The sequence below is a fragment of the Pontibacter chitinilyticus genome (assembly GCF_039748935.1).
Classification (GTDB): Bacteria; Bacteroidota; Bacteroidia; order Cytophagales; family Hymenobacteraceae; genus Pontibacter; species Pontibacter chitinilyticus.
In genome coordinates this window covers 1-57671 of the sequence record NZ_JBDIZJ010000017.1, presented here as the reverse complement: position 1 = coordinate 57671, position 57671 = coordinate 1, and the positions used below count along the sequence as shown (strand labels likewise).

The window sequence follows — 57671 nt, the reverse complement described above, 5'->3', positions numbered from 1 at the left end:
GCCAGCTGCCCGTGCACACCGCCGCCGATACGCTGAAGCAGCTGCAGGGCAAGGAGCAGCAGGACAGCAAATTCCCGGCTTTGTAAGACCCAGTATTTAGCTTATCTATTTTGAGCCCCTTGCGCTCTCCGCGGTTATTTTACCGCAAAGGCGCAACGGATTACGCAAGGGGCGCTATACTTCAATTATAAACATACCATGCCCTCCCCTCTTTCTCCACTCCTGCTAATTGCTTAACTTGTAGCACAAACTAATCTACAAAAAGCAAACCCATGCATAAACGTACGTACCTGAGTGTGGTACTGGCCGCCGCGCTGGCCCTCCCTTACAGCGCCGCCCAGGCGCAGGAGAAAAAAGAAACTCCGAAGTGGAAGGTGGAAGACGCCCATGGTCCGCAGAAAGACATCACCATCACCACCGACGAAGGCACCTGGATGAGCGTGGACGTGAGCCCGGATGGCAAGGAGCTCGTCTTCGATCTGCTCGGCGACATCTACCTGATGCCCATCACGGGCGGCAAGGCCAAGCTGCTCACCGGCGGCCGCGCCTACGACGTGCAGCCGCGCTTCAGCCCTGATGGCAAGCTGATCTCCTTCACCTCCGACCGCGCTGGCGGCGACAACATCTGGGTGATGAACCGCGACGGCTCCAATCCACGGCAGGTCACGAATGAGAACTTCCGCTTACTGAACAACGCCGTCTGGACACCCGACGGGCAATACCTGATCGCGCGCAAGCACTTTACCGGCACCCGCTCGCTGGGCGCGGGCGAAATGTGGATGTACCACATCTCCGGCGGCAGCGGCATTCAGCTCACCAAGCGCAAAAACGACCAGCAGGACGCCGGCGAGCCGTTTGTTTCGCCCGACGGCAAGTATGTGTACTTCTCCGAAGACATGAGCGGCGGCGATACCTTTGAGTATAACAAAGACCCTAACGGCCAGATCTATGTCATCCGCCGCGTGGACCGCAACACCGGCAAGATCGAGAATGAAGTGACCGGCACGGGTGGCGCCGTGCGGCCGGTGGTGTCGCACAACGGCCGCTATCTGGCTTTCGTACGCCGCGTGCGCACCAAGTCGGTGCTGTTTCTGCACGACCTGAAAACAGGCGAGGAATGGCCGATCTATGACAAGCTGAACCACGACCAGCAGGAAGCCTGGGCCATTTTCGGTGTATACCCGAACTACTCCTGGACGCCTGACGACAAGAGCATCGTGTTCTGGGCAGGCGGCAAGCTCAACAAAGTGGACGTGGCCACGCAGCAGGCTACCATCATACCGTTTGAGGCCACGGCCACGCACCACATCACGCAGGCGGTGCGCCACGACTTCAGCAAAGAAGGCATCTCTCCGAAAACATTTGCCGCCAAAGCCATTCGCCACGCCGTTACCTCGCCGGATGGCAAGACGCTGGTGTTTAACGCGGCCGGCCATATCTATAAAAAAGAGCTGCCCAACGGCAAACCAGAGCGCATCACCAACAGCCCCGACTTCGAGTTTTACCCGGCTTTCTCGCCCGATGGCAAGCACCTCGTGTACTCCACCTGGGACGATGACAACTATGGCGCCCTGATGAAGCTCGACCTCCGCAAAAAGAACCCGAAGCCGCAGAAACTCACGGCAGAGAAAGGGTTTTACGTGGAACCGGCCTTCTCGCCCAACGGCAAGTACATCACCTACCGCAAAGACCGCGGCAACAACCACATGGGCTATGCCTTTGGCAAAGAGCCCGGCATCTACTACATGCCGGCCACTGGCGGTACAGCAACACTAGTAACCGAGCGCGGCTCCTCTCCGGAATTTAACGCCACCTCCGACCGCATCTTCTTTACCGGCTCCGAAGGCGACAAGCACGCCTTCAAAAGCATCAACCTGCAGGGCAAGGAGGAGATCACGCACTATACTTCTAAGTACACGAACGAGTTCCACCCAAGCCCCGACAACAAGTGGCTGGCCTTTGTGGAGCTGTTTAACGGCTATATCGCGCCGCTCTCCACCAACGGCACCGGCCTGGATTTGAGCGCAGAAACCAAAGCCGTACCGGTGGCCCGCTTTACCCGCGACGCCGGCACCAGCATCAACTGGTCTTCGGACAGCAAAAAGATCCATTGGGTGCTGGGCGATGAGTACTTCACCAACGACCTGAAAGACCGCTTCAAGTTTGTGGAAGGCGCGCCGGAAACATTGCCTGCCATCGATACCACCGGCACAAAGATCGGCCTGGAACTGAAGACGGATGTGCCGGAGGGCAAAGTGGCCTTTATCAACGCCCGCATCATCACCATGAAAGGCGATGAAGTAATCGAGGGCGGCACGATTGTGGTAGACGGCAACCGCATTGTGGCGGTGGGCAAAGGGGTGCAGGTGCCCAAAGACGCCAAAGTGATTGATGCCGCCGGTAAAACCATTATGCCGGGCATCGTGGACGTGCACGCGCACATGGGCACGTTCCGCAACGGCATGAGCCCCAAAAAGCAGTGGGCGTACTTCACCAACCTGGCGTACGGCGTCACCACGACGCATGACCCTTCTTCTACCACTGAAATGGTGTTCAGCCAGTCCGAGGCCGTGAAGTCCGGCGCGATGGTAGGCCCACGCATTTTCTCGACCGGCACCATCCTCTACGGCGCCGACGGCGATTTTAAAGCCGTGATCAACAGCGAAGAAGATGCCCTGTCGCATGAGCGCCGCATACAAGCTGTAGGTGGCTTCTCGGTGAAGAGCTACAACCAGCCCCGCCGCGAGCAGCGCCAGCAGGTGATCGAAGCGGCCCGCGCCCTGGACATGACCGTGGTACCGGAGGGCGGCTCTACCTTCTTCCACAACATGACGATGGTGATGGACGGCCACTCCGGTGTGGAGCACAACATCCCGGTAGCGCCTGTGTACAAGGATGTGATCCAGTTCTGGAGCGCCAGCAACACCGGCTACACCCCTACGCTGATCGTGAACTACGGCGGCAACTCCGGAGAGAATTACTGGTACCAGCACACGAAGGTATGGGAGAAAGAGCGTTTGCTCCGCTTCACGCCACGCTCCGTAATCGACAGCCGCTCGCGCCGCGTGGTGCAGTCGCCGGACGAGGAGTATGAAGGAGGCTACATCGCCACTTCTAAAGCAGCCAAAGCGCTGACGGATGCTGGGGTAAAAGTGAACCTGGGTGCCCACGGGCAGCTGCAGGGCCTCGGCGCCCACTGGGAGCTGTGGATGCTGCAGCAGGGCGGCATGACCAACATGGAAGCCCTCCGTGCGGCGACGCTAAACGGAGCGCAGTACCTGGGCATGGGCAGCGAGATCGGTTCTCTGGAGCAAGGCAAACTGGCCGACCTCATCGTGCTGGACCAGAACCCGTTGGAGGACATCCACAACTCCGAAAGCGTGAAGTATACGATGGTGAACGGCCGCCTCTACGATGCTGACACCATGGCCGAGATCGGCAACTACAACCGCAAGCCTGGCAAGTTTTACTGGGAAAACAGCAAAACCGGCTCCGCCTTCGACTGGCATGAAGAAACCGAAGCCGCCGGTCTGATCTGCGACTAAGTACAACGTATAAATTACATGAAGGCCATCTCTGCTAAGCAAAGGTGGCCTTTCTTTTTTAGCGCCCTTTGCGTCCTTTGCGGTAAATGAAACCGCCAGGGACGCGAAGACTTACGCAAAGTTCACAAAGTACATTTTGCCCGTCAGCATCGGCAGCAGGTAATTATCGCTTTGCTACTCCTGCACCGCTGCCAGCACCCGTTTGAACAACTCGTTTTGGTTACCATCGTGCCAGCGCCATACAATCACCATATCATGTGCAGGGTCTACCCAGATGGTGTTTTGGCCAGCACCGAGCGCCGCATAGCTGATAGCAGGTGCATCGGGCCAGGCCTTGCCTTCGGTGTTCAACCACCACAGGTAACCATAATCCGGGCCAACGGGACCGCGGCTGGTGGTAGCTTCCTGCACCCACGCTTTTGAAACCAGTTGCTTGTCTTTCCAGCGGCCGTTGCGCAGAAACAGGTAGCCGAAGCGGGCTTCGTCGCGGGCGCTGATCCAGAGGCCACCGCCCCAGCGCGTGCCACCACTGACCGAAGCCATCTCTTTGCCGTTTATATTTACTTTAGAGTTGCGATAAGGTACCCAGCGCCAGGTAGCGGAGGCACCAATCGGGTCCATGATTTCCTCCTCCAGCACTTCGGGTAAAGGCTTTTCCCACACCCGCAGCAGCGATAAGGCCAGGCGGTTAATGCGCACATCGTTGTACTCGAAGTAGGTACCCGGCGCCTGCAGCTCCCGTGGCTTGCGCTCGCCTTTTCCAAAAGCCTCGTGCCCGATAAAGTCGCTTTGCTTGCCCCACAGCTCGCCCTCCCACTCTGTTGTCTGCCGTGCGTGTTGCTCCCAGGTAATCGGGCGGTTCTGCGCTGAGTCGTAGCCCCCGTCGTGCACATACTTGGCTACTGGGTCCTTTATACTTTGGATCTTGCCTTTGTCGATCGTTAAACCAAGGATGGTAGAGAGAAAGCTCTTCGCTACACTATAAGTTGGGTCTGCTGCTTTCGTATCGCCCCACTCGGCCACAACGTAGCCATCTTTCAGGATGATGCCATTGGTAAAGGCCCGGTCAGCAGGCAGTGGCCCCAGCGGCGTGCCAAAGATCTCTTCCTGCGTAGAGAAGTCCTTCTTCATTTGCCTTGTTTCCTGCGTTTTGGCCCACTCCACAGCTTCCTGCAATTTTGCCGCATCCATACCGACCTGCTCCGGCTGCTTATGCACCCAATTGTCGCCTTTGCCGGGGTAGTATACTTTGGCTGTGGATTGCTGGTCGGAGGTAGTGGTGGTTGCTGGTTGCTGGTGTTGGCAAGCCAGCAGGCCCAGTGCCAACGCTAGTATAGCAAAGTGTTTTCGTAAGGTCATAAGCTTTGTTTAACTTCTTAAGCTACTAAAAATTCTTTTGCCTTGGCAGCCCACAGGCAACTTCGAGCTGTTAAATTCCGGTAAAAGAGACAATACTAGAAATATCATCATGCTGCAAATAAAAGTATATTCTGATTACGTATGCCCTTACTGCTTTTTAGGCGAAGTAGTGCTGGACCGGGCCCTGGAGGGGATGAAGGAGCAAGTAACAATTGAATGGATGCCCTTTGAGTTGCGCCCATCCCCCACACCTACTCTAAAGCCGGAAGAAGACTACCTGCAAAGCACCTGGCAAAATTCTGTGTACCCGATGGCAAAGCAGCTCGATATTCCCATTGTGCTGCCCGCAGTTTCGCCACAGCCGCACACGCACCTGGCCTTTGCCGGATATCAGTATGCGAAGGAAAAGGGACTCGGAGAAACGTATACGCACCGCATGTTCCGGGCTTTTTTCCAGGAAGAGCAGGACGTCGGTGACCTGGAGGTGCTGGTGAAGCTGGCGAAGGAAGTCGGGCTTGAGGGGGAGGCCTTTAGAGAAGCAGTGGAATCCGACAAGTATAAACAGGTGCACCAGGAGGCATTGAAGCAGGCGTATGAGGCGGTAAATGTAACAGCTGTACCCACCTTCATCATCGGAAACAAAAAAGTGCGCGGCTTATTGCGCGAAGAAGATCTGCGGCAGCTGATCAGGCAGGAACTGGAGCATAGCTAGCGTATGTTAATGCCGATCAACTAGCTACGGTGCTACTTGCAGCTGCACATCTGATGGCGTTGTAGAATTCTGTCCTTCCTTACTTTCTAGTAAACCAGCAGTAACAGCAATCCCGAAAGTACGGTAACTATAGGAGCCAGCAAAGTACCTGAGGTTGTAGCCCAGCGCGTAACCTGCTTTAGAGGCAACACCTTGTCTGCATAGTTTGCTTTGTGAATGCAGCACAAACTATTTCACCAGAAAGCCATCCAGCAGACCGTGCTTCAGCTCCGGCCAGTTAACCAGGAGCAGGGCGATAATTGCGGTCTTCAGTAAAAGGCCGCCAACGCGCAGCAGCTTCACTTTTCTTGATTCCATACCTGTCGCACTTAATTTCTATTTGATCCTCAAACTAACAAAAAGCTGCCCCATAGCATAGCAATTTTACTATGTTATGGGGCAGCCCTGCTTATGTACTTCCTTACCAGCCACCCCTTCTTCTGCCGCCAAACAAGCCACCAAGCAAGCCTCCTAAGCCGCCCGAGCCCATAGAGCTGTAGCCTCTGCGGCCATTCAGGCCACCAAGTATGGAGATAATAGAGCCAAGCCCTCCCCCACCATACATGCCGCCACCCATACCCATACCACCACCTAATAAGCCGCCAAGCAAACCGCCGCCTATGCCGCCCATCATGCCGCCGTTATAACGCCCGCGCCTGCCGCTCAGCATGCTACTGATTACGAGCGGCGCCAGTATGCCCAGCATACCTGTAACCATACCCGGTGAGATACCAGCTTTTTTGAACATGTCGCCAAAGCCGCTTTTGCTCAGAAACGATTGCGATGTCGGGTCTTCACCGTGCTCCCTGGCTTCGCCGGCCTTGTTTACGAACTGGTCCAGTATACTATACTGCTCCTGATCGATGCCCAGGTAATTGGCAATGTCCTCAATCCGCTTTTGCTCTTCCGGCGAGTACTGCCCGTCAGATTTAGCAAAGCTGATGATGTCTGTGACAAAGGAAAAGCGGAGCTGACTGCCTTTGAGCACATCCAGGCACTTCTGCAGATCAATAACAGACGGGTTCTTTGCAATCTGCACGACCTCCTGCTGCACATTCGGCGCGAGTTGTGCCGCTTCGCCCATCAGCTTCAGAAACTGAAGTTCCTCTTCCGAGGCATTGCCGTCTGCCGAGGCCATGGTAGCCAGCGCACCAAAGTAGGCGCCTTTCTCTTCTTTAGAGTAATCTTTGAGTAAAGTGGTATGTTCCTGTTCCATTTGTTTTCATAGGTAAGTGTCAGGTAATAACGCATGGTACCAAGCGCAGGTTTATACTATTGCTTGGCTTTGAATGGCGCTACCCGAAAAGGCAATTTGTTGCAATGCCAGGACAGCTCTACTCTGCATGAAAGGCAAAGTATGCCACCTTGTAGCTAGTGTTCCCCATACTTTGCTGCCGACTATCAGCCGGGAAGTATAGGTTGGCGCATGTAGCCGGTTATTGGCAGAACGCAAAAAGCCCGGGCGAAACGCCCGGGCTTTTCAGCTTTAAACCCTAATTTAATTGTTGTTACTCTTTTAATAATTTGAAGTGAGCTATCTGACCGTCTAATTGGGTGGTGATGAAGTATACTCCTTTTGGTAAACCTGCTCCCAACATCAGTTTCTCCGACGTTACGCCCTTCTCCACATGCACTTTGCGCTGCAGCAACTGTTTGCCCACTGCGTTGTGCACCTGAATCAGCATCTCACCAGTATGCTCGGCAGCAATATCCAAGGTTACCTCTCCGAAGAATGGATTCGGATACACTTTGATATTATCCGCTACCTGATCGAAAGTTACCGCTTTCGGACCGAAATACTCAAAGGTGCCGTCGGTATCCAGCTGTTTCAGTCTGTAGTAACGGGTGCCATGCTTGCCATTTTCCTTGTCTGTGAATTCGTATTCCTGCTTCATGGTAGCATTGCCATTTCTGGTAGGCACAAAGGCGAGCTTACGGAACGTACGGCCATCTTCCGACACCTGCACTTCAAATCCGGCGTTGTTGATTTCCTGCGCTGTTGCCCAGTTCAGCACCACATTGTTGCCTTGCTTGCCTGCCTTCAGGTACATGATCTCTACAGGCAGGATTGAAACCCCAATGTTTGTTAGCCTGAACTGTGTGCAACTGTTACCGTTGTAAATCTCAGCTTTTATCTGAACATTCTGAGCAGGGGCAGTTTCAGTATAGGTGTTGCTTATTCCTGTCTGTACTGGGCTTCCCCACTCACCTTCACTTGTAACAGCAGAAGTTACTCTTCTGTACCACACATATGTAGGATTTAATCCGAGTTCGCCCGGTTTTATAGGAGCTACTTCTTCTGCAGTAACCTGCCACTCCGTATGAGCACTGTTCCAAGCAACTTTCAGCACCGGCTCTTCTCTTACCACTGGTGCCTTAAAGGTCAATGTAGTGGTAGCAGCCTCGCTACTGGTACATGCTCTGTCGTCTGCTACACGCACTTTATATTCACCCGGTACTGTAGTTGTGAAACTGGCTGTTGTTGGTACTGGACCTGTCCAGCCGGATGGCACTGTCCAGGTATAGGTAGTATAAGTACCTGATCCCCCGGCAGGTGTTGCCGTCACCGTTGCTGCTGAACCTGTACAACCTTCCGGACTGCTGGCTGTAACCGTAGGCAGTTGGTTAATCGTTACTGTTGCCGTACCTAACATATCTCTCGGACACTCTGCAGCAGTACCATTCGCGGCTATAGTTGTGGCTTTCACAGTATAAATACCTGCGGCAGTTTGATTAGGGAAGCTAAAGCTGTTTCCTGTTCCATTTTTAGTAGTGACAAGTATATTGTCTCTGTAAAGTTGGTAGTTTACACCATTTTGCGAGCCTGAAAGGCCAATTGATACTCCGGTGTTATCGCTAACACAGTAGCCTCCGCCGCCGTTCATCGCAAATTGCACTGGCAAAGGCGTTACACGCAACTGCGCTGTGCTAGAAGTAACTGTATTGGCACAAGCAGAGGTAGTGCTATTGTTGCTAACAACCACATAATAGCTGTTGTCATCTGCTACTACTACATTGGATATTTGCAGGCTGCCGTTGGCACTGTTAATAGCATACTTACCCGCCTGATTTGTGATCTGAGAGTGCGTACCATTTGGCGTTCCTTTATACCAGGCATATTGCAAGTTGGTACCAGTTGCCTGAACGGTGAACGTAGTGCTTGCCGTGCCTTCGCATACTGTATTAGAACTTAAGTTAGCTGTTATGGCAGCAGGCTGGTCAATCGTGATGCTGGTTCTATCACTCTCACTTGTCACCAAGCATTTAGAATTAAGTTCAGAATAAGTATCATAGTTGGTGTTAAAGTCTACAAAAACACGGTCTCCATTCTGGAATTTACTTTTTGGTTGAGTAGTACTAATTGTAGTACCACCAGAGTAGGTAAGCTGGCCTGTAAGTGCAATATTTTGTCCGTTGCGGCTAATGTACCACACATAAGTTAAATCGGAACTAGCCCATCCTCCAGGCAAATTACCAAGCTGAGCTGTCAGTGTAACACTTCCGGGATCATTGGCAACATAGCACCAGGGAGCAACTGTTGCCATCGTCATTGTATATCCATCCGGCTCGCTAAGGTACATTCTGTTAGCGAGTGTTTTAGTGAGCGGTGTGCAAAACACATTGGGTTTAGATGATACCTGCACTGAATACCAATCAGTTGACGACAAACCAGCCTCATTTACACTAGGCGCATTTTTCTTTAAGCCATTGGTAGGGTTACTGTTGTTTTTCGTCCAAGTGTAATCAAACTGAGTATTGGTGCCTGACTGTATATCAGACTGGTTTGCAATAACACCGCTTCCCATATTAACGATTGGCTGGTAGAACCGCCAAGCGTTGCTTCTTATTATACTTGGGATGCTATTCGGGTCTATACCTGCAGCAGCGAAATAATCAGGGTTTAAAGTTGGAATATCCCCATCACTAATCGGCTGATTACTATCATTAACTGGTTGGCCCAAGCTGTTTGTTTTGTATGGATAGACTACACCTGCTATGTCACGGTAAACATAAGCTGTATAATCTGTGTTCTGGCCTCGGCAGATTGGAAATGGACTAGCCTTCACAACTACAGTGTATTTGGACTCTTTAACGGTAATTGTTTTCTGAATTGAGTTGCTACAAGTGCCATTGGAGTAAGTATAGGTAATGGTGTACGTCCCTGGCCCTGCTGAACAAGGGTTAAAGGTGTTACCACTTAAACCTGTGCCGGTGGAAGAAGTAAACGTACCACCTGAAGGATTACCGACAAGTGCGATATTGTTACCTCCAGTATAAAGTACATCTCCATTATTCAAGCCGGTAAAGCTAACAGTTGGCAGCGGGTTGATAGTCACTGTCTTTGATACTGAGTTCGTACAGCCGCTGCTGTTGGTGTAGGAATAGATGATAGTGTGGTTTCCAGTTGCAAGGGTACCCGGATTAAAAGTAGTGGCCGCAACACCGTCAACCGTGAAACTACCGCCGCTCTGGTTACCCGCCAGCGTGATAACTGGCGCAGATGCACAATAAGCAGAAGCCGATGGTGCAGTAATACTTACAACAGGCAGAGGATTAACCGTCAATACAGTCGTGCTCGTAGCAGCAGGGCTACAGCCCGGGTTGGTATTGCTCGTTGCGGTTAGCCTGATGGTAACTGTACCGGTACCATTTACCGTTACGGTAGGTGTAAGCGTGTTCCCATTGGTTATAGTCGCAGTGGCTCCGTTAGTGCCACTCACGAATGCCCAGGTAGGAGTACCGTTAGTTACAGTGCCACTTAAGGCAAAAGTTGTTTTGTCAACTGCGCCTACGCACTGTGCGGCATAAGTGCCTGCTGTGGCAGTTGGCAGCGGGTTTACCGTAATAGAACTGGTAGCAGACACCGTACAGCCATTGGAGTTATAAGTATAGGTGATGGTATGCGTACCAACGCCTGCTGTAGCCGGGTTAAACTGCCCGTTGTTCACGCCCGTGCCGCTATACGTACCGCCTGCTGGCGAGCCTCCTGTAAGGGCAAATGATGTAGCGTTCACGCAGACATTGCTGAAGGCGGCCAGTGTTGCGGTTGGTTGAGCGGTAACTTTAATAATACTAGTGGCAGTGCTAATACATCCATTCGACTCATATTGGTAGGTAATAGTATGCGTACCTACACCCGCGGTAGCAGGATTAAACACCCCATTTGCTACACCAGTGCCGCTGTACGTACCGCCTGCTGGCGAGCCACCGGAAAGTGTCAACGCCGCAGCGTTCACGCATATATCAGCAAAGCTACCCAATGTAACTGTCGGAACAGCTTTTACTTGTATGGTTTGGGTTGCTGTGTTTGAGCAGGTATTGCCATTAGTGTAGGTATACACAATGGTGTGGTTTCCTACAGTATAGTTAGCAGGATTGAACTGCGTGACAGCAGTTCCATCTACTGTGTAGGTACCATTTGCAGGCGCACCACCGCTAAGTGAGAATGTGTCGCCGTTTTTACAAACCGGTGCAAAGGCTGCTAACGTTACTGTAGGCAATGGGTTTACAGTAACTGTGGTGGCAGCTGACGTTACTGCGCAGTCATTGCTGTTTTTTACCTGCACTGTATAACTTCCGCTTTGGTTCACGTCAATAGACTGCGTAGTTGCGCCAGTGCTCCAGAGCCAGGACGTACCTGTGCTTGCCGTTAACTTTACACTTCCGTTCTCACAGAAGGTAGTAGGCCCATTTGCTGTGATGGTTGCCACTGGCAGTGGCTTTACCGTAAGGGTTACGCTGCTGTTGGCTGGCGAACAGGTAGCCGCCGAGTTAGAGGCGGTCAGTGTTATAGAAGAGGAAATAGAAGTGGCAGAGGACCCAGAAACGCTAACGGTAACAGAAGATGTCGTTACACCCGTTCCAGAATTCACCACATCCTCCCTGTTACTGATTACAAAATTAGAGTTTGCCGATGCCCATGTAGCAGTACCTCCTGAGAAAGTGCCTGTTACTGTGAAAGTTGTTGCACCATTCTCGGCCCGGCACTGCGCCTGGTTACCAGAGGTAATACTGGCCACAGGCTGTGGCAACACAACTACTTGCACGGCTACCGATGTTTTCGTACACTGTTCTGTATTTTCGTCAGCTACCTCTGTGTTGCTTACCAAAACACGGTAATAGCCGGACGTGCTGGCGGTGTAGGATCTGGCTTCGCCATTTGCAGCGACAGGAGTATAATCTATGCCATTATCGCTCACCTCCCACTGATATACATAAGTCTGCCCCACAGGCGGCTTATTAGCATCAAATCTCACGGAGCCGCCTTGGCAGAAAGTGGTAGCGCCTGTCGTGACGATAGTCGCAACTTCCGGTACATCAGCCACCTTCACTGCAATTGTTTCTGAAGTTAGCGTACAGCCTGCATCCGTAGTAATCGTTACAGAATATCTTCCGGTGCCGTTATCTTTATTCACCCGTAACGTAGATTCATTACCGATAGAAGTATCGTTTCCTTCCTTAAACCAGGCATAGCTATATGTTGAATTACTTTTAGCAACCAAATCAACATAGTTGCCGCTGCAGAATTCTGTCGGGCCTGTCGGCGTGATGGTTACATCCGGGAGCGGGTTAACTGTTACAGTCACCTTTTTTTCCTCCGACTGGCAGCCGTTAGAAGTTCCGATCACGGTATAGGTAGTGGTTACCGCAGGCTTAGCAACTACGCTGGCACCCGTTGTGGCACTAAGGCCTGTACTCGGCGACCATATATAGGAATCAGCACCCTGAGCAGTTAATGTAGCACTTTCACCCGGGCATATTCCCAGGTTACTAGTTACTGTTACAGCAGGTAATGGCTTAACCGTAATGGTTTGAGAGGCGGAATTCTCACACTCGTTCGTGGCTTGGTACGTGTAGGTAATGGTATAAGTACCTGCGACGGCAGGGTTAAACTTCCCATTTGTTACTCCTTGACCAGAGTAAGTACCGCCTGCAGGCAAACCGCCCGTTAACGTGAAAGCTTCGGAACCGGCGCAAACATCCGCAAACGGACTTAGAGTTACTGTTGCCAGCGGGTTTACAACAATGGCCTGTGTTGCAAAACTTGAGCAGCCGTTTGCGTCGGTATAAGTATACTTGATATTGTGGGTGCCTACTCCCGCAACGGCAGGATCGAAGGAGCCATTTGTTACACCTTTGCCGCTATATACCCCTGTGCCTGTTGTTGGCACGGTGCCACCTACGCGGCCCCCTGTAAGCGCAAAAGCAGGTGCATTTACACACACTGGTGATTGCACCGTTAAAGTTACATCAGGGAGCGGGTTAACTGTGATGGATTTGGTCTGAGAACTGGAGCAACCATTCTCAAACACAGTATAGGTAATATCATATGTACCAGCACCTGTTTGAGAGGGATTAAAGATGCCGTTGGCAACACCTGTGCCGCTATAAGTGCCTCCAGCAGGTAAGCCCCCACTTAAAGTTACAGAACCATTGTCAACACATACAGAAGCGAAGTTTGCCAGCGTAACTGTTGGCGGATTAGTTACCGTAATGGTTTGCGAGGCAGAACTGCTACACTGATTGTTGTTGGTGTAAGTATAAGTTATAGTGTAGGTACCCGCCCCGCCTGCTGCTACCGGATTAAAAACGCCGTTCCCGTTTACACCAGGTCCGGAATACGTACCGCCTGCAGGTAAACCTCCTGATAAAGTTAAAACCGGCGCATTTACACAGATTGGATTAAAACTGTTCAGCGTCACCGTTGGCAGTGGGTTGATCGTCACTGTCACTGGCTTAATGTCAGAGCAGCCTGCTGCAGTTGTTCCTTTTATATAATAAGTACCGCTCGTTGCTACAGCAGAGGGGTTAGCCAGCGTTTTTGTTGCAGACGCATCGGTAAAATAACTATAGCTCAAGCCACTGGTGCTGCCATTTGTTACTGCCGTTGCTTGTAAATTCACTGTACCAGGTGAGCATACAGCAGCGGGGTTGGTGATAACAACCGACGGTAAAGGGCTAGCCGTAGCTGTTACAGCAGTTCTAGAGGTACTCTCGCAACCTGCAGCATTAACGGTGCTTACATAATAGGTTAAACTTGTTCCAGCAGTAATATTTGGTGTTGTAAATGTTGCAGTTGTTGTACTACTAGGTGTTCCGTTTGTAGCTACTGTATACCATCTATAGCTACCGCCGCTCGGCGCACCAGATGCTAATAAATTTACAGTACCATTTCCACAGCGGCTTACAGCAGGTGCAGTTGGTGCTGAAGGAATTGAATTTACATTGAGAAGTAGTACATTACTGAATGAAGGGTTATTACCACCATTATTAGTAAATCTCACCCTATAATATTTCCCATTATCCGATGCTGTTGGGGTGAAGGTGTAAGATAAATTTGTCTGTCCTGAAATATCATTATACGGCCCACTCTCAGAACTACTAACTTGCCACTGTCTCCTTACATCTTGTGAAGTAACAGAAAGTGTTATTGACTTACCTTCGCAAGCTTCTATTGTTGTACTTGTCTGCGCCGAAGCCATATTAGCCAGCAGCAATAGAAACAGCCACAGTAACCCTACTGTGGCATTAAGGTAAAGTCGGGTTTTAAAAGCGTGTGTAATCAGCTTTGTAAAATTTTTAGACATACAAATTAGGGATAAAGGGTTTGGGGTATTGGAGTTGGGTTCGTACTTATACTTTAGCTACATCAGGTATAATAAAAGCTACTCTGAGCTTCACAAAAGGGTGTAACAGGGTAACAATGCAGCGACCCAGCGCTCGTAAGAGAACTGGAATTACATTGTGAGTTGCCAAAGTTTGCACTTGGCAAAGGTTAATAAAGATTTATTGTAGCTTAACAAGGCTTACACGCAGCTCATCTTGCTTCCAAAGCTGATAGAATTTCAGGAGCTGCTGCTATTAAGTGTAATTATTTCTCGCTATATCTCAATGGTTATATATTTAGTTTAACAATTCATTGGATATGTACAGAAATAAATAAATTTCGTTACAGCCGATGACATATTTTTTACAAAATATTTTAAATAAATTTTTAACAGTAAAAAAAATACTTATAATCGTTATATATTATATCATAAATATTTACGTTTTAACAGTCTTAAGTACCTGATAAACAGCAGGATTAATTTTGCTTAGCGCAATACTAGTAAAGAATTGAAAAGCCTTTTCAGGTCAATCCTATAGGAGTATACTTTTGGAAAATTAAATTCAATTTGATGATTGTTTTGCCTTAAGACAGGGCGCGGCACCTTGGCAGCATAAGGAAGAGGATCTCAACAGGGAGTAGCCAATCGTCGGGAGATAGTAATAGCCAGCAACTGGTGCTAACAGCTAGCCAACGGAAGCCATAAGCTAATTCAAACAACCAAAGTAAGACTACGAACCCAGAAAGGTAGTACAGCCTTTCTCCTGTAAGCTAGTTCAACATAAACAAAGCAGCCCTGCTGCAGCTCTACATGTATTAAGTACTATTTACATAAATCACCTTCTCCCCTTATTTCATACCTGAAACTGCAAAATATCTCCTATAACGCTTTTTTAAACGCTTACTTATAGTATATTTGCTATACTTACAGGTAGTCAACATCTTTGTAAACTTCAAATTTGCAAATACCTATAATGAACATGATTTTAAAAAGACAAGGTAGAGCTAGCAGGCCGGGCAGTAGCAACAGGGCTATTGAGTAAGTATAAAAGCCGGCAGGCCTGAGCACCAGAAACACGTGCGTACTTCTACAAGCAGGAATAAGTACGGCTCCGGAGCTACCAGTCTGCCAGAACTGCAACAAACCTATAGAATAGTGATTCGGCACTACTACTGAACCAGAAGTTGGCAGTTCTGGTGCTGCTTAGGTAGTACCAAGTATAAGAACAGCAACCTGGCAGCTGGCTAGTAGCAAGAGGTGAACAAGCGAGAACAATATGAAAACAATTTTACTGATAGTTTTACTTTATGCAATAACTGTAGTGGTAGTGCTGGCGCAACAGCGGCCGCAATACACGCAGTATGTGCAAAACAACTACATCACCAATCCGGCAGTTGGCGGTATCGAAAGTTATACCGATTTACGGCTGGGGTACAGAATGCAGTGGACAGGACTGGAGGGCGCCCCTACCAGCTTCTATGCTTCTTTGCAGGGCTCTATTGGTTATAACGAGCCCAACTCGTCGAAAGGAGTTAGCGCCCGCGGCGGCTTTTCGAAGCGCAGCACGTACAAGCATGCCATTCCGCACCACGGGGTAGGCATGGTGGCTATGGTAGACAAAGCGGGCCTGCTGCGCACCTCCACCGTTAACCTGAGCTATGCGTACCACCAGCCTCTGAACCGTTACCTGACGCTGGCAAGTGGCATCTCCAGTGGTATTACCCAGTTTACTGTGAACACCCAGCATGCCATCGCTTTCGACCCGAACGACCCGTACTTGTCAGGGGCGGTGCAAAATGCAACCAAGGCAGATCTAGGTATTGGGTTCTGGCTGTATAGTCCGGATTTCTTTCTGGGTGTTTCGGGAGGACAGTTATTGCGCAACAGCAACGACCTGGAACAGGGCGGCACGATCAGTCAGCCGCACATGCGCCAACAGCCACACTTTTACGGCACCGCTGGCTGGCGCCTGCAGCCCAGCCAGGACTTGTCGATCATACCCTCTGTCATGGTTAAAGCGACCGAGTCGGCAGCGCCAGCGATTGATGTTAATCTGCGCATGCTGTATGCCCAGCGCGTATGGGGTGGCGTGTCGTACCGCAAAGGCGACGCGATGGCTCTGATGGCAGGCGTTAACATGAATGCGCTCCTGGATATCAGCTATGCATATGATGTTACCACCTCCAGCTTAAACCAGGTAAGCGCAGGCAGCCATGAAATAGTGTTAGGCCTTAAACTAAACAACAGCCGCAAAGTGATTTGTCCTACCTGGGTCTGGTAAATAAAATAAACTTGATCTATCCCTTACGAAAGCCTGAGCCAGTCTCGGGCTTTTTTTTGCCCTTCAGCAACATATTCTTCCTCGTGCATTATTATACTTTCCCACCCTATTAGCCTCTCCCCTTTTCCAAAATACATTTAATCTGTGCTACGCTAAACAAGTAAGTTTATATTTTAAAACTATTCAGCAACCCTACAACTGTTAAAAAAACTGTGACACCCACCTTTAAATTATCCTTATTTATAGCTTTTAAAATGTGCATTTTATGTATAATTGCTTTATATATGACAAACTCTATCAAAATATGAAACAATTTAATTATACCTTTCACAAGTACTACATGGAACGCAATAAACAAAATACCTTATACAAATAATCCTAATTAATTTTTAAACATTAGTTTGCTACTGGAATTGCACTTACTGCATTATACCAGGATTTAAAAGAAGTATAATATCTTTGTATGAAACAAATTTTACCGTTACTCCTCGCCTTCTTTCTTATCAGCTTTTGTCCGGAGCAGGTACTGGCGCAAGGGTGTCAGGTTCCCTCCGTTTCACTGCCTGGAAGCCAGGTTTACTGTGGGCCTGTAACTATTGCTTTCAACAACACAAGTGCTGCCCACAAGCCCACTTACTCCGGAACCATTGCCACATATAGGTGGACAATTGATGGTGTGGTGAGCGCATCTGTTGATTACCCGAGCTTCAGTTTTCAGGAAGGCCATACTTACCAGGTAAGTATAACTGTAAGCAGCAGTTGCGGGTCGGCCACGGCTACACAGGCCATTACGGTAGATGCCCGCCCGAGCGCGCCGGTTGTTGAAAATGGGGGTATGTGTACCGGTATGCAAGGCACCCTTTGGGTCACAAGTCCTAATCCGGACTATCTCTATAAGTGGTATAATGTACCCTCTGGGGGCACACCGCTGGTCTGGGGCACTACGTACACAACCAGCACACCCGGAAACTATTATATTGAAGCGACTACCCGCTCTGGCTGCACCAGCGCTACCCGTACCATGGCCTCCCTCACCTCCTCTTCGTCTACAGGTAATGGCGGCGGCATTAGTACCAACAGCCAGCAGGTCTGCAGTGGGGAAACTCCGGGCACCATCTCCGGCAATGCTCCGAACTCAAGTTTTATGAGGTATCAGTGGTTCCAAAGCACCACCGGATTCGATAGCGACTTTTTCCCCATTGCCTCTGCCCGGAACAGGGACTATACGCCTTCTCCTTTATCGCAAACTACATGGTTTAAAAGAGTATCCTACAACAACTTCTGCGGGGAAGAATCCAATGTGCTCAAAATAACGGTTATACCGCGCCCTGTGCTCCCCATAGTAGAGGACGTGATCGTTTGCTACGGGACGCAGGCAACTTTCAGAGTCGCCAACGCCGATCAGAGTACGGTTTACAAGTGGTATGCCACTGCCGGCAGTGCCACTGCTATCGGCACCGGACCCTCGTTTACCACACCACAGGCACTTACAGCTACAACCAGCTTTTTTGCAGAAGCCTCCTCTACAGCCAACAGCGCCTGCTCCAGCACCACAGCCCGCGTAGAAGCCAGGGCTACCGTTACCGCTCCTATTACCGGCAATACAGTCAGCTCCGATCAGTCTTTGTGCAGCGGCGGTACTCCTGCCCCGTTAACAGGAACGATACCGCAAGGTGGTGGCGGCACCTATACTTACCAGTGGCAACGCAGCGAGAACGGTTCTGATTATACAGATATCCCAGGCGCTAATGCCCAGGGCTTTGCTCCCGGCACACTCTCCATCACTACCTGGTACCGTCGCAAGGTCAGTTCTACCAGTTCGTGTCCGCAGTCTACCAGTAATGCCGTGCGCATTAGTGTGGCACCGCTGCCCGTTTCTATCAACATTACAGATCCGGTGGCCTGTGCCGGCTCTGGCACGACCATTATCATCTCCAATGCCGACCCGGCGACTTATACTTACCGCTGGTATGACACCGCCTCCGGTGGCAGCATACTTGGCACAGGCAGCACTTTTCCCACCGGAGCGCTTACATCTGATAAAACTTATTATGTGGAGGCAACAACCGCTGCAGGCTGTATTTCTACCCGCCGGCCTGTAACCGTTACGGTAACCACGCCTCCGGCTGCACCTTTGGCCAGCGGAGCAACCGTTTGTTCCGGCAGCAGCGCCACGCTGTCCGTTAATCCTACCAATGCCACTCTTTTTTACAGGTGGTATAACAGCAGTGGCACCTTACTCGCGACCGGCACCAGCTATTCCACAGGGCCATTGGCAGCGGACGCTACTTTTTACGTGGAAGCAGTTACCAACGCCTCGCCAGGCTGTACGAGCCCCAAAACGGCTGTAGTTGTAACAGTGCTACAGCCGATCAATAACAACACCATTACAGGCAATCAGATGCTGTGCCGCGGCGAAATACCTGCTTCAATACAAGGCAGTACACCGGAAGGTGGCGGAGGGGGCTATACATACCAGTGGCAGTACAGCGAGGACGGTACATTGTTCACCAACATCCCGGGAGCCACCAGCCGCAACTACTCGCCGGCAGCGCCAAGCGCCACTACCTGGTTCCGCCGGATGGCGGGCACTACAGCGGGCACCTGCGCTGCAGTAGTTAGCAACCTGGTGACTGTAACGGTAAACCCGCTGCCGGTAGTACCGGCCATACCTGGCAAAACGATCTGTACCGGCTCAGAAGCCACCCTGCAGATTCCTTCGCCAAATGACGACCTTCGCTACAACTGGTATACTGCAGCAACGGGCGGAACAGCTGTTTCCCTGGATGCCAGCAGCCTGACAACAGAAGTACTCACCTCCAGCAAAACCTATTATGTAGAGGCTGTTACCGCTTTTGGCTGTGTGAGCACCCCTCGCCGGCCGGTTACAGTTACAGTGGCTCCCCTTCCTGCGGTGCCTGTTTCGGATAATGTAACGGTTTGCAGCGGCACCAAAGCCACCCTCTCTGTACTGGCTCCGGACCCGAGCCTGGCTTACCAGTGGTATGATGCTGCCCAGGGAGGCAGCCTGCTTGCCTCAGGCAACAGCTTCATGACACCAGACGCGCTCTCGGCCAGCACCACCTATTTCGTGCAGGCTGTAAATGAAGCAGGTTGTGCCAGCGCCACCCGAAAAGCAGTTGCTGTAACGGTAACCGATTTACCAGCTATACCTGAGGTAGCAGGTGCTACGATCTGCGCGGACAATGGAACGACACTGTATATCAGTAATCCGAACGCCGCCTTCACGTACCGCTGGTACCGCGACGGTGCCTTGCTGCAAACCGGCACCTCACTACAAACTGGCAATCTTACCTCCAGCACCATGTATGAAGTAGATGCGGTTACCAGCAACTCATCTGCCTGTGCCAGTCCCGGCCGCCGCGCAGTGACGGTAAACGTTATTCCGCCCATTCTCAATAACAGCATCACCGCCAGCCAGGCCATCTGCAGCGGCAGCACACCAGCACCCCTCACCGGCACCACAGCTACCGGCGGCAGCGGCATACTTGCTTACCAGTGGGAGAAAAGCGATAACGGTACTATTTTTACTGCTATCAGCGGAGCTACGGCGCCAGGCTACAGCCCGGACGTGCTCACAACAACAACCTGGTACAGGAGGCGCGTAAACGGCAACAATACCTGCGCTACAAGTTACAGCAACACAGTACAGGTAATGATAAATGCATTGCCAGCCACTCCGATAGCCGATAATCAAACTATCTGCACCGGGGCAACGGCAACCCTGCAGGTAAGTGCTCCAGCAGCCGGAACTACTTATAAATGGTACACTGCAGCTACGGCAGGCAATATCCTAAGCACCGAACCTACCTTTACGACTGATGCGCTGGATGCCACCACAACGTTTTACGTGGAAGCCACCAACGCCAGCGGCTGTATCAGCCCACGCCGGGCGGTAACGGTAGTGGTACGGGTATTACCGGAAGCGCCCGTGGCAGCGGATAAAACAGTCTGCTACGGACAAAGTGCCATCTTAACGGTTGCCTCGCCTGCTACCGGGCTCACTTATAAGTGGTATGATGCCAATGGGCAGCTGCTTTCCAGCCAGTCGTCGCTGACAGTAGCCAATGCACAAGCCACCACTTTATACTACCTGGAGGCAACGTATACATCCACCCCTACTTGTTCGAGCCCGCGCAGCGCTGTTACTTTGACTGTTACTCCGCTCCCTGGCCTGCCAACAGTAGACGATATAACGCTTTGCGCCGGCACCAGCGGCCTGCTACAGGTACAGAATCCTGATGCCGGCTTCACCTACAAATGGTATACTTCGGCCACAGGCTCAACCGCCACCCGGACAGGCACAAGCTTTCCGACGCCTGTGCTTACATCGGGAAAAACCTACTATGTGGAGGCCGTGACAGCCGGTGGCTGTGCCAGTAGCAGAAAGCCGGTGCAGGTAAATGTTACGCCATTGCCTGAAACACCGCTTGCTGCCAACGCCACCATTTGCGTCGGACAAACCGTAGAACTTGCCGTAACAAATGCCAGTGCTGCGCTTACATATAACTGGTACGCCTCCAGCAGCGCCACTACGCCATTAGCCACCGGCGAAATATTCCCGACCGGGGCATTGCAGGCCACTACCACTTATTACCTGGAAGCAATGACCGGCACAGGCTGCGCCAGCGCTTCACGCCAAGCAGTTAATGTTACGGTTACAGCACTGCCAGCGGAGCCGGTAGCAGAAAACAAAACAACCTGTGCCGGCGGCTTTGCCATTCTCTCTGTGCAGAATCCGGATGCTTCCCTCAAGTATAAATGGTATGATGAAGCAGGTACACAAGTTGGCACCAACATCTTCTACAATACCGGCCCTTTAACTGAAAACACCACCTACTACCTGGAAGCTGTGACGGATAACAGCACCGCCTGTACCAGTGCAACGCGCAAAGCCGTAACGGTAACGGTTACACCTGTTATCACCAACAACACCATCACTGCGAGCCAGACCATTTGCAGTGGCAGTGCGCCTGCTACCCTGCAAGGTTCCGTACCCAGCGGCGGCGGCACAGACTATGTTTACCAATGGGAACAAAGTGTAGATGGCAGCAGCTATACAAGTATAACGGGTGCTACAAACCGCAACTATAATCCGGGTACCCTCACCACTACTACCTGGTTCCGACGAAAAGTAAGCGCCACCGGTCCTTGCGGGCCTAGCTACAGTACAGCCGTTCAGATCACCACAGCGGCCCCGCCGGCTACGCCATTTGCCAGCACCGCGACCATATGTGCGGGTACTACAGCTACACTAGCCATACGCGACATCACTCCCGGTTATACTTACCGCTGGTATGCGGCGGCCACAGGCGGCACCATTCTGGACATAAAAGACACCTTTGAAACGCCTGAGCTCAGCACTACCACCACGTATTATGTGGAAGCCGTGAACAGCACCAACTGCGTGAGTGCCCGCAGAGCCGTTACCGTCTATGTAACGCCTTTGCCAGAGCTGCCTCAGGTACCAGACAAGTTGGTTTGCCAGGGACAGAAAGCCACGTTAACAGTTGCCGCCTCTGCGCAGAACCTGGTGTATACCTGGTATGATAATACCGGAACACAAGTGGGCACCGGCACTTCCTTTACCACACCCGATCCGCTCAGCGCCAGCACTACTTTTTATGTAGAAGCCTCCACCACCACAACTCCGGCCTGTGTGAGCGGCCGCCGGGCTGTAGCTGTAACCGTTACCACCACCCCGGAGATGCCTGTTGCCAACAGTGTAACCATCTGCTCCGGCAGCACGGCGCACCTTGAGGTCAACATCATCGACCCGGCCATCACGTACAAGTGGTACACAACTCCGACTGGTGGCACCGCGATAGAAGAGAGCCCGGCCCTGACCACCAGCGCCCTTACCTCAGGCAGAACCTACTATGTAGAGGCTGTGAATAGGGGCGGCTGCACCAGTGCCCGCACCGCTGTAGTTGTAGAAGTGGTTCCCCTGCCAGCCACACCGGCAGCAGCCAATGTGGCTGTTTGCGCTGGTGCTACTGCCAGCCTTAGCGTCAGCAATGCCGCAGACAACTTAGTGTATAACTGGTATGATGCGGCCGTTGATGGCAACCTGCTGGCTTCCGGCACTACGTATACAACCCCTGCCCTGCAGGCCAGCACCACCTACTACCTGGCGGCAGCTACCCAGAACGGTTGCGCCAGTACTGCCCGTAGCGCGGTCAGAGTTACGGTTACGCCGCTACCTGCGATGCCACAGGCCAATGACGAAACCGTTTGCGGCGGCACCGTTACCTTGTGGGTAGCCAACCCAAGCAGCGGCCTCCTCTACAGGTGGTACGATCAGGCTGGCGCATACCTTGCGACCGGCACCTCTTACACAACGCCTGCCCTGGAAGTAAGTACTGCTTATGCGGTAGAGGCCGTAACGAACACATCCACCTCCTGCGCCAGTGCACAGCGGAAAACGATTTATGTCAATGTTGTAGCGCCGATTACCAACAACAGCATCAGCGATGCGCAAACGATCTGTACCGGCGCTGTTCCTGACCCGTTCACCGGCCTAACGCCGGATGGGGGAAGTGGCACTTATACTTACCAGTGGGAGCGCAGCACGGACGGCATTAACTTCACCAGCATTAGCGGCGCCACCAGCCAGAACTATACGCCGGATGTGGCCCTAACCGCCAATACCTGGTACCGCCGGAAAGTAACGGCCACTGGCAGCCCCTGCGCCACCAGTAACAGCAACAGCATCTTAGTAACTATAACGCTTCCACCTGCTACACCAGCTGTGGCGGGCGCTACCATCTGCGCCGGCACAACTGCCATTCTGCAGGTAAGTAACGCCAGCAGCACGCTAACTTACCGCTGGTTCGCTGCAGCTACCGGAGGGAGTCCGCTCCGTTCAGAACCTACATTTGAAACACCTGAACTCAGCGCCACCACCACGTTTTATGTAGAAGCGATGAACAGCACCGGCTGCATCAGTCCCCGCAGAGCCGTTACCGTAAGCGTACGGCAGCTACCTGCTACGCCGGCTGTTGCAAACAAAGCTATCTGCGCAGGCCAGACCACCACCCTGGCGGTGACAGCACCTGAAACAGGCGTTAACTACAAGTGGTATTCAACAGATGGAACCTTGGTTTACACCGGCGTGTCTTTCCCTACTCCGGTGTTACAGCAGACGATGGTTTATGTTGTGGAAGCATCCTACGTTGCCACGCCGCAGTGTACTGCCGGTGCCCGCACCACGGTAACGGTAGAGGTAGCCCCGCTGCCGCAGTTGCCCATTGCGGCCAACACAGCTACTTGCTCAGGCAGCACGGCCATACTTGCGGTGCAGGTTGTAGACCCGAATCTAACATATAGGTGGTATACAGCACCTGCCGGCGGAACAGCTATCGCGACCAGCAGCACGTACACCACCCCTGTCCTTACCTCCGACAAATCATACTACGTAGAGGCTGTAACGGCAGCAGGCTGTGCCAGTGCCAGAACGGAAGTGGCTGTAGCGGTAACACCGTTGCCAGCAGCTCCGCTGGCTGCTAACGCCGCTATCTGCGCCGGGCAGCCGGCCACTTTGGCTGTAACAAACCCGGATGCGGAACTCTCCTATGCCTGGTATGATGCCGCAGCCGAAGGCTCCCTGTTAGCCACCGGCGACACGTACACAACTCCTACTTTAACAGCCAATGCTACCTATTTTGTGGAGGCCGTAACAGCAACGGGTTGCAGCAGCCCCAGCCGTAGAACTGTAACTATAACTATAACCCCACTCCCTGCCATACCGGAGGCGAACAACGTGACCATCTGTGCCGGCAGCAGCACTACCTTGTGGGTGAGCAACCAGGAGCCGAACGTGGTATACAACTGGTACCTGGGCGGAGCACTGGCAGGTACGGGCGTATCGTTTACAACCGGCAACCTCAACACCAGCACTACCTACAGCCTGGAGGCCGTTACCAATACCAGCACCACCTGCAGCAGTCCTGCCCGCAGCACTGTAGTGGTAACTGTTACGCCTGCTATCTCGAACAACTTTATCAACGCCAACCAGACCATCTGCAGCGGCAGCACTCCGGCAACACTCACCGGGTCACTGCCGAACGGCGGTGGCGGCAACTATAGTTACCAGTGGGAACGCAGCGAAGATGGGGTGAATTTTACAAGTATAGCGGGTGTCACAACCTCAGACTATACACCGAATGCACTTAATATTACCACTTGGTTCCGACGTAAAGTAAGCGCGGTTGGTGCCTGTGCTGCCCAGGTAAGCAACGTGGCGCAGATTACGATCACACCGGTACCGGCTACTCCGGCAGCAGACAATGCCACCGTGTGTGAGGGCTCCACCGCCACCCTGCGTATTCAGGATGTGAACACGACGTATACCTACCGCTGGTATACTACGCCTGTCGGAGGAAGCGCCATGCTGGCTGGTACCTCTTTCACCACAGCTCCGCTGGAAAGCACCACTACCTATTATGTGGAGGCCGTGAATGCCAATGGCTGCATCAGCCCCCGCAGAACAGTTACAGCTACCGTTTTGCCACTACCGGAGGCGCCGCTAACTTCCGACCAGAACATCTGCGCCGGCGAGCAGGCAACATTAGCAGTCAACAACCAGGAAGCCGGCCTAACCTATAGCTGGTACGACGGTAACGGCACACTGCTCGCCACCGGCACAACGTACGTTACCAACCCGATCAGCAGCAACACAATATTTTATGTAGCGGCAACCACGGCTACTACACCTGGCTGTATGAGCAGCCGCACGGCTGTAGTGGTGAACATTGCTACACGACCGGCCGTTCCGGTGGTAGCTAATGCCAGCGTATGTGCCGGCAGCGCTGCTGAACTAACGGTAAGCGGCGTTATTCCTGGCCTGACATACAGGTGGTTTACCGTAGCAACAGGCGGCATGCCAGTGCATACAGGCACTGCTTATACTACCAGCGTTCTCACCTCTGCCAGAACATACTATGTAGAGGCAGCTACCGCCTCGGGTTGCACCAGCACTACACGCCGTTCCGTGACTGTCAGTGTAATTCAGCCACCAGCCGCACCAGTAGCTGCGGATCGCACCATCTGTGCCGGCCAACCGGTAACGCTGGCGGTTGCCAACCCCAACGATGCCCTGCTCTACCGCTGGTATGCCGAAAACGGCGCATCCCTGGCAACAGGAAACACCTATACTACTACGCCGGCGGCCAGCACAACCTTTTTTGTGGAAGCTGTTACCAAAACCTCGCCCGGCTGCGCCAGTCCGCGGGAGACAGTTAATGTGACCGTAACGCCGCTGCCCGCCTCGCCGGCAGTAGCCGATGCCAGCATCTGCGCCGGCTCCACGGCCATTCTCTGGATCACGAATACCCTGCCATCTGTTACTTATAAGTGGTATGATGAAAATGAGGAGCTTAAAGGCACCGGCACCTCGTTCACTACGCCAGTCCTAAATGCCAGCACCACGTATTTTGTGGCTGCCGAAACAGCCGGCGGCTGTGCAAGTGCGAGCCGTAAAACGGTAACCGTAACGGTAACACAGCCCCTCGCCAACAATGTGGTGCGCAACGACCAAACCATCTGCAGTGGCAGCACGCCGGCCGGCCTTACCGGTACACAACCTCTCGGCGGCACAGGCACCACCATATTCCAGTGGGAAAGCAGCGAAGATGGTGTTAGCTTCAGAAGTATAACCGGCGCCACAGCCAGAGACTACAGCCCGGGGCAGCTCACCGCAACCACCTGGTTCCGAAGAAAAGTAACGGCCGGTACGGTCTGTGCGACCAGCACCAGCCCTACCGTTGTGGTAACCGTAGTGCCACTGCCCACCAGGCCTGTTGTGCAGGATCTAACCGTTTGTGCCGGCGGAAATGCCACACTCGCTATCAGTTCGGCGGCACCGGCGCCAAGCGGCGAAATGACCTACCGCTGGTACACCACAGCTACGGGTGGCAGCAGCATTTTTACTGGATCATCACTCCCACTTACAGCAGTACAAGCCACTACTACTTACTTTGTGGAAGCCGTGAATGCCAGTGGCTGCACCAGCGCCCGCAGCGCAGCTACCGTACACGTGTTGTCGCTGCCTGGCGCTCCGGTAGCCGCAGATAAAGCCATCTGTGCCGGAGAGTCTGTTACTTTGTCGGTTACTTCGCCCGATTCAGGGCTGGAGTATAACTGGTATGATGGCAACAATGTATTACAGAAAACAGCCTCTTCGTTCACCACACCGGCACTGGACCGCACTACCAACTACTATGTAGAGGCCAGCACCACTACGCCGGAAAGCTGCAGAAGCACCCGGACTACTGTAACCGTGCGGGTAACACAGCAGCCTACTGCTCCTACAGCAAGTAATGCTACTATTTGCTCCGGGGAGAAAGCGACACTGGCGGTGCGAAACTCCGATGCTTCGCTAAAATATGCCTGGTATACCTTAGCTACCGGCGGCACCGCACTTACAACAGGCACCTCATATACGACTACCAACCTGACCTCGGGCAGAATTTATTATGTGGAGGCGAGCACGGCCACCGGCTGCACCAGCGCCCGCACTGCCGTTACCGTAAACGTAACACCGCTGCCTGCATTGCCGCAGGTAAACAACCAGGTAGTTTGCGCCGGCGAAACAGCCACTCTGGTAGTTCAAAACCCGGATAATACCCTGAGCTACCGTTGGTATGATGCCCCTGTGGGGGATGGCCTGCTGGCTACCGGCAATACCTTCGCTTTACCAAGTATGGCGCAAAGCAGAACCGTTTACGTAGCGGCTGTAACTGGCAGCGGTTGCGTGAGTGCTTCGCGCAGGGCAGTGGTTGTAACAGTAATGCCGCTGCCTTTGGCTCCTGCGGCAGACGATGCCCGCATCTGCTCCGGCGAAAACGTGACGCTATGGGTGAAGAACCCCGCCCCAGGCCTGCAGTATACCTGGTACAGCGATGAGGCGCGGGTAAACCAGGTTGGCTCCGGCATCTCTTATACTTCGGGTACCCTTACAGCAAACAAGAGCTTCTTTATCGAGGCAAAAAATGGTTTTGGCTGCACCAGCACAGCACTGAAGCAGGTAGATGTATCGGTTATAAGCAAACCGGGGGCACCTGTGGTAAATGCTGTAACGGTCTGCGTCGGCAGCAGCGCCACTTTAGCAGTGAGTACGCCGTCGGCAGATGCCGTGTACACCTGGTATGACCAGAACGGTACGCTGCTGCATACCGGCACTACCCTTACCACGGAGCCGCTGCTGGCGAATGCTACTTTCAACGTAACGGCATCTGCCGCCAGCCGCCAGGCCTGCGCCAGCGCTTCTACTACCGTGCAGGTAACGGTGGCACCGGCGATCACAGAAAACGAGATCAGCACGGAGCAGACTATCTGCTACAATAGTGCGCCGGCCAAACTCACGGGCACCTTCCCGGCAGGCGGCGGCAATACCCTGCTGTACCAGTGGGAACGCAGCACAGATGGCATTAACTTCGCACCGATCGCTGGCGGCAACGCGCAGGACTATGCCCCAGGCAGCCTCACCACCACCACCTGGTTCCGCCGCAAAGTGAAAACGGCAGGTCCTTGTCCGGAAAGCATCAGCAACATGGTACAAGTGATTGTGTCGCCACTGCCAAATGTGCCACTGGCGGATAACACGGGTACCTGCGCCGGCAGCAACGCCGTGCTTACGGTAAAGAACGCCCTCTCCGGCATCACCTATAACTGGTATGATGCTGCCAGAGGGGGTACGTTCCTGGGCAGTGGCATTTCGTATACCACCGAAGCCCTCACCCGCAGCACAACCTTTTATGTAGAGGCGAGCAATACCAGCGGCTGCACCAGCACCTCGCGGCGGGCCGTGCTCGTAACGGTCACATCGGCCATCGGTAATAATGTGGTGCAGGAGGTGAAGCCGATCTGCTACGGTGAAATACCCGGCCGCTTCACGGGCACCCAGCCGACGGGCACCAATGGCAGCTATACATACCAGTGGCAGCGCAGTGAGATCGGCGTGAAGTTCCAGGACATTCCGGGAGCCACGGCGCAGCACTATACGCCAACCGAAGCTTATACCAAAACCACCTGGTTCCGCCGGAAAGTAGTAGCGACCGGTCCGTGTCCGGAAAGCTACAGCAACCTGGTAAAACTGGAAGTGGTGCCGCTACCGGCTATACCAACCAGCACTTCTGCAGAAGTATGTCCCGGAAGTGCTGCCACCCTTACAGCCGCCGCCGCTACCGGCGAGGCGCTGGAATGGTACGATGCACCGGAAGGCGGCAACCTGCTGCATGTGGGCACCACCTATACTACGCCAGCGCTTACAACCTCTACCTCCTACTTTGTGCAGGCTGTGAACAGCACACAGTGCACCAGCTCCGGCCGGCGCGAGGTTAAGGCGACGGTTGTGGTGCCGGTGGCAAAGGTAAGCGGCGATGTAGCCATACTTTATGGCAAAGCCGTAAAGCTTACAGCCGAAGGAGGTGTTGCCTACCAGTGGTCGCCGGCCGAAGGATTATCTGATGCCAGCAGCGCCAGCCCGATGGCCAATCCGAAGGAGACCACCACCTACACTGTTACTGTTACCACGGCGGGCGGCTGTGTAGCAACCAACCAGGTAACCGTGACGGTATCGCCGAAGCTGCAACCTGCCAACGTGCTCACGCCGAATGGTGACGGGTTTAATGATGTGTTCCAGATCAAACACATTGAGGCGTACGAGGACTGTTCAGTGCAGATCTTCAGCCGCTGGGGCGAGCTGGTGTTTGAATCGCGCGGCTATACGACGCCGTGGGATGGTACGAAAAAAGGACAGCCGCTGCCAGTAGGTGCCTATTATTACATCATCCACCTCACTCCTAACGAAACACCGATCTCCGGAAGCGTTACGCTGCTGAAATAACTCCCTCGTTGGGGACTTGCTTCTAAAGGGGCGCTGCACAAGCAGCGCCCCTTTTTTATGCTGCTTCACATATTGGCACTACTGCCGTCCTACGTATAACTCTTTGGCAGCGCATAGGGTAAGAACGTATAAACCTTTACCTTTGCAGCCTAATTGCTAAACCAACAAGCGCATGAGTGCCAGAAGTTTTGAATTACTGATCGAATCGGCTTACGCCCCGGAGCAGCCGCAGCTGTTTGAAGGCGGTCTGGCCACCGCGTACCAGCACCTGGAGCGGGCCTTGAAAGCATCCCGGGTGCCGGGTGCCAAATCGGCAGACGAGCTGGGCTATCGTTTTGAAATGGTGCGCCTTGGTGTTGCCCTTGCTTTTGTGCGGGCCTTTACGCGCCTTTCTGATAACGAGAAAAGCGTGGAGGCGCTAGCCGTGCTGCAGGAGGCACTGAAAGCCCGCAACACGAAAGAGATCGACAAGATCATCCAAAAGAAGATCGCCAGTTTCGACCACCTTTACCACGAGATATTCGTGAACGAGCAGCGGGAGCAGTTGCTTGCCCTGTTTGAACAAACGCTGGATGCTGGCACCAAAGAAGAGCTGGATGAACTCATTTTAGAAGGAGTAGAACTGCTGCAGGAGATCGACTGGGAAGCTGCTTCCCAACACGATGATGACGAAGAACTCCCCCCTCTGGACGAGGACTTTTTGAAAAGCCTGTAAAGTTTTCAACCCTTACCTCATAACGCTAAACGCTTCACTTCTCCCTCTCTGCTTAACATGTCTACGAACCCGAAAAAGCTGGCGATAAAGGATTTTGTTTACGAGCTGCCGGAAGCGCGCATTGCCAAATTTCCGCTGCCGGAGCGCGACCAGTCGAAACTGCTATACTACCACCAAGGCCGGATACAGGATCAGACCTTTACCAATCTGCCCGAGCTGCTGCCACCACATACCATGCTGGTATTTAACGATACTAAAGTGGTGCAGGCGCGGCTGCTGATGCAGAAAGAGACAGGAGGCGTCGTGGAGATATTTTGCCTGGAGCCGGTGGCTCCCTACCGCGAAGTACAACTGGCCATGCAGCAAACAGGTAATGCCGTCTGGAAGTGCCTTGTGGGCAATAACAAGCGCTGGAAAAACGGCGCTGTAAAGCTGTTCTTTGCGGGTGGCATGCTGTTGGCCGAGCGCCAGGCACAGCAGGAGGGCCATTTCCTGATCCGCTTTCGCTGGGAACCTGCCGAGCTGCCCTTTGCCGAGGTGCTGGAGCGCTGCGGCCGTCTGCCCCTGCCGCCTTACCTCAACCGCGACCTCACTCCTGACGATCATACCCGCTACCAGACGATTTATGCCGCCCAACAAGGAGCAGTAGCTGCTCCCACGGCTGGGCTGCACTTTACGGAGCGCGTGCTGGGAAAATTGCGCGAGCAAAGTATAACCACTGCTTACCTCACGCTGCACGTGGGCGCCGGCACGTTTAAACCGGTAAAAGCCGAAGTGATGGAGGCGCACGAAATGCATGCCGAGCAGCTTTACATCAGCAAGCTGCTGGTGCAGCGCCTGCTAACGCAACTGGGTCACCCGATCATACCGGTGGGCACGACAAGCATGCGTTCGCTGGAAAGTTTATACTGGCTTGGCACCAAAGTGCTGCAACAACCGGAACTGCCGTTGCAGGAGCTGACCGTAAGCCAGTGGCAGCCTTACGAAAGTATGGCCCCGCCTGCCGCCGCCGATGCCCTGCATGCGCTGCTGCAGTACATGGAGCGACACAGCACAAACTACCTGCACGCCAGCACGCAGATCATTATTGCGCCCGGCTATACCTTCCGCATTTGCAATGGCTTGGTTACTAACTTTCATCAGCCCGAAAGTACACTACTCCTGCTGGTATCGGCGCTGATTGGAGAAGACTGGCGTAAAGTATACCAGCACGCGCTAGCGAACGGCTACCGCTTCCTGAGTTATGGCGACAGCTCGCTGCTGCTGCCCTAAGCGCGCCAAACATTATCTACCACGACCTTGAAGCTATACTTTAACTATCTGACCTGTAATAAAATTAAAATTTAGATATAATTAGATAATTCAATACAAAGTCCATATATTACTATCCTTAAATTTTAAGCAACTTCAACAAACTTAATTTAAAGATTCATGGACTTTACTGATGTAATTAAAGCGTTGGGTGAAAAAGTGTCCCGCCTTAAAGACACTATCCAAACGGAAGAAGCTACAAAGATGGGCTTTGTCATGCCTTTTATTTCGGCGCTCGGCTATGATGTTTTCAACCCACAAGAAGTTTTGCCCGAATACATAGCCGATCTGGGCATAAAGAAAGGTGAAAAAGTAGACTTCTGTATTTTTAAGGAGCAAACCCCAATTATCATCATCGAGTGTAAGCACTGGAAGGAAGACTTAAACGTCCATAACTCGCAACTGCATCGGTATTTCCATGTAACGTCCACCCGCCTAGGCATACTGACCAACGGTATCATCTATAAATTTTATACCGATCTGGTAGAGCCTAACAAAATGGACGATAAGCCATTCTGGGAGTTTAACATTACAGAACTTAGCGAAGCCAACATTTTTGAGCTTAAGAAGTACCATGGTAATTCGTTTGATGTCGATAATATTCTGAGTGCTGCATCTGAATTAAAGTACTCCAGAGAGGTAAAGCGCATCATGTTAGAAGAACTGGCGAATCCAACGGAAGCTTTTGTGAAGCATTTCGGTAAGCAGATCCATACGGGTGTGATGACAGCAAAGGTTTTAGAGCAGTTTACCGGCCTCGTGAAAAAATCTCTGAACCAATTAATCAGTGATCTGATTAGCGAGCGCCTTAAAAATGCCTTGGCAACAGAGGCGGACAGGGGCAAGGGGGGTATACTTGAAAAAGTAGCTGAAGATGTAACTGTAACACCCGCTAAAGAGCCCGACGCCAAGATTGTAACGCATGAAATCGAAAAGGAAGCATTCTTTATCATCCGCTCCATATTAAGAACTAACATTGAGGCCTGCCGCATCTATTACCGTGATACACAATCCTACTTCGGCATTCTCTTGGATGATAACAACAGAAAACCGCTTTGCAGATTATACTTAGAAGGCACTAAAAAGCAAATTGGCCTCTTTGACAGCACTAAAAAGGAAATTAAATATGAATTGCTTTCACTAGATGACATCTATAAACATGCGGCCCAACTGTCAGCTACTCTAAGCTTGTATGAACCTAAGTTGGAGCAAGTAGTATAAAATAAAAAGCCAGCCTTACAGTAAGGCTGGCTTTTATACTTAAGTTAGATGTAAATACCTGTTCGACCGGGCAGCACCTATAATCCGTGCTGCGAGATGAGGTATACCAGTGAAGCGATAGCGGCGGAGCCCATCTGCATTTCGCGGCGGTTTACGTTCTCAAACACGTCTATCGGTGTATGGTGGTAATCGAAGTAGCGCTGCGAATCCGGCAGGTACCCGATCAACGTCACGTTGCCCTGCCCTTCCAGTGGTCCGATATCGGAGCCGCCATGGCCGTGCTCAAAGTCGTTGAGGCCATATGGGGCCAGCAGCGGCTGCCATACGGCCACACTTGCTAACTGCGCATCGCTGCCTTGCACGCCAAAGCCGCGGGGGGTAAAGCCACCGGCATCCGATTCAATCGCAGCCACATGTTTCTCATTCTTTTGCTTGGCTATTTCCGCATACCTGGTGCCGCCACGGAGGCCGTTCTCCTCGTTCATAAACATAACAGCGCGAATGGTGCGCTTTGGTTTAATGCCTAAGTCTTTTATCAGGCGCAGCACTTCCATCGACTGCACGATGCCGGTTCCATCGTCATGAGCGCCTTCTGCCAGGTCCCAGGAGTCAAGGTGGCCACCAACAACGATAATCTCGTCTGGCTTCTCAGAGCCTTTTATTTCCCCGATTACGTTGTAAGATTTCACATCTGGCAGCGTCTCGGAGGTCATGCGCATGTAAAACTTCAGGTTAGGGTCTTTCTGGAGTAGGCTGCTCAGCAGTTCAGCGCCGTTGGTACTAATGGCTGCTGCCGGAATCTTCTCAACACCTTCCTGGTAGTGCGTAGCGCCCGTGTGCGGCACATCCTGCAGTTCATTGGCCATAGAGCGAACAATCACGCCTACCGCACCCAGCTTAGCCGCTGCCACAGGGCCGCCGCCGCGTTGGTCTACCGCACCACTATAGGCTTCCATGGTATGCACCAGTTTGTTATCGAAAGGGCGGTTGAAGAAAACGATCCTGCCTTTTACGTTCTTTTTGCCCAGCTTCTCCAGTTCCTCAAAGTTATGCACCTCCACTACCTCGGCGCTCAGCCCCTGTTTGCCAGTGCCCACCGAACCACCAAGTGCCGTGATCGGCACATCTACTGCGCCTCGTTGTTTTGAATTAAAGATCTGGCCCACCTCTTTGTCGCCACGTACCCAGTGCGGCACCATGACTTCCTGCACATACACGCGGTCCAGGCCCATACTATCCATTACCTGGCGGCTCCACTCCACGGCAGCAGCGGCCTGCGGTGAGCCGGCCAGGCGTCCGCCAATCTTTTTGGTCAGGTAACGGAGATTATTATAGCTATCATAATTGGTCAGGGCATCGTCGTAGATCTTCCGGATGATGACAGAGTCGGCCGGTGGAGCTTGCTGCGCCATAGCTGGCATTGCAACCACCGCTGCCGCTGCCACCAGCAGGTTACGCACTTTAGGGTTCATTCGCATTTGAAAAAGAGTGTTTGGTTTTAAGGTATAGTTTAGCGCCTATAAGTTAGGGATTTTTGCGCAGGATGTACATGTTTAAACCTTGATGAAATGGAATGGCATCTGGAGGGGGGTAATTTAGGTTTGATTTCCTTTAGAGGAAGATAGAGGAAGATAGAGGAAGATAGAGGAAGATGCGGTTGCTGTAGCTATTCTTTCTGTTTGACAGCATCTGCTATTATGAGCAGTTTTATACTTATGGCTATAGTTGTACTTGGTAGCTGCCGTTCTTCCTCAGTTTTATACTTGTCCTGTTTCATGTTTAGCTTTGGTGCGCTCTTGCCCGCGAGGGCTCGTCCTGGGGGTGCAGGGGCCCCCGACAAGGGCATCGCGCGGTGGCGTGAACCTGCGCTTGCGCGCTGCCCTCCGGGCACCGGAACCCGCCAAGGCGCTCAACCCAAGGACAGGAATCTATTCGATAGCTCACGCTTATACTTGTGCTCAAGTATAAACTAGTATACTGGAAAGCATACAGGCGCGATTTTCCAGATTCGTGACTTGAGGCAGAATTGAAGTCTCCAACTTCACTGGCCCGAAGGGACAAAACTGCACCGCGAGCTAAGCTTCTGCTATACTATCTAAACTTCTCCAACAGCCGTAACTACAACGTTTATACTTCTCCAAAGCAGTTACAGGCTCCCCTCCTTAGTTAAGGAGGGGCAGGGGTGGTTGGCCCCGAAACTACCTCCTGCTGCAAAAAATAAAAGGCAGAAAGCTGCTTTGCTCTCTGCCTTTTATACTTAACTATCCATTCTTTTATTTCAGCTGTAGCAACTTTTCAAGGCTTTGTTTGCTCACAGTGAGTAGGCCTACTTCCGGGAGGCGGCTGGTGAGTTCACGCCAGTTGCTGTCTTTCTTGTACACGTCGCGCAGCAGCCTGGTAGCCTCTTCTACCTGCCCGTTGTTAGCCAGTGTAATTGCATGCCAGTACTTCATCTCCAGATTGTTGGGGAACATGGCTTCGGCGGCACCATACTCCTGCATGGCCTGCTGCATCTGCCCCTTCTCCACAGCCAGGTCGCCGTTATTCATGTGCTCGTAAGCGCGATACGTTTTCAGCAGGCGGGACAGTTCGTCGAGCGGGCGCTCGCTGTCATCTACCCGCAAATCGATGAGGCGGTCGTTCCAGGGTTCGGCGGAGGCCTGCCCTTTTACCACCACCAGCGCTGCCGACTGTCTGCCGCGAATGTCGCCACCAGCTTCCTGGCCGGCCTGCAGGGCCAGCAGCACGCGCTCGGCCAGCGGCTGTCCGTCGCTCTTCTCGAAAGCTTTGGCCATGGCGGGCCAAACTTTGTCAGTGAGCATCATATTTGCCTGCACCGAAAAGTTTTTGCCCGTAATGTCGCCGGCATAGCGAATGCAGTTCTTGCCGGTATGCGTGGCCACACGACCCTGAGCATCCAGTATCGCCACCTGCCGTACGTCGCGGCCTTCGTCATCCGCCAGCAGAATGGCCAATGCCTCTTCGGGTGTTTTGCCTGCTTTCAGCAGTGCCAGGCCGCGTGGCCCAAAAGATTTGTTGGTGAACGACTGTGTAGCCACTACGCCCACACCAGCTTCGGCCCAGGGCACAGCGGTACCCACTGAAAACCAATGGCTCTGCACCGCCACAGCCATTTCGCCGGTTTTCGGATCGCGGGCTACAATCGAGAAAGTATGGGCCAGGGGCTCGTCGGCCTTGTACACCTGTGCGCTGGCCGTACCCAGGGTGGCAACTATCAAACTGCTCATGACAAGGAGTATTGTTTTAATCTTTCGCATATAGTTCTTTAAAGAATATAAGCTGTGCTACCGGAGTGAATACGTACCAGGCAGCAGGGCAGCGGCTTGTTTACAGCTTTAAACAAATATAAGTTGTCCGCTTGCAATGGCCAAGTATAGACGTGAACAACCTCCTTTGAAAATTAAAGTATAAGAAAGTGTTTATATAGTGCTTACCTCTACCGGAAGCACCCCTGCAACCGGATTCAACCCTTATCGCATTATCCCAATATGAAAAATACCCCACGTGATAAAAAACTAGGCCGCATGGCCATGCTGATAGATGGCGACAATGCCCAACCAAGTCTAATCGTGAAGCTGCTAGCCGAAGCCGGCAAGTATGGCGCACCTACCATCCGCCGTATTTATGGCGATTGGACGACCCCGCAAATGAACGGCTGGAAAGACTGCCTGAACAACCACGCTATTCAGCCTATCCAGCAGTTCCGCTATACGGTAGGTAAAAATGCAACAGACAGCGCTTTGATCATCGATGCCATGGACCTGCTGCACTCAGAACTGGTGGATGGCTTCTGCATTGTTTCGTCTGACAGCGATTATACCCGTCTGGCTACCCGCATACGGGAAGGAGGCATTTTTGTGATGGGCATTGGCCAGCGCAAAACGCCGAAGCCGTTTGTGAATGCGTGTAACATCTTTATCTATACCGAAAACCTGACGGATGATATTGACGACCATAAGATTGAAGCAACCGAGAAGACCACTGAAAACAGCAGCGGAACGTCACATCGGCCTAACCCGCTGCCACTGCTTAAAGAAGCCTTTACAATGTCGGCTGATGAAGACGGCTGGGCGCACTTGGGCACCATGGGCACCAACCTGCGCCAGCTAGATCCTAGTTTCGATCCGCGCACCTTTGGCTATGGCCAGTTATCGCAGCTCATTAAAGCGCATAAAGACCTATTCACCATTCGGCAGGAAGACGACAAAGGCCCTTCAGCCGTTTATGTGAAGCGCAAGAGCAACCGCCGCAGCAATAGTACCAAAACGAGACAGCCAAAAGCAGCTATAGTGAAGGAAGCACCTAAAGTATAGGTATCTTAAGAAGAATCTGGCACCCTGCCGATGGCCCGTTATCACTTTACGGTGAGCCACCGGCAGAGCCTTTTATACCTGCTCATCAAAGTCAACTTACTGCCGGCACATGTGCTGGCAAGAGCAGGAGCCGGTTACTTGAAAAATTTTGCATCACTTTAACGGCTGCGCACCTACCATGTGGCAATCCGAAACAGCAGCCCAACAGTATATGGCTGAAAGAACCACCTTATGATATCGAAGCTCATCTTTTATACTTTTGTTATCTTCGCTGCTTTTACACTGGCTTGCTGCCAAAAACAAACAGCTGTTATGCCCAATACCTCTGCTCCTGCTCCCACTACTGGCACTGCCAATAAATATACTTATTTAGCTCTTGGCGACTCCTATACCATTGGGGAAAGCGTGCCGGAAGCAGACCAATGGGGCATGCAACTGGCAGCGCTGCTCCGGGAGAAAGGTGTGCCGGTAAGCAACCCTACCACCATTGCCCGTACCGGCTGGACTACTTCGGAACTGGCTGATGCGATTCGTGCTGCCAATCCGGCTGCTACTTATAACTTGGTATCGCTGCTGGTCGGTGTGAACAACCAGTACCGCGGCCAGTCAGTTGAAACGTACCGGACTGAATTTAAAGAGCTGCTGCAAACAGCCACCAGACTCGCAAAAGGCAATCCGGCGCATGTTATGGTGCTGTCCATTCCCGATTGGGGCGTCACTCCGTTTGCCAGCGGCCGCGACCGCCAACAGATTGCGCAGGAAATCGATGCCTTTAATGCTGTAGCTAAAGTAGAAGCCGAACATGCCGGCATTCCTTTCGTGGATATCACTCCGCTTACCCGCACCTTCGGAACCGATGCGACCTACCTGGCCAGCGACGGCCTGCACTACTCCGGTAAAATGCACGGGGAATGGGCGCTTTTGGCCTTGCCGGTGGCCCAGCATATCCTTCCATAGCGTTTCTTTATAAGCTGTACAGTTGATCTTTAAAGTATAAAAGTGACCTGCTATGCGGGCCACATTTTATACTTCGCCGGTTTATTTCGCAACCCCTCTTTTGCTCTGACAGTAAAAACATACGCGTACGATAGGTAAATATGTCGTGTCTGTAACAGGTGTGTTCGCCTGCGTACGTCAAAAACGTACCTAAACATTGCAGATGTGACATATTGACATAAAAGCAAGCCTTATCCCGCCTTGGCACATGGCTTGTTATACTAGAGTCATCAACATAAAATTGAATCAGAAACTATAAATAAAACTATAGAATGGGAAAAATAATAGGTATTGACTTAGGTACTACCAACTCCTGCGTTGCCGTAATGGAAGGCAACGAGCCTGTGGTAATACCAAACAGCGAAGGTCGCCGCACCACGCCCTCGATTGTCGCTTTTTTAGATAACGGCAATGGCGAGCGCAAAGTAGGTGACCCGGCCAAGCGCCAGGCGATCACAAACCCGCAGAACACTATCGCATCGATCAAGCGTTTTATGGGCCACAGCTACAACGAGGTAAACGCAGAAGCGAACCACGTATCGTATAAAGTGGTACAGGGTGGCAATAACACCGTACGTGTAAAGATCGGCGACCGTGAATATACGCCACAGGAGATTTCAGCGATGATCCTTCAGAAAATGAAGGCGACTGCTGAAGATTACCTGGGCACGACTGTTACAGAAGCGGTGATCACGGTGCCCGCATACTTCAACGATGCACAGCGCCAGGCCACCAAAGAAGCCGGCCAGATTGCTGGCTTGGAAGTAAAGCGTATCATTAACGAGCCGACAGCAGCAGCGCTTGCTTACGGTTTGGATAAAAAACATAAAGATCAGAAGATCGCTGTATTCGACTTAGGTGGCGGTACATTCGATATTTCTATCCTGGAACTGGGCGACGGTGTATTTGAGGTACTCTCTACCAACGGTGATACCCACCTGGGTGGTGACGACTTTGACCAGGTGATTATTAACTGGTTGGCCGACGAGTTTAAGAATGACGAAGGTTTAGACCTGCGCAAAGACCCGATGGCCCTGCAGCGCTTAAAAGAAGCCGCTGAGAAAGCCAAGATTGAGCTCTCTTCTTCAAACGAAACAGAGATCAACCTGCCCTATATTATGCCGGTAGATGGCGTGCCGAAACACCTGGTGCGTAAACTGACCCGCGCTAAGTTCGAGCAGCTTTCCGATAGCCTGATCCGCCGCTCAATGGAGCCATGCAAGCAGGCCCTGAAAGATGCAGGCCTTTCTACTTCCGACATCGACGAAGTGATTCTGGTGGGTGGTTCTACCCGTATTCCACGCGTGCAGGAAGAAGTAGAGAAGTTCTTCGGCAAGAAGCCTTCTAAAGGTGTGAACCCGGATGAGGTAGTAGCTATTGGTGCTGCGATACAGGGTGGTGTACTGACTGGTGAAGTAAAAGACGTACTGCTGCTGGACGTAACTCCGCTGTCGCTGGGTATCGAGACCATGGGTGGTGTAATGACCAAACTGATCGAATCCAACACAACGATTCCGACCAAGAAGTCAGAAACTTTCTCTACTGCTTCGGATAACCAGCCATCTGTAGAGATCCACGTGCTGCAGGGCGAGCGCCCGATGGCCCGCGATAACCGTACGATCGGCCGCTTCCACCTGTCTGATATTCCGCCAGCACCACGCGGTGTGCCACAGATCGAGGTAATCTTCGACATCGACGCCAACGGTATCCTGCACGTAACAGCAAAGGATAAAGCGACTGGTAAAGAGCAGAAGATCCGTATTGAAGCTTCTTCCGGCTTAACAGAGCAGGAAATCGAGAAAATGCGCCAGGAAGCTGAAGCCAACGCCGAATCTGATAAGCGCGCGAAGGAAGAGATCGAGAAGCTGAATGCCGCTGATTCCATGATCTTCCAGACTGAAAAGCAGCTGAAAGAGTATGGCGACAAGCTTTCCGGAGGCAACAAGTCGAACATCGAGAATGCATTGGGTGAATTGAAAACTGCCCATGGCGCGAAAGACATCGCTGGTATCGACAGAGCCATCGAAAACCTGAACAACGCGTGGAGTGCCGCCTCTCAGGAGATGTATAACGCCACAGATGGCCAGGGAGCAGCTCCAGGCGCTGACGGCCAGGGATCTAATGGACAAGCCGGTGGACCACAAGGCGCTACTGCCGACGGTGGTGTAACGGATGTAGACTACGAAGAAGTAGACGGCAACAAATAAGTTGCTCTAAGTATACCAAGTATAAAACTCCCCTGCTGCGGTTGCGGCAGGGGAGTTTTGTTTTTAAGCTGCGGCAAACACAGCAAAGTGTTTATTATTCCGGTACACACTGGCAGCCCTGGTGCTTAGAAGTTTCATTTAAACGGATAAGTCAAAGGAAACACGGGTGGTTTTGACTGGCCGCCTTTTATATATAATAATAAATATGTATATAGAGCTGATTATCAAAACAGACGAACTAACCTTACAGTTAAATGAAACAGCTTTATCTTACCTTTATTTTATTGCTTATCTCTTTTACTTGCACCTATGCGCAGCAGGACTTCAGGCCGGGGTATGTGGTGATGAACGGCGACACCATAAACGGCCTGGTTGATTACAGGGGCATGGCGCACAGTGCACAGCGGGCAGATTTCAAACAGAACGAAAACAGTGCCACGCAAACCTTTTCTCCCGCAGCTATACAGGCGTTTGGTTTCAAGCAGGAGCACAAGCTGTATGAATCCGTTCAGCTACCCGCTCTTTCCGGAAGTGCCAAACCCCAGCAGCTGTTCCTGCTGGTGGTAGCCAAAGGCAAAGCAAGCATTTACCTCTACCGTGATTCCTTCCACAAGGACCACTACTATTTAGCAAAAGACAACGGGCCTTTAACTGAACTGCTGATAGACGAGTATAGCCAGCAGGACCCGCAAACCGGCAAGAGCTACAACGTAGAGGACAAAAAGTATAAAACGGAATTGCTGCATGCCTTCAGTGACTGCCCGGGTATTACGCCCAAACAGGTAAACAGTGTCAGCTTATCTGAGCGGTCGCTTGCTAGTGTGGCACAAAAGTACAACGAGTGTTTTGGGGAGGTTATACTTGCACCGCAGGAGCAGAAGGTAACTACCAGGTTTGGGGCCATGCTCTACTATACCAACTCCACCCTGACATTTGTCGGCCAAAATTACCTGGATGGGAGCACTTTTAACGAAAGCTCCGCTTCTAAGCCTGGAGCCGGCATTTCAATGAACGTCACCTCTCCCAACCTAAACGAAAAGCTATCGCTGCAGCTTGACCTGCTGTATGATCCGGAAAAATTCTCTTTGCTCATTACCGGAGATGAAAACCTTAGCCGTAGCTATACTTATCATGTAGACTTTGATCTGGTTTATTTAAAGCTTCCTGCTCAGATCCGGTATACTTACCCGCGCGGAAAACTACGCCCTTTTGTAAATGCCGGCGCTTTGATGGGATATTTAATTCGTGATAAGCAGAAAGCTTTAATCAGAAGCACATCCGGAAGTACTACCTCGACAGAACAGGGCGAAGCCATCAGTAACGACGGGCTCCGGAAGTATACCACCGGCTTAACTGCCGGGGCAGGCTTATCCTACACGCTTTACAACCATCCCCTGTCGTTGGAAGCTCGATATGAAAAAACAGACGGTTTATCTGAGCTAACGTATTTAAAATCGAGAATGAAAACCATTTACTTTCTCTTGAACTATAGCTTTTGATACCACTTAGTACAATGTTCAGGTTCTCCTACAATGCCCGCAAAACAGCTCGCAGCGAGCACTGAAGTTGAAGCACAAGCACAACCCCTATACTATAGCGCTTCCCTAGCCGTTTAAGATAACAGTAGCAGACCATGTTCAGGCGCTTCGTCTCCTAGGAAAAAAACATCATAATTTTCCGTTAAAAACCATAACTTTTTAGTAAAAGATAGGTAAAAGCCTATATACAATTCAGAGCGCCTGTTCATACTTGTGGGCAGGCGGCTACCGGAAATGTACGGAGAACCAGGTGAAACAAAGTTGCTGGTTTTACGTCCTTGTTTAGCTATCAACAAAACGCAGCGAAACTGATCATCTTAAAAGCAGTTTTACTGTACAATCATAGAATCCATCAGACCAAACAACCTGTATAACCAAAGTATGCCAGAAAGCAAAAAAGTGTGGGATTGGGAAATTACAAGTAAAACAAGTTACTGGGGGTGGAGCGCAAAGGAACTATGGTCGTACCGCCACCTGCTAGGCAGCCTTGTGCGCCGCGATTTTTTGCTGAACTACCAGCAGACCGTGCTGGGCCCGGTTTGGATCTTGCTTCAGCCGCTTATGACGCTGGTCACCTACGTGATTGTGTTTGGCCGGCTGGTAGGCGTTTCGACAGGCTCACTGCCGCCGGTGCTGTTTTACTTCTCGGGTATTGTGCTCTGGAACTTCTTCAGCGACAGCTTTAGTGGTACTTCCAACACTTTCCGCGATAATGCACAGGTGTTCAGCAAAGTATACTTTCCGCGGTTAGTTGTGCCCATGGCTGTAACCAGCACACAGTTCTTCCGGTTTTCTATTCAGTTTACCATGTTACTGATTCTGATCGCCTATTACTGCATCTTTCGGGGCCTGGTAGTCCCTTTCTCTATGCGGACGTTGGCTTTCCCTTTTGCAGTAGCCTGCATTGCTGGTACAGGCCTGGGCCTGGGGCTTTTCTTTTCTGTGATCACAGCTAAGTATCGCGACATTGGCGGGTTTGTCAGCCTGGGCATTCGCCTGCTTATGTATATGACGCCGGTTATTTACCCCTTAAAATCGCTGCCAAAAGACTGGAGTTGGCTGGTGCAGCTAAACCCGCTCACCCCTCTTTTCGAATTGTCGCGGTTGGCGCTGCTGGGCGAAGGGACTGTTACAATCTGGCAGTTGTGCTATAGCCTGGCCTTTATGCTGGTAACGCTATCCGGGGCAATGCTCCTCTTTAACAAACAAGGCGACAAACTGATTGACGTAGTGTAGTAGCAATATGGGAGAAGTAGTAATAGAAGTTGAAAACTTATCTAAGATGTACCGCCTTGGTACTATCGGCACCGGCTCTTTGCGCCAGGATATTCAGCGGTGGTGGACCACCTCTGTTTTGAAACGCGAAGATCCCTTTTTTCAGCTACACGGCGCAGAAGCTATTTCTGCTAACAGGGATTACCTCATGGCCCTGCAGGATATCAACTTCGATGTTAAAAATGGCGAAGTATTAGGCATCATTGGCAGTAATGGCTCCGGTAAGTCCACGTTATTAAAGATCATTTCACGGATCGTACGGCCTACAACAGGAGCCGTACGCGGCAAAGGCACTGTCAGCAGTTTGCTGGAAGTGGGCACCGGCTTTCACCAGGAACTGACCGGCCGCGAGAACATCTACATCAGTGGCTATATTCTGGGTATGAGCAAGGCCGAGATCACCAAAAAATTTGATGAGATCGTTGCTTTCTCCGGCGTGGAGGCTTTCATTGATACACCGGTTAAGCGTTACTCTTCGGGCATGTATGTGCGCCTGGCCTTTGCCGTAGCGGCTCACCTGGAGCCTGATATCCTGATAGTAGATGAGGTGCTGGCGGTAGGCGATGCCGACTTTCAGAAGAAATGCTTGGGCAAAATGCGCGAAGCCTCGCATACAGATGGCCGCACCATCCTGTTTGTGAGCCATAGTATGCAGGCTGTAAATAACCTATGCGACAAAGCGCTGTGGTTAAGTCATGGCAAAATGAAGGCCATGGGCGATGTATCTTCTATCGTGAACAAATACATTACCGGTACGCAGCAGTTTAAACTGAAACAGGAATGGGCGACCCCGGAAGAGGCGCCTGGCAACGACCTGGTCCGTTTCAAATCGGTAGAACTGATCCCGCAGCTGCCTTCGCCGGATGCCCCATTGGACATCCGGACGCCGCTGACGGTGAAATTCAAGTTCTGGAATATGACGGATGATATCCTGCTTAGTTCCGGCCTGCATCTGTTCACCTACAGCGACGAATGTATTTTTGACGTGCCCTCCCCTGCCACCCGCTGCGACAAAGGCCTGGTAGAAGGCGAGTGCGTGATTCCGGGCAATTTCCTGAACGACGGCTCCTATTACTTCTCCATTATTATTGTGAAAGACACCTCTGTAGAACTGTTTTACCTTGAAGAGTGCCTCTCCTTTGATATGGAAGACTTCCGCGACAACATACAATGGTACGGTAAGTGGTGGGGAGCCGTGCGCCCTAAGTTCCCCTTCCGGTTAAGGCAAAATGCGCCGGTCCTTCAGCAATAGTTAACAACACCCATGAACAATCATCCGCTGTACCAGATTACCCACCTTCACCTGGACAAGCAACTGGCACAGCCAGCACTTGATTTAAGCCAGCAAGGGCATTACGTGGTGTTCTGGTGGAAAGAAATTGCGCTGGGCCATCTGTTTTTAGACCCAGGCAGCACGCTCACAACTGAACTATACTATACTAAGCTGGTAGAGGCCATCACCCCTGCCATTGAGCACTATACAAAAGGCAACGCCACCGCGACTACTGCCTGGCCACAATGGCTGCAGCAACAAAATGAGCAGGCCTGGAGAGACTGGATGCACCAGGTGTTCCAGAGCTGGCTACCCGACAAGCTACCGGACAGCGTACCGGTATCGGTGATCATTTGCACCCGCAACAGGCCGGTTCAGCTTGAGAGTTGCCTGCACATGCTCACCAATCTCTCCTGTAAGCCGGCAGAAATTATTGTGGTTGATAATTTCTCCACCGGCACTACTACCAAAGATGTAGTGGAAAAATTCAACGGCGTCATTTATGTTCGGGAGTCTCACCTGGGCTTAGATATTGCCCGCAATACTGGCATCATCTATACCAAATCGCCTGTGGTGGCGTATGTGGACGACGATGTAACGGTGCATCCGCAGTGGCTCTATAGGGTATGGGAAACGTTTCAGGACCCTGCCGTAGCGGCCATGACAGGTTTGGTGATTGCTGCTGAACTCGATACCGAAGCGCAGTATATTTTTGAAACACAATGGAGCTTTAACCGCGGCTATGTGGACGTGATATACGACAAAGCCTTTTTTGATGCAACGCTCAGGAAAGGGCCACCCGTATGGAGAATAGGCGCCGGTGCCAACATGGCCTTCCGGCGAGATGTTTTTGAAGAAGTCGGTTTCTTTAATGAACTGCTGGATGTAGGTGCCGCCGGCTGCAACGGAGACTCTGAGATGTGGTATCGTATTCTGGCCAAAGGCCATACCATCAAGTATAACCCTCGGGCCATTGTATACCACGAGCACCGCAGAGAAATGCAGGGGCTTAAGAAACAGATTTTCTATTACATGCGCGGGTTTACGACGGCGGCCCTGATGCAGCAACAGCAGCACCGGCAGGCCGGCTATGCCCGGCACATTTTCCGAAAGTTGCCCAAACATTATGCGCGTATGCTGAAAGCAGGTTTTCCCGGTTATGACTACCGGTATAAAACCTTAAGTGTGGAGATCAAGGGAATTCTGTCAGGGTTGGCCTACTATTTCATCAACAGGAAACATCCTAGCAACGTAAAGCGCTAACCAATGGCTACTGCGCAACAACAGGCAGCGTTGCCACTGGTGTCGGTCATTATTCCGTGCTACAACCATGCGGTATATCTGCCGGAAGCTTTTGCCAGTATCTGGCAGCAGCACTACCCCGCTGTGGAAGTGATCGTAGTGGACGACGGCTCTACCGATAACACCAGGGCGGTAGCTGAAGCGGGTGCCGGTATCCGTTACATCTACCAGGAGAACCAGGGCTTATCTGCGGCACGAAACACGGGTATCCGCCACAGTAAAGGAGAACTGCTGGTGTTTCTGGATGCCGACGACTGGCTTTTACCGGGTGCTCTGCATACCAATGTGCGCTACCTGCAGCAAAACCCACAGTTGGCCTTCGTGTCCGGTGCGCATGACAAAGTGTTTGTAGATGAAGGCGTGGTGAAGGAAGAGATACACGAGGTGCCAGCAAACCACTACCAACAGCTGCTGCAGGGCAACTACATCGGTATGCACGCCACCGTTATGTACCGGCGCTGGGTGTTTGATGAGCTGCAGTACGATGTGTCGCTCCGCTTTTGCGAAGACTATGACCTATACCTGAACGTTGCCCGGAAGTATCCGGTGGCACATCATACGTATAAAATTGCCGCTTACCGGCTACATACAGCCAATATGTCGGCAAACATCCCGCGGATGCTGGAAACAGTGTTGCAGGTGCTCGACAGACAGAAAGACAGGCTACGATCTGCGGCAGAAGAACATGCGTACAAAGCAGGCCATAGGGTATGGAAAACGTACTATAGCAAAGAAATTTACAGGAAGCTGCGCCGCAGGAAAATCCCGGCATCCAGCGAAATCCTGATGACACTCCTTAAAAACAAACCATCCTTATTTTTGAAGTATATGGCAACGCAAGGCTCCTCGAGTATCAAATCCATTGTGAAGAAGAATACCCCGGCTTTTGGCCTGCGGCTCCTGCAGAAAATGGGACTGCACAAGCCCCGCATCCCGGCTGTTGGCCAGGTAGAACTTGGCGATTTTGGCCGTACATCGCCTTTCAGCAAGCAGTTTGGCTACGACCGCGGGGGCCCTGTGGACCGTTATTACATCGAGAACTTCCTGCGGGCAGAAGGCCCAAGTATAAAAGGACGCGCACTGGAGATCGGAGATAATGAGTATACGTTGCTGTTTGGAGGCGAGCGAATCACTCAAAGCGATATCCTGCATGTGGACGACAGCAATCCGAAAGCTACATTTGTAGGCGACATCAGCCATGCGCCGCAACTACCTGACAATACCTTCGATACGATTGTGCTGACGCAGACACTGCACCTGATCTATGATTTCAGAGATGCTTTGGCAACCTGCCACCGCATTCTGAAGCCGGGCGGAGCCCTGTTGCTGACAGTACCAGGCATTACCCCTATTGATCACGGTGAATGGAAAGAAACCTGGTACTGGGCCTTTACCGACAAAGCCATGCGCCGCCTCATGTCCGATGCTTTTCCGCAGGGTGATGTAACGGTAAACAGCTATGGCAATGTGTTTGCCGCTACCGCTTTCCTGTATGGTATGGGCCTGCCCGAAGTGCCCGTGGCGAAACTGGACCACCACGATCCGCATTACCAGGTTATCATTACTGTAAAGGCCGTTAAAGCCCCTGCCGTGTGAGAACAAAACTGCGCGCTTTGCTGAAAAAATACTTCGAGCACCAGGCGCTGGTACTGATGTATCACCGTGTGGCTATGCCCGCTTCCGATATCTGGGGTATTGCCGTTAGTCCGGAGAACTTTGAACAGCACCTGCAGGTGCTGCAGAAAACGAAGAAAGTGATCCCGGTAAAGCAACTCGTAGAAGACATCCGGAACGGATATGTCCGGAAAAACAGCGTGGCCATCACGTTCGATGACGGTTATGTTGATAATTTCACGGTAGCCAAGCCGCTGCTGGAGAAGTATAAACTGCCGGCCACGTTTTTCATCACTTCGGGCAACCTGGGCCAGCAAGCGGAGTTTTGGTGGGATGAACTGGAGTACCTGATTCTTTTCTCAGCGCGCCTGCCCCGCCAGTTCAGCATGTCTATTAACGGAAATGACATCAGCTTTGACCTGCAACAGGAAGCAGAGCTAGACGAAGCACTCCGGCAAAAAAACAGTAACTGGGATGCCTGCAAGGATGCGCCTCCTACTGTGCGTGCTGCCCTCTTCCTGGAAGTATGGCAGCACCTGAAGCCTCTGCCTCATACATTACAACAGGAGATGCTGCAACGTATCAGAGCGTGGGCTGGGGCTTCCGTCTCTGCCCGGGAAGACTTTCGAAGTATGACAGAAGCACAGTTAAAGCGCTTGAGCAAGCACCGGCTGTTTGATGTAGGCGCACATACCGTCTCGCATCCGGCGCTGGCCTTTCATGATAAAGCTTACCAGCAACAGGAGCTACTGGAGAATGCCCGTTTGCTGAAGCAGGTGACCAGCGTGAAAGCTGCAGTGCTGGCTTATCCGTACGGCAATTATAACAACGTAACGGCAACTATAGCTGCCGAAATTGGCTTTGCCGCAGCGTTTACCACCGAAGAAAAGCCAGTCACCAGGCATTCGCCCCGCTTCCGCCTCGGCCGTATACAAGCCCCTAACTGCTCCGGTCCCGAATTCGCTGCCCTGCTTAACAAACCGTTTAAATAAAATTCCATGCCTGCCACCACCTTACCGCTTGTTTCTGTTGTAATTGCTTTTCTGAATGAAGAGAAGTTTCTGGAGGAGGCCATCACCAGCGTCTTGCACCAGGAGTATACCCACTGGGAACTGCTTTTGGTAGACGACGGCTCTACAGATAACAGCACAGCCATTGCCCGGCAGTATGCCACCATGTATAAGGATCAGGTATTTTACTGTGAGCACGAGCACCACCAGAACAAAGGCTTAAGCGCGAGCCGCAACAGGGGCATCAGCCAGGCAAAAGGCGAACTGATTGCGTTGCTGGATGCCGACGATGTATGGCTATCCGCCAAGCTGGCGCAGCAGGTCGCTATTTTCCAGCGCCACCCGGGTATTGCTATGGTGGCAGAGGCGTCAAGTTATTGGTATAGTTGGGCAGATGCTTCTAAAAAGGACGTGCTGATTCCGGTGGGCGCCCCCCAGGACAAAGTATTCCAGCCTGCCGAACTGTTTAACTACCTCTATCCTCTGAACAAAGGTGCGGCTCCCTGCCCCTCCGGCCTGATCATGACCAAACAGGCTATCACCAATGTCGGCGGCTTTGAAGAATCGTTTACTAAAAAGTTTCAGTTGTATGAAGATCAAGCCTTTTTAAACAAAGTATACCTGAAAGAACAGGTGTATATTTCCTCTGCCTGCAACAACCTGTACCGCCAGCGCCACGGCTCTATTGTGCAGTGGGTGCATGCCGATGGGCAATACCATGCCGTACGCCAGCACTTCCTGGAGTGGTTTGAAGCTTACCTGCAACAACAGCAGGCAGAAGTTCCGGCAGTGAAGCAACTGTTGCGCCAGGCTCTGCATCCGTACCATCACCCGACCTTATACTACCTGACCGATACTTTCCCTGCCCGGCTCAGGCGCATTTTTAAACGCATCCGCTAACCTGATGGCAAGCACTACTACACCCAAAGTTACGGTGCTGATGCCGGTGTATAACTCTGCCCGGTTCCTACGCGAGGCGATAGATAGCATCCTGCAACAAACCTTCACCGACTTTGAATTCCTGATTATAGATGATGGCTCTACCGATGAAAGTATAGCCATTGTGCAGTCCTATACCGACCCGCGCATTCGCTTTCTGCAGAATGCGCGCAACATGGGCATCTCGCCTACCCTGAACAAAGGGATAGCGTTGGCAGCGGCTCCCTATATCGCCCGCATGGATGCGGATGACATTAGCTACCCAGACCGCTTGCAAAAGCAGTACAACTACCTGCAGGCGCATCCGGATTGTGCCATGGTGTCCTGCCTGGTGCGGGTAATTACGGAGGATGGCCGCTTTGTGCGGCAGGACCTGTTTCACAGCCAGTACTTTTACTACAACCTCACCTTTATCTGCTGGATTTATCACCCTACGGTAATGTACCGCAAGGATGCAGTGCAGGAAGTAGGGATGTATACGGCGGCTTACTCGGAGGATTTTGAATTGTTTTGGCAGCTCTCGCGCAAGTATAAATTCTACAACCTGCCTGAGGTGCTGCTCGACTACCGACAGACCAGCCAAAGCCTGCACCAAGTACTTCGAAAGCAGGAGTATGCCGAGGCGCAACACGCACAACTACTCCGAAACTTCCGGTATTATGCCGGCGAGAACTATACGATCCCAGAAAGCTATCTGGAGTGCCTGCAGCATAACTTTAAGCCGCTGCTGGCCGAGAAAAGCCCCGGCAGCGTGGTGGCCTGTATCCGGGAACTGGACTTTTTGACGCAGCAGATTCTGGCCAAAGAAAACGTGAACTATGATGCGGCAGCCATAAAGTTGGCCGCCTTTTACAAGCGCCGGTTCATTGCCCGCTATTTTCTTAAGCACCTGCCTGCTTACCAAGGCGTTCCCCTGTTCATCCGGTTAGGTTACGCCGATGACCTGCTCAAAAAGCTCAAGAAAAAGTTGCTAAAAACAATCCGTAGAAGTCCAGGGGCAGCATCAGCCTAGTATAAAACCACTCCTGCTTTAAAATCAGTACAGCTCTTGTTATAGCCAATATGGTAGAACAGAAAAAGGCACACTGCATCACACAGCATGAAAGAGAGATATCTTTGCTGCTATCGCTCTGCCGGAACTGGCGTTTCGCCTAACGAGGCAGGCAACTGGTTGTTTCCCACCTTAGCAGATGGAGTAGTTAGTGCAGGCGTTGCCTTTTTGGTATAGATAAAGAAGCGCTTCAGGTTGTTGATTGGCTTTTCGAGCAAATACCAGGACGCAGTGGCAAACAGCACCGAGAGCACCAGGTAAATAGGGAAACACACCCAGGGCTGCACCAGAAACTCTGTGATACGTGACATGCGGATGCCGCCTAAATGGTGTATATGTTTGGTTACTTTATCATAAGCCTCCCAAAACAGGAAAACTGCCAAAATGTGGTAGAGGTAAATGCCATAGCTGATCTTGCCCAGGTAGAGTACCACCGGATGCTCCAGCACTTTGCCAAACAGGTTCTTATAGCCAATGTTAGCGCCTTCGATGATAAACATGGCAAACAGCGACACGAACACCCGATCCGCGACAATAGAAACAGCAGGCATAGCCAGGAACAGTGTACCGATCCACACAGGCAGCGCGATAAAAAACACTTTTCGCCAGAGGTGTTGGATAGAACTGCCATAATAATGCTGGTAAGCAAGCAGCGCGCCGAAACCAAACCCATCCAGGCAGGTAGGCGTGAGCACCAGCAGCGTCACGTTTTCCATGGCTGGGTTATCCAGCACACTAAATAGAATGATGCGTGAAAGAACACCGCAGGCAATAATGGCAAACAGTACTTTGGGCAGGTGCCGGTTAGGTGTAAGCAGAATCACCCACGGCCACAGGATGTAAAACTGCTCCTCTACGGCCAGCGTCCAGATATGGGCTGTCAGTTCGCCCCATTGCTGCGAAAAGAAGATCTCGTAATTGGATACATAAAAAAAGTAAGTGGACGCATGCTCCCGCACATAGCTTGCCGCCGGAATCAGCAGCAGGATACATAAATAGAAGTAGTAAGCCGGAAAAATACGAATGGTACGCCGCATCAGAAACACTAGCCCGATCTTGGGTTTGCTATACCCCGCTGCTAGTCCCTTATCTTTGCCTGTTAACAGAATTTTAGTGATCAGGTAGCTGCTCAGCACAAAGAAGAAAACCAGCAACACACCAATATCCAATATCCGGCCAATAAGTTGATACATTGGCAGGAAATGATAGAACAGCACGGTCAGCACAGCAAAAAATCTAAGCCCGTCCAGTTGCGGCTTATACTGTAAAATTGCAGAAGATTTTTTGTCAAGTGAAGTGGACATGTGTGTATCGTTCGTGTGAGTCGCTCCGGGATATCAGATACTGACATTTTACTTACTTTAACGCTGTTTGGTTTAGATTCTTATTATATTTATTTGACATTTACTATATAGTCATACTTATACTTAACTCTTCGGTCCAAAAGACGTATCTTCTGGCAGGTAAAACGTGGCGGCTTGCTTCTAACATCAGCACCAGTTTGCTACCTGGCCCTTTATCCCGATCAGCAGTATAAAGGCATTACTTTGCGTAGGCCTTCCCCGTTAAAGCAAGGCATCTGAATTTACTTTATGCACTACATTCCCTCCTCTCCTCCCGAGATTAAACCTGTACCGGCCGGCGTAGCGCGCCCGCTTTGGTCAGTTATGATTCCGGTGTATAACTGCTCGCAGTATTTGGCTGAAACACTGGAAAGCGTGCTGCAGCAGGCTCTACCTTTACAGGACATGCAAATTGAAGTGGTAGACGACGCCAGCACGGATGCCGATGTAGCTGCATTGGTAAACCGGATTGGTCAGGGAAGAATTACCTATTTTCGCCAGCCACAGAACGTGGGCAGCCTGTGCAACTTCGAAACCTGCATTAACCGGGCAAAAGGCCAGTTGGTACACCTCCTGCACGGCGATGACAAGATAAGGCCCGGGTACTATAAAAAAATGGCACAGCTTTTCGCGCAATACCCGGAAGCAGGCGCGGCCTTTTGCCGGTTCAATACTTTTGACGAGACAGGCGATATTTACCTGCCCCAACCCGAGCGGCCGGAAGACGGACTGTTAAGCGACTGGCTCCTGCGCATTGGTGCGCGGCAGCGAATACAGTATGCGGCTATAACCGTACGCCGGGAAGTATATGAGAAGCTGGGTGCCTTTTATGGCATGAAGTATGGCGAAGACTGGGAGATGTGGGTGCGGATTGCAAAGCATTATGCAGTAGCATATACGCCTGAAGTGCTGGCTGACTACCGTAAACATACCAGTTCTATTTCAGGCCAAATGTTCCACACGGGGCAGTATCTGAGAGACATGATGCGGGCCATCGCACTTATACAGCAGCATTTACCAGCGGCGCAGCAACCAATTGTGCGAAAGAAAGCGACAAACTACTATGCAAACTTTGGCTTTAAAATAACCAAAAAGCTGTGGAAACGCACCCACAACAAAAAAGCGGTATTAGAGAACCTGCAGCAGATACTACAGATGCATCCCGGCCCTAAACTTTATGGCAAAATTGCGCTATTATACCTGCAAGCTAGTTTCAACGAACAGCGCAAGTAAGCCTGCTGCTGCAACTGCAACCCAGGTCTGTTACTCGTACAGCTACAACCTACCGGCAGGTTAAGAGCGCTTTAGCAGTCAGCTACGATTAGTAGTAGGCTTCTAGGTATTCGAATACTTCCTTCTCTCGTTTTGCATGCAGAATTCTGGCGCCCGACAAAGCCGGAAAGATCGTCTCGAATTCATTGAAGTAGTGCTCAATGCCGCGCTTGGAGAAAATGATGTTGGTGCCGCCAAAATAGCTTGCCAAAGCAGCCGTGCCGCCATGCACAGATATAAAGTGACTGCAATTGGCATAGATTAGCAGCTGCAGGTGGTTAAAGCTGTTTACCTCGTGCTTGTGCGCTTCATACAGGTCTTCCATCAGCAGCACCTCGGGGTGTTCGCTTCGGATAAGTGCATGTTCCTGAAGGTCCAGAATTTCGCTATTATCTTCTACAATATGTTTTGCTGGTGGCCTGTTGTAGATGATCTGGTATTTGTCTTTATACGCGGCAAAAATGCTGCTTAGTGTCGGGTAATCGAAGTAGTTGATCGGAGCGCCGTGCCACTCCACATTATACTTATTAGCAACAATCAGCAGCGGCTTTGCAAAAGTAAACCTGTTATTTTTAAAGTGATTTTTAAGCGGTACCTGGGCCCATTTTGTAAAGCAAACCGAATTGCTGTGGGTCATGTTGGGCACACCAAAGGGGTTGTATTTTGCCTTCCATACCCGGTAATCATACTTCTCTTCGTGATTTTCGCTGAAGAAGTAGAAGTCTTTGGTGTCGTAACAGGATATTGTTTTTTTCAGCGTCCCATTTAAATGATGCCAGTAAGCAAAAGGAAGAACAAACGTTAGCTCCTGCTGAAATTCCTGCTGAAATTCTATTACCTTATACTTGGGTTTCAGCACATAATCGTTCACAAAGAACCGGGCTTGATATAATCTGCTATAGTAGTTATCCCGAATATACCGGCGTAACTTTATATGCATGGAGGGGTAATTTACAAGCGTAACTACATACAACAACTTCAAAAAAATCCTCTGCATACAAGTGCCGCTTTTGATAACCCTGGTAAAGTTTTTTTAGATTTGGTCCAGCTTGGGGCGTATAAATATAATAAATTCTTAATATATAAATCAGAATTTATATAAAGTTCCTAAAAGATTAGCCCTGGAATAAGCCGTCCCCCTTTACTGCTGCTGTTGCTGCAAAGTTTTAAAATTGAGCAGTAAATTTAGGCCGGCCGGATTTTATACTAAAATCAGCCATTAAAAGAAAACATTTTATACTTGCCGGCTGCTTTCTCCTGCGCCACTTTTTAGTCCAGGTCCCGGTCGCCACGGCGAAGCTCTTCTACAGAGCGCATTACTTTTTCTTTCAGGCTGTTTTTATACTTCTCCAGCTTGTCAGCCACAGCGGCATTGGCCGTACCCAGGATCTGGGCAGCAAGGATACCAGCATTCTGCGCCCCGTTCAAGGCCACGGTTGCAACCGGAATTCCTCCCGGCATCTGCAAAATCGATAGCACAGAGTCCCAGCCATCAATCGAATTGCTCGACTTAACGGGTACGCCAATAACAGGCAAGGTTGTAAGCGAGGCAACCATACCCGGCAGGTGGGCAGCGCCACCGGCACCGGCAATAATCACTTTTAACCCTTTCTTGCGGGCTGTTTCGGCATATTCTATCATGCGGTGCGGTGTGCGATGGGCCGATACAATCGTCAGTTCGTAAGGCACTCCCAAGAGGTCCAGTATTTCCGCTGCCGCCTCCATTACGTTCAGGTCTGACTGGCTACCCATAATAATGCCGACAAGCGGCTGCGTGTTTGTAGTTGCTTCCGGCATGGTTATGCTTTTACTTTAATTATGTTTTTAACGGTGGCCGCACGCTGCTGTGCCTCCTCCAATGTTTGTCCTAATACGGTTACATGGCCCATTTTGCGGGCAGGGCGAGTATACTTTTTACCATACAGGTGTACGTAAACGCCGGGCACTGCCAGCGCCTCCTGCAGCCCTTCATACTTCGCTTCGCCATCGAAGCCGGGTTCGCCTAACAGGTTCAGCATTACGGCCGCACTTTGTATTTCAGTGGAGCCCAGCGGCAGGTTCAGTATAGCGCGCAGGTGCTGCTCGTATTGCGAGGTATAGTTGGCTTTAATTGTATGATGGCCGCTGTTGTGCGGACGGGGCGCTACCTCGTTCACCAGTATCTCTCCTTCGCGTGTCAGGAACATTTCTACTGCCAGGATGCCTACCATGTTAAAGGCTTCGATAACGCGCGTTGCAATCTCGATGGCATGCCGTTGTAATTTATAGGCAACCTGAGCCGGTGCAAACAGCGAATCTACCAGGTTGTGCTCCGGATGGAAGCTCAGTTCTACTACCGGAAAGGCCGTTACTTCGCCATTAGCGTTGCGGGCAACGATCACCGAAATCTCTTTTTCAAAATCAACCAGCTTCTCCAGCACCGACGGCTCTTCGAAAGCCTTCCCGAAATCTGCTGCGCTAGCTAGGCGTGTCACGCCACGGCCATCATAGCCTTCGCGCCGCAGCTTCTGAAAGGCTGGCAGAAACGGTTCGTTCTCCTGCAGTTCCTGCTTATCTTTCAGTAGCATGAAATCAGCCGAAGGAATGCTGTGCTTCCTGAAGAATTCCTTTTGCAGGCCTTTGTCCTGAATAGTGCGCACCGTTTGCGCATCAGGGTATACTTTTACACCCTCCTGCTCCAGCTTTTCCAGTGCTGCGGCATTCACGTGTTCAATCTCTATTGTTAAAATGTCGCACTGCTTGCCAAACGCATATACGGTATCAAAATCGCGGAAGCTGCCTACAAAAAATTCGTGGCAGCTATCTTTACAAGGCGCGTTGGTATCGGGATCTAACACCAAGGTATACAGGTTAAAATCGAGGCCAGCCTGCAACAGCATCCGCCCTAACTGCCCCCCGCCAAGTATACCCAGCTTTATTTCTCCTTTCATGTATGATAAGTTTTGGATGATCATTTCTCAAAAATACGCATAATGTGCAGAGTGACATAAAACTATCGTTCTTTAACATCGCTCTTCCGGCGCTTTATACTTATACTTAGCAGGTTACGCCGAAAAGATCAGCAGCAATTTTGAAAGGAAGAAGCACCCGTTGCTATCCATCAGCTGCCTGTAGGCTACAACCTTTCTGCGCGGGCGTAGTAAAACTTTGCTTTGCATCACAAATAAGCTATATTTAAAACAAACCTATCGTTCCACAATTTACTTATGGAGATTATACTTGCCACCTTTACCGCTTTGTTCTCTGTTGTAAACCCGTTTGGGGCTATGCCTGTGTTTCTGACCCTCACGCAGGACGACACGCAGGAACACCGGAACCAACAAGCGCTTAAAGCCTGCATGTATATGGTGGGGATTCTGGCGGTTTTCTTTCTGGCGGGGCAGTATGTGCTTAACTTCTTCGGGATCCGCATCCAGGACCTGCGCATTGCCGGTGGCCTGATGATCATGCGCGCCGGATTTGATCTGCTAGCCCCCGGAGCAAACAAGAAAAAAATTGCACCGGATGTGGTAGAAGAAGGCCAGCTGAAAGAAGATATTTCGTTTACGCCGCTGGCAATGCCCATGCTCTCCGGCCCCGGCGCCATTGCAATTAGCATCGGGCTGTTCACCAAATCCCTTTCTATTCTGGACATGGCCATGATCCTGGTAGGAATTGTATTGCTCGCTATCGTCAGCTACATTGTGCTGCGCTTTTCGCACCAGCTGACGCGCTACATGGGCAAATCCGGCCTGGCGGCACTCTCCCGCATCATGGGCTTTATCGTACTCTCCATTGGTGTCAACTTCATCGTGTCAGCACTCACAGCGCTGTTTTTTACCGAGCGGTAAGTTAGTGCGATACCTTTAAGGTGTTGGTGAATTCATGATCTGGAGACATGGGAACCTGGAGGTGCTTTTAAGAGGCAACTCACGCTGCATCTATGATGATATTCGGAAATCTGACATTATTGACGGTGTATGCGCCTTGCTGTATAGATTCAACAAAGTATGAAGTAGATGTCGTTGAGCTTAAATCATGCTGCTTCAGAAGTTTCAACAACTCACAAACGTTAATGAAAGCCAGCTTCATGTAAGCCGTCTGTATTCAGCTTTGTGTATGCATCCGTGTCTCTAAAACCTCCTGATTCCCTCGGCCAGATCCGTGATGAGCAGGTCGGCCATCAGGTTATGCTGGGTAGTGCTGTTTAGGGTCTATGTAAAACATGAATGGCAATGGCTAAAAATTGATGCGTTTCTTAGCCACTGCCACTGCTTTTCTCCAAAGGAGTTGTTCATTGGGCATGAATGAAGCTATCACTAAGTTTGACATTGTAGACAGTATACTTATCTTTCTCCTTCTCGTTAGGCTCAACGAAGTAAAGGTTATACTTATCATTGAACTTTAAGTCATACTGCTTTAATAGCCTGACCAATTCATCAAAGCTGATGAACTCCAGTTTCTTATAAGCCGAGTCTGAGATAACTCTCATGGGCTCAGAAACCTCACCCACCTCAGGATTATTATGTCCTAAAAAGGAAATCCAGCCTCCTGGATGACAGGTGCATCTTATCAAAAAACCGTATCCCGTAGATTTACGCGTAGTTTTGATAGTCACAGTACGCTCATATACCTTCTTATTATAATCAATTTTTTCCTTATCCAGCTTGAAATACAGGTTTTTCTTAACTTGCTCTTGCCCCTGTACGCTCAGTCCCCACAAAAGCAGGAGGCAGAGCAAGAAGGCCATTTTTAGCTTTTGCATTATTTGTTTAGTTACAGCCATCTGTAGTGCTTTGTTTTAACGTGAACTCGGAAATTAAACGGGTAAAAATCAGCATTTTACACAAACAATAAGGCTAAGGAGCAGGTAGAATA

Annotated in this window: 32 protein-coding genes and 1 pseudogene (1 of these 33 running past the window's edge); 21 read left to right on the top strand and 12 right to left on the bottom strand. The window is 51.3% G+C overall.

The window, feature by feature from the left end; genetic code table 11:
- A protein-coding gene (locus tag ABDW72_RS19100) for a thioredoxin domain-containing protein (RefSeq protein ID WP_347160206.1) crosses the window boundary here: on the top strand, positions 1-86 show its end. The gene continues 1990 nt to the left of window position 1, outside the view; only the last 86 of its 2076 coding nucleotides appear in the window; its start codon lies off the left edge, out of view; its stop codon occupies positions 84-86.
- A gap of 186 nt (positions 87-272) precedes the next feature.
- The gene (locus ABDW72_RS19095; protein ID WP_347160205.1) at positions 273-3545 is read left to right on the top strand and encodes an amidohydrolase family protein; all 3273 of its coding nucleotides are present in this window, start codon (positions 273-275) and stop codon (positions 3543-3545) included.
- 174 nt (positions 3546-3719) lie between these two features.
- Here ABDW72_RS19095 and ABDW72_RS19090 read toward each other — a convergent pair whose 3' ends face one another.
- A complete protein-coding gene (locus ABDW72_RS19090) occupies positions 3720-4904 on the bottom strand; it encodes a serine hydrolase domain-containing protein (RefSeq protein WP_347160204.1) in 1185 nt (394 codons plus the stop codon).
- A 109-nt stretch (positions 4905-5013) separates the two neighbouring features.
- Here ABDW72_RS19090 and ABDW72_RS19085 point away from each other — a divergent pair, with 109 nt between their 5' ends.
- The gene (locus tag ABDW72_RS19085) at positions 5014-5616 is read left to right on the top strand and encodes a DsbA family oxidoreductase (RefSeq protein WP_347160203.1); all 603 of its coding nucleotides are present in this window, start codon (positions 5014-5016) and stop codon (positions 5614-5616) included.
- Positions 5617-5844: 228 nt separating this feature from the next.
- Here ABDW72_RS19085 and ABDW72_RS19080 read toward each other — a convergent pair whose 3' ends face one another.
- From ABDW72_RS19080 to ABDW72_RS20405, 4 genes and pseudogenes are all read right to left on the bottom strand, one after another.
- Complete coding sequence (locus ABDW72_RS19080; RefSeq protein ID WP_347160202.1) at positions 5845-5973, bottom strand: hypothetical protein; 129 nt, start codon at positions 5971-5973, stop codon at positions 5845-5847.
- A gap of 103 nt (positions 5974-6076) precedes the next feature.
- Positions 6077-6871 carry a tellurite resistance TerB family protein gene (locus ABDW72_RS19075; protein WP_347160201.1) on the bottom strand — a complete coding sequence of 265 codons (795 nt, stop codon included), beginning with the start codon at positions 6869-6871 and terminating at the stop codon, positions 6077-6079.
- A gap of 292 nt (positions 6872-7163) precedes the next feature.
- Positions 7164-13559, bottom strand: a complete 6396-nt coding sequence (locus ABDW72_RS19070; protein WP_347160200.1) for a T9SS type A sorting domain-containing protein — start codon at positions 13557-13559, stop codon at positions 7164-7166.
- 63 nt (positions 13560-13622) lie between these two features.
- Positions 13623-14138, bottom strand: a pseudogene (locus ABDW72_RS20405) (immunoglobulin domain-containing protein); the annotation flags it as partial.
- Positions 14139-15540: 1402 nt separating this feature from the next.
- On the opposite strand from ABDW72_RS20405, the gene ABDW72_RS19065 reads away from it, so the two are divergent.
- The 5 genes from ABDW72_RS19065 to ABDW72_RS19045 all read left to right on the top strand — a co-directional run bounded on the left by ABDW72_RS19065 (position 15541) and on the right by ABDW72_RS19045 (position 32660).
- Positions 15541-16545 (top strand): PorP/SprF family type IX secretion system membrane protein, encoded by a 1005-nt coding sequence (locus tag ABDW72_RS19065; RefSeq protein WP_347160199.1) that lies wholly within the window; start codon positions 15541-15543, stop codon positions 16543-16545.
- Positions 16546-17008: 463 nt separating this feature from the next.
- Positions 17009-29413, top strand: a complete 12405-nt coding sequence (locus tag ABDW72_RS19060) for an Ig-like domain-containing protein (protein WP_347160198.1) — start codon at positions 17009-17011, stop codon at positions 29411-29413.
- A gap of 172 nt (positions 29414-29585) precedes the next feature.
- On the top strand, positions 29586-30128 hold the full coding sequence (locus ABDW72_RS19055; protein WP_347160197.1) for a hypothetical protein: 543 nt from the start codon (positions 29586-29588) through the stop codon (positions 30126-30128).
- A gap of 57 nt (positions 30129-30185) precedes the next feature.
- Positions 30186-31400: an S-adenosylmethionine:tRNA ribosyltransferase-isomerase gene (locus tag ABDW72_RS19050; protein ID WP_347160196.1), complete on the top strand. Its 1215-nt coding sequence runs from the start codon at positions 30186-30188 to the stop codon at positions 31398-31400.
- 159 nt (positions 31401-31559) lie between these two features.
- Positions 31560-32660 carry a type I restriction endonuclease gene (locus tag ABDW72_RS19045; RefSeq protein WP_347160195.1) on the top strand — a complete coding sequence of 367 codons (1101 nt, stop codon included), beginning with the start codon at positions 31560-31562 and terminating at the stop codon, positions 32658-32660.
- Between the two features lie 77 nt (positions 32661-32737).
- Here ABDW72_RS19045 and ABDW72_RS19040 read toward each other — a convergent pair whose 3' ends face one another.
- Entirely contained in the window at positions 32738-34138 is a 1401-nt protein-coding gene (locus ABDW72_RS19040) for a M20/M25/M40 family metallo-hydrolase (RefSeq protein WP_430438167.1), read from the bottom strand.
- Positions 34139-34933: 795 nt separating this feature from the next.
- Positions 34934-35908, bottom strand: coding sequence for a DUF1028 domain-containing protein (locus ABDW72_RS19035; protein ID WP_347160194.1), 975 nt, complete (start codon positions 35906-35908; stop codon positions 34934-34936).
- Between the two features lie 261 nt (positions 35909-36169).
- On the opposite strand from ABDW72_RS19035, the gene ABDW72_RS19030 reads away from it, so the two are divergent.
- The 11 genes from ABDW72_RS19030 (at position 36170) to ABDW72_RS18980 (ending at position 50160) form a co-directional block, all read left to right on the top strand.
- Positions 36170-36994: an NYN domain-containing protein gene (locus ABDW72_RS19030; protein ID WP_347160193.1), complete on the top strand. Its 825-nt coding sequence runs from the start codon at positions 36170-36172 to the stop codon at positions 36992-36994.
- Positions 36995-37306: 312 nt separating this feature from the next.
- Positions 37307-37951 (top strand): SGNH/GDSL hydrolase family protein, encoded by a 645-nt coding sequence (locus ABDW72_RS19025; RefSeq protein ID WP_347160192.1) that lies wholly within the window; start codon positions 37307-37309, stop codon positions 37949-37951.
- Positions 37952-38262: 311 nt separating this feature from the next.
- A complete protein-coding gene (dnaK, locus tag ABDW72_RS19020) occupies positions 38263-40197 on the top strand; it encodes a molecular chaperone DnaK (protein WP_347160191.1) in 1935 nt (644 codons plus the stop codon).
- A 254-nt stretch (positions 40198-40451) separates the two neighbouring features.
- The gene (locus ABDW72_RS19015; RefSeq protein ID WP_347160190.1) at positions 40452-41696 is read left to right on the top strand and encodes a porin family protein; all 1245 of its coding nucleotides are present in this window, start codon (positions 40452-40454) and stop codon (positions 41694-41696) included.
- Positions 41697-42116: 420 nt separating this feature from the next.
- Entirely contained in the window at positions 42117-42971 is an 855-nt protein-coding gene (locus tag ABDW72_RS19010; protein ID WP_347160189.1) for an ABC transporter permease, read from the top strand.
- Between the two features lie 7 nt (positions 42972-42978).
- Positions 42979-44262, top strand: coding sequence for an ABC transporter ATP-binding protein (locus ABDW72_RS19005; RefSeq protein ID WP_347160188.1), 1284 nt, complete (start codon positions 42979-42981; stop codon positions 44260-44262).
- A 12-nt stretch (positions 44263-44274) separates the two neighbouring features.
- Positions 44275-45546, top strand: a complete 1272-nt coding sequence (locus ABDW72_RS19000) for a glycosyltransferase family 2 protein (RefSeq protein ID WP_347160187.1) — start codon at positions 44275-44277, stop codon at positions 45544-45546.
- Between the two features lie 3 nt (positions 45547-45549).
- Entirely contained in the window at positions 45550-47181 is a 1632-nt protein-coding gene (locus ABDW72_RS18995; RefSeq protein ID WP_347160186.1) for a glycosyltransferase, read from the top strand.
- On the top strand, positions 47178-48191 hold the full coding sequence (locus tag ABDW72_RS18990; RefSeq protein WP_347160185.1) for a polysaccharide deacetylase family protein: 1014 nt from the start codon (positions 47178-47180) through the stop codon (positions 48189-48191). Before ABDW72_RS18995 ends, ABDW72_RS18990 begins: the two co-directional genes overlap by 4 nt.
- 6 nt (positions 48192-48197) lie before the next feature.
- On the top strand, positions 48198-49109 hold the full coding sequence (locus tag ABDW72_RS18985) for a glycosyltransferase (RefSeq protein WP_347160184.1): 912 nt from the start codon (positions 48198-48200) through the stop codon (positions 49107-49109).
- Between the two features lie 4 nt (positions 49110-49113).
- Positions 49114-50160 carry a glycosyltransferase family 2 protein gene (locus ABDW72_RS18980; protein WP_347160183.1) on the top strand — a complete coding sequence of 349 codons (1047 nt, stop codon included), beginning with the start codon at positions 49114-49116 and terminating at the stop codon, positions 50158-50160.
- A gap of 110 nt (positions 50161-50270) precedes the next feature.
- Here the strand turns inward: ABDW72_RS18980 and ABDW72_RS18975 are convergent, their stop codons facing one another.
- The gene (locus tag ABDW72_RS18975) at positions 50271-51503 is read right to left on the bottom strand and encodes an acyltransferase family protein (RefSeq protein WP_347160182.1); all 1233 of its coding nucleotides are present in this window, start codon (positions 51501-51503) and stop codon (positions 50271-50273) included.
- Positions 51504-51791: 288 nt separating this feature from the next.
- Here ABDW72_RS18975 and ABDW72_RS18970 point away from each other — a divergent pair, with 288 nt between their 5' ends.
- The gene (locus tag ABDW72_RS18970; RefSeq protein ID WP_347160181.1) at positions 51792-52775 is read left to right on the top strand and encodes a glycosyltransferase family 2 protein; all 984 of its coding nucleotides are present in this window, start codon (positions 51792-51794) and stop codon (positions 52773-52775) included.
- An 88-nt stretch (positions 52776-52863) separates the two neighbouring features.
- Here ABDW72_RS18970 and ABDW72_RS18965 read toward each other — a convergent pair whose 3' ends face one another.
- From ABDW72_RS18965 to ABDW72_RS18955, 3 genes are all read right to left on the bottom strand, one after another.
- A complete protein-coding gene (locus tag ABDW72_RS18965; protein WP_347160180.1) occupies positions 52864-53754 on the bottom strand; it encodes a hypothetical protein in 891 nt (296 codons plus the stop codon).
- Between the two features lie 329 nt (positions 53755-54083).
- Positions 54084-54611, bottom strand: a complete 528-nt coding sequence (gene purE, locus ABDW72_RS18960; protein WP_347160179.1) for a 5-(carboxyamino)imidazole ribonucleotide mutase — start codon at positions 54609-54611, stop codon at positions 54084-54086.
- Between the two features lie 2 nt (positions 54612-54613).
- Positions 54614-55744 carry a 5-(carboxyamino)imidazole ribonucleotide synthase gene (locus ABDW72_RS18955; protein ID WP_347160178.1) on the bottom strand — a complete coding sequence of 377 codons (1131 nt, stop codon included), beginning with the start codon at positions 55742-55744 and terminating at the stop codon, positions 54614-54616.
- A gap of 276 nt (positions 55745-56020) precedes the next feature.
- Between ABDW72_RS18955 and ABDW72_RS18950 the strand changes: the two genes are divergently transcribed.
- Positions 56021-56644 (top strand): MarC family NAAT transporter, encoded by a 624-nt coding sequence (locus tag ABDW72_RS18950; RefSeq protein ID WP_347160177.1) that lies wholly within the window; start codon positions 56021-56023, stop codon positions 56642-56644.
- Positions 56645-57087: 443 nt separating this feature from the next.
- Here ABDW72_RS18950 and ABDW72_RS18945 read toward each other — a convergent pair whose 3' ends face one another.
- Positions 57088-57579 (bottom strand): hypothetical protein, encoded by a 492-nt coding sequence (locus tag ABDW72_RS18945; RefSeq protein ID WP_347160176.1) that lies wholly within the window; start codon positions 57577-57579, stop codon positions 57088-57090.
- Positions 57580-57671 lie beyond the last annotated feature (92 nt).

What these genes read in the sequence shown, in the direction of transcription:
- ABDW72_RS18970 (WP_347160181.1), top strand. Translation starts at nt 51,792, where the DNA reads ATGCACTACATTCCCTCCTCTCCTCCCGAGATTAAACCTGTACCGGCC.
- ABDW72_RS19010 (WP_347160189.1), top strand. Translation starts at nt 42,117, where the DNA reads ATGCCAGAAAGCAAAAAAGTGTGGGATTGGGAAATTACAAGTAAAACA.
- ABDW72_RS18980 (WP_347160183.1), top strand. Translation starts at nt 49,114, where the DNA reads ATGGCAAGCACTACTACACCCAAAGTTACGGTGCTGATGCCGGTGTAT.
- dnaK (WP_347160191.1), top strand. Translation starts at nt 38,263, where the DNA reads ATGGGAAAAATAATAGGTATTGACTTAGGTACTACCAACTCCTGCGTT.
- ABDW72_RS19030 (WP_347160193.1), top strand. Translation starts at nt 36,170, where the DNA reads ATGAAAAATACCCCACGTGATAAAAAACTAGGCCGCATGGCCATGCTG.
- ABDW72_RS19050 (WP_347160196.1), top strand. Translation starts at nt 30,186, where the DNA reads ATGTCTACGAACCCGAAAAAGCTGGCGATAAAGGATTTTGTTTACGAG.
- ABDW72_RS18995 (WP_347160186.1), top strand. Translation starts at nt 45,550, where the DNA reads ATGGCTACTGCGCAACAACAGGCAGCGTTGCCACTGGTGTCGGTCATT.
- ABDW72_RS19095 (WP_347160205.1), top strand. Translation starts at nt 273, where the DNA reads ATGCATAAACGTACGTACCTGAGTGTGGTACTGGCCGCCGCGCTGGCC.
- ABDW72_RS19080 (WP_347160202.1), bottom strand. Translation starts at nt 5,973, where the DNA reads ATGGAATCAAGAAAAGTGAAGCTGCTGCGCGTTGGCGGCCTTTTACTG.
- ABDW72_RS19035 (WP_347160194.1), bottom strand. Translation starts at nt 35,908, where the DNA reads ATGAGCAGTTTGATAGTTGCCACCCTGGGTACGGCCAGCGCACAGGTG.
- ABDW72_RS19040 (WP_430438167.1), bottom strand. Translation starts at nt 34,138, where the DNA reads ATGCGAATGAACCCTAAAGTGCGTAACCTGCTGGTGGCAGCGGCAGCG.
- ABDW72_RS18950 (WP_347160177.1), top strand. Translation starts at nt 56,021, where the DNA reads ATGGAGATTATACTTGCCACCTTTACCGCTTTGTTCTCTGTTGTAAAC.
- ABDW72_RS19045 (WP_347160195.1), top strand. Translation starts at nt 31,560, where the DNA reads ATGGACTTTACTGATGTAATTAAAGCGTTGGGTGAAAAAGTGTCCCGC.
- ABDW72_RS19055 (WP_347160197.1), top strand. Translation starts at nt 29,586, where the DNA reads ATGAGTGCCAGAAGTTTTGAATTACTGATCGAATCGGCTTACGCCCCG.
- ABDW72_RS19015 (WP_347160190.1), top strand. Translation starts at nt 40,452, where the DNA reads ATGAAACAGCTTTATCTTACCTTTATTTTATTGCTTATCTCTTTTACT.
- ABDW72_RS19065 (WP_347160199.1), top strand. Translation starts at nt 15,541, where the DNA reads ATGAAAACAATTTTACTGATAGTTTTACTTTATGCAATAACTGTAGTG.
- ABDW72_RS19090 (WP_347160204.1), bottom strand. Translation starts at nt 4,904, where the DNA reads ATGACCTTACGAAAACACTTTGCTATACTAGCGTTGGCACTGGGCCTG.
- purE (WP_347160179.1), bottom strand. Translation starts at nt 54,611, where the DNA reads ATGCCGGAAGCAACTACAAACACGCAGCCGCTTGTCGGCATTATTATG.
- ABDW72_RS19005 (WP_347160188.1), top strand. Translation starts at nt 42,979, where the DNA reads ATGGGAGAAGTAGTAATAGAAGTTGAAAACTTATCTAAGATGTACCGC.
- ABDW72_RS18975 (WP_347160182.1), bottom strand. Translation starts at nt 51,503, where the DNA reads ATGTCCACTTCACTTGACAAAAAATCTTCTGCAATTTTACAGTATAAG.
- ABDW72_RS19085 (WP_347160203.1), top strand. Translation starts at nt 5,014, where the DNA reads ATGCTGCAAATAAAAGTATATTCTGATTACGTATGCCCTTACTGCTTT.
- ABDW72_RS19000 (WP_347160187.1), top strand. Translation starts at nt 44,275, where the DNA reads ATGAACAATCATCCGCTGTACCAGATTACCCACCTTCACCTGGACAAG.
- ABDW72_RS19075 (WP_347160201.1), bottom strand. Translation starts at nt 6,871, where the DNA reads ATGGAACAGGAACATACCACTTTACTCAAAGATTACTCTAAAGAAGAG.
- ABDW72_RS19060 (WP_347160198.1), top strand. Translation starts at nt 17,009, where the DNA reads ATGAAACAAATTTTACCGTTACTCCTCGCCTTCTTTCTTATCAGCTTT.
- ABDW72_RS18955 (WP_347160178.1), bottom strand. Translation starts at nt 55,744, where the DNA reads ATGAAAGGAGAAATAAAGCTGGGTATACTTGGCGGGGGGCAGTTAGGG.
- ABDW72_RS18945 (WP_347160176.1), bottom strand. Translation starts at nt 57,579, where the DNA reads ATGGCTGTAACTAAACAAATAATGCAAAAGCTAAAAATGGCCTTCTTG.
- ABDW72_RS19025 (WP_347160192.1), top strand. Translation starts at nt 37,307, where the DNA reads ATGCCCAATACCTCTGCTCCTGCTCCCACTACTGGCACTGCCAATAAA.
- ABDW72_RS18985 (WP_347160184.1), top strand. Translation starts at nt 48,198, where the DNA reads ATGCCTGCCACCACCTTACCGCTTGTTTCTGTTGTAATTGCTTTTCTG.
- ABDW72_RS18965 (WP_347160180.1), bottom strand. Translation starts at nt 53,754, where the DNA reads ATGCATATAAAGTTACGCCGGTATATTCGGGATAACTACTATAGCAGA.